The organism is Kitasatospora sp. MAP12-44 (assembly GCF_029892095.1).
Classification (GTDB): Bacteria; Actinomycetota; Actinomycetes; order Streptomycetales; family Streptomycetaceae; genus Kitasatospora.
This window is the reverse complement of record NZ_JARZAE010000004.1, coordinates 4290057-4347514: the sequence shown is the minus strand read 5'-3', so window position 1 is coordinate 4347514 and position 57458 is coordinate 4290057. Positions and strand designations below refer to the sequence as shown.

46 protein-coding genes, 2 tRNA genes and 1 pseudogene (2 of these 49 cut by a window edge) are annotated in these 57458 nt (G+C 71.8%); 24 read left to right on the top strand and 25 right to left on the bottom strand.

Annotated elements, in window-relative coordinates:
• On the bottom strand, window positions 1-253 hold the 5' end (the start) of the coding sequence (locus tag P3T34_RS20225) for a hypothetical protein (RefSeq protein WP_280667435.1). 686 nt of this gene lie to the left of the window's left edge; 253 of the gene's 939 nt are visible here — the first part of the coding sequence; its start codon is at window positions 251-253; its stop codon lies off the left edge, out of view.
• Window positions 254-444: 191 nt separating this feature from the next.
• Here P3T34_RS20225 and P3T34_RS20220 point away from each other — a divergent pair, with 191 nt between their 5' ends.
• From P3T34_RS20220 to P3T34_RS20210, 3 genes are all read left to right on the top strand, one after another.
• The gene (locus P3T34_RS20220; protein ID WP_280667434.1) at window positions 445-1698 is read left to right on the top strand and encodes a benzoate/H(+) symporter BenE family transporter; all 1254 of its coding nucleotides are present in this window, start codon (window positions 445-447) and stop codon (window positions 1696-1698) included.
• A gap of 131 nt (window positions 1699-1829) precedes the next feature.
• Window positions 1830-3077: a M64 family metallopeptidase gene (locus tag P3T34_RS20215; protein ID WP_280667433.1), complete on the top strand. Its 1248-nt coding sequence runs from the start codon at window positions 1830-1832 to the stop codon at window positions 3075-3077.
• Between the two features lie 91 nt (window positions 3078-3168).
• Window positions 3169-4509 carry an MFS transporter gene (locus tag P3T34_RS20210; protein WP_280667432.1) on the top strand — a complete coding sequence of 447 codons (1341 nt, stop codon included), beginning with the start codon at window positions 3169-3171 and terminating at the stop codon, window positions 4507-4509.
• A gap of 59 nt (window positions 4510-4568) precedes the next feature.
• Here the strand turns inward: P3T34_RS20210 and P3T34_RS20205 are convergent, their stop codons facing one another.
• Complete coding sequence (locus tag P3T34_RS20205; protein WP_280667431.1) at window positions 4569-5399, bottom strand: BRO family protein; 831 nt, start codon at window positions 5397-5399, stop codon at window positions 4569-4571.
• Window positions 5400-5581: 182 nt separating this feature from the next.
• The gene (locus tag P3T34_RS20200; protein ID WP_280667430.1) at window positions 5582-6415 is read right to left on the bottom strand and encodes a maleylpyruvate isomerase family mycothiol-dependent enzyme; all 834 of its coding nucleotides are present in this window, start codon (window positions 6413-6415) and stop codon (window positions 5582-5584) included.
• Between the two features lie 168 nt (window positions 6416-6583).
• Between P3T34_RS20200 and P3T34_RS20195 the strand changes: the two genes are divergently transcribed.
• The 3 genes from P3T34_RS20195 to P3T34_RS20185 all read left to right on the top strand — a co-directional run bounded on the left by P3T34_RS20195 (window position 6584) and on the right by P3T34_RS20185 (window position 8985).
• Window positions 6584-7381, top strand: coding sequence for a carbon-nitrogen family hydrolase (locus tag P3T34_RS20195; protein ID WP_280667429.1), 798 nt, complete (start codon window positions 6584-6586; stop codon window positions 7379-7381).
• 122 nt (window positions 7382-7503) lie between these two features.
• The gene (locus tag P3T34_RS20190) at window positions 7504-8262 is read left to right on the top strand and encodes a GntR family transcriptional regulator (RefSeq protein WP_280667428.1); all 759 of its coding nucleotides are present in this window, start codon (window positions 7504-7506) and stop codon (window positions 8260-8262) included.
• Window positions 8263-8337: 75 nt separating this feature from the next.
• The gene (locus P3T34_RS20185; RefSeq protein WP_280667427.1) at window positions 8338-8985 is read left to right on the top strand and encodes a hypothetical protein; all 648 of its coding nucleotides are present in this window, start codon (window positions 8338-8340) and stop codon (window positions 8983-8985) included.
• Window positions 8986-9028: 43 nt separating this feature from the next.
• Here P3T34_RS20185 and P3T34_RS20180 read toward each other — a convergent pair whose 3' ends face one another.
• Window positions 9029-9808 (bottom strand): SLATT domain-containing protein, encoded by a 780-nt coding sequence (locus tag P3T34_RS20180; RefSeq protein ID WP_280672245.1) that lies wholly within the window; start codon window positions 9806-9808, stop codon window positions 9029-9031.
• Between the two features lie 333 nt (window positions 9809-10141).
• On the opposite strand from P3T34_RS20180, the gene purD reads away from it, so the two are divergent.
• From purD to P3T34_RS20160, 4 genes are all read left to right on the top strand, one after another.
• Window positions 10142-11395 (top strand): phosphoribosylamine--glycine ligase, encoded by a 1254-nt coding sequence (purD, locus tag P3T34_RS20175; protein ID WP_280667426.1) that lies wholly within the window; start codon window positions 10142-10144, stop codon window positions 11393-11395.
• A gap of 518 nt (window positions 11396-11913) precedes the next feature.
• Window positions 11914-13479: a hypothetical protein gene (locus P3T34_RS20170; protein WP_280667425.1), complete on the top strand. Its 1566-nt coding sequence runs from the start codon at window positions 11914-11916 to the stop codon at window positions 13477-13479.
• 154 nt (window positions 13480-13633) lie between these two features.
• Window positions 13634-15169 (top strand): N,N-dimethylformamidase beta subunit family domain-containing protein, encoded by a 1536-nt coding sequence (locus P3T34_RS20165; RefSeq protein ID WP_280667424.1) that lies wholly within the window; start codon window positions 13634-13636, stop codon window positions 15167-15169.
• Window positions 15170-15243: 74 nt separating this feature from the next.
• Window positions 15244-16143 carry a phosphoribosylaminoimidazolesuccinocarboxamide synthase gene (locus tag P3T34_RS20160; protein WP_280667423.1) on the top strand — a complete coding sequence of 300 codons (900 nt, stop codon included), beginning with the start codon at window positions 15244-15246 and terminating at the stop codon, window positions 16141-16143.
• A 156-nt stretch (window positions 16144-16299) separates the two neighbouring features.
• Here the strand turns inward: P3T34_RS20160 and P3T34_RS20155 are convergent.
• The 3 genes from P3T34_RS20155 to P3T34_RS20145 form a co-directional block, all read right to left on the bottom strand.
• Window positions 16300-16375: transfer RNA gene (locus tag P3T34_RS20155), tRNA-Gly, on the bottom strand.
• A 59-nt stretch (window positions 16376-16434) separates the two neighbouring features.
• Window positions 16435-16507 (bottom strand) — tRNA-Gly (locus tag P3T34_RS20150).
• Between the two features lie 200 nt (window positions 16508-16707).
• Complete coding sequence (locus tag P3T34_RS20145) at window positions 16708-17025, bottom strand: Lsr2 family protein (RefSeq protein WP_280667422.1); 318 nt, start codon at window positions 17023-17025, stop codon at window positions 16708-16710.
• A 452-nt stretch (window positions 17026-17477) separates the two neighbouring features.
• On the opposite strand from P3T34_RS20145, the gene purS reads away from it, so the two are divergent.
• The 4 genes from purS to P3T34_RS20125 all read left to right on the top strand — a co-directional run bounded on the left by purS (window position 17478) and on the right by P3T34_RS20125 (window position 21583).
• On the top strand, window positions 17478-17735 hold the full coding sequence (purS, locus tag P3T34_RS20140) for a phosphoribosylformylglycinamidine synthase subunit PurS (protein ID WP_083974979.1): 258 nt from the start codon (window positions 17478-17480) through the stop codon (window positions 17733-17735).
• Window positions 17732-18409, top strand: a complete 678-nt coding sequence (gene purQ, locus P3T34_RS20135; protein ID WP_280667421.1) for a phosphoribosylformylglycinamidine synthase subunit PurQ — start codon at window positions 17732-17734, stop codon at window positions 18407-18409. Before purS ends, purQ begins: the two co-directional genes overlap by 4 nt.
• Window positions 18409-20664, top strand: coding sequence for a phosphoribosylformylglycinamidine synthase subunit PurL (purL, locus tag P3T34_RS20130; protein ID WP_280667420.1), 2256 nt, complete (start codon window positions 18409-18411; stop codon window positions 20662-20664). The genes purQ and purL overlap by 1 nt, the downstream gene beginning before the upstream one ends.
• A gap of 70 nt (window positions 20665-20734) precedes the next feature.
• Complete coding sequence (locus P3T34_RS20125) at window positions 20735-21583, top strand: sterol carrier family protein (RefSeq protein WP_280667419.1); 849 nt, start codon at window positions 20735-20737, stop codon at window positions 21581-21583.
• A 77-nt stretch (window positions 21584-21660) separates the two neighbouring features.
• On the opposite strand, the gene P3T34_RS20120 is transcribed toward P3T34_RS20125, so the two are convergent.
• From P3T34_RS20120 to fbaA, 3 genes are all read right to left on the bottom strand, one after another.
• Window positions 21661-22080, bottom strand: a complete 420-nt coding sequence (locus tag P3T34_RS20120; RefSeq protein ID WP_280667418.1) for a DUF3151 domain-containing protein — start codon at window positions 22078-22080, stop codon at window positions 21661-21663.
• 59 nt (window positions 22081-22139) lie between these two features.
• Window positions 22140-24248, bottom strand: coding sequence for a glycosyltransferase family 39 protein (locus tag P3T34_RS20115; protein ID WP_280667417.1), 2109 nt, complete (start codon window positions 24246-24248; stop codon window positions 22140-22142).
• A 164-nt stretch (window positions 24249-24412) separates the two neighbouring features.
• Entirely contained in the window at window positions 24413-25441 is a 1029-nt protein-coding gene (fbaA, locus tag P3T34_RS20110) for a class II fructose-bisphosphate aldolase (protein WP_280672243.1), read from the bottom strand.
• Between the two features lie 334 nt (window positions 25442-25775).
• Here fbaA and P3T34_RS20105 point away from each other — a divergent pair, with 334 nt between their 5' ends.
• Window positions 25776-26504 carry a VTT domain-containing protein gene (locus tag P3T34_RS20105; protein ID WP_280667416.1) on the top strand — a complete coding sequence of 243 codons (729 nt, stop codon included), beginning with the start codon at window positions 25776-25778 and terminating at the stop codon, window positions 26502-26504.
• Window positions 26505-26567: 63 nt separating this feature from the next.
• On the opposite strand, the gene P3T34_RS20100 is transcribed toward P3T34_RS20105, so the two are convergent.
• The 5 genes from P3T34_RS20100 to P3T34_RS20080 form a co-directional block, all read right to left on the bottom strand.
• Window positions 26568-28397, bottom strand: a complete 1830-nt coding sequence (locus P3T34_RS20100; RefSeq protein WP_280667415.1) for an alkyl sulfatase dimerization domain-containing protein — start codon at window positions 28395-28397, stop codon at window positions 26568-26570.
• A 175-nt stretch (window positions 28398-28572) separates the two neighbouring features.
• Window positions 28573-29112 carry an orotate phosphoribosyltransferase gene (pyrE, locus tag P3T34_RS20095; RefSeq protein ID WP_280667414.1) on the bottom strand — a complete coding sequence of 180 codons (540 nt, stop codon included), beginning with the start codon at window positions 29110-29112 and terminating at the stop codon, window positions 28573-28575.
• A 56-nt stretch (window positions 29113-29168) separates the two neighbouring features.
• Window positions 29169-30188 (bottom strand): hypothetical protein, encoded by a 1020-nt coding sequence (locus tag P3T34_RS20090; protein WP_280667413.1) that lies wholly within the window; start codon window positions 30186-30188, stop codon window positions 29169-29171.
• Between the two features lie 78 nt (window positions 30189-30266).
• Entirely contained in the window at window positions 30267-32180 is a 1914-nt protein-coding gene (locus tag P3T34_RS20085; protein ID WP_280667412.1) for a polyamine aminopropyltransferase, read from the bottom strand.
• Between the two features lie 135 nt (window positions 32181-32315).
• The gene (locus P3T34_RS20080) at window positions 32316-32912 is read right to left on the bottom strand and encodes a DUF2617 family protein (protein WP_280667411.1); all 597 of its coding nucleotides are present in this window, start codon (window positions 32910-32912) and stop codon (window positions 32316-32318) included.
• Between the two features lie 674 nt (window positions 32913-33586).
• Between P3T34_RS20080 and P3T34_RS20075 the strand changes: the two genes are divergently transcribed.
• Genes P3T34_RS20075 through P3T34_RS20065 form a run of 3 tightly spaced genes read left to right on the top strand, consistent with a single transcriptional unit; the run spans window position 33587 to window position 36275 of the window.
• Window positions 33587-34000 carry a hypothetical protein gene (locus tag P3T34_RS20075; RefSeq protein WP_280667410.1) on the top strand — a complete coding sequence of 138 codons (414 nt, stop codon included), beginning with the start codon at window positions 33587-33589 and terminating at the stop codon, window positions 33998-34000.
• 2 nt (window positions 34001-34002) lie between these two features.
• Window positions 34003-35733 carry an alpha/beta hydrolase gene (locus P3T34_RS20070; RefSeq protein ID WP_280667409.1) on the top strand — a complete coding sequence of 577 codons (1731 nt, stop codon included), beginning with the start codon at window positions 34003-34005 and terminating at the stop codon, window positions 35731-35733.
• Window positions 35730-36275, top strand: a complete 546-nt coding sequence (locus P3T34_RS20065; protein WP_280667408.1) for a hypothetical protein — start codon at window positions 35730-35732, stop codon at window positions 36273-36275. Before P3T34_RS20070 ends, P3T34_RS20065 begins: the two co-directional genes overlap by 4 nt.
• Before the next feature lie 52 nt (window positions 36276-36327).
• Here the strand turns inward: P3T34_RS20065 and P3T34_RS20060 are convergent, their stop codons facing one another.
• From P3T34_RS20060 to clpB, 4 genes are all read right to left on the bottom strand, one after another.
• A complete protein-coding gene (locus P3T34_RS20060; RefSeq protein WP_280667407.1) occupies window positions 36328-37488 on the bottom strand; it encodes a pyridoxal phosphate-dependent aminotransferase in 1161 nt (386 codons plus the stop codon).
• A gap of 95 nt (window positions 37489-37583) precedes the next feature.
• On the bottom strand, window positions 37584-40559 hold the full coding sequence (locus tag P3T34_RS20055; protein ID WP_280667406.1) for a glycine--tRNA ligase: 2976 nt from the start codon (window positions 40557-40559) through the stop codon (window positions 37584-37586).
• 144 nt (window positions 40560-40703) lie between these two features.
• The gene (locus P3T34_RS20050; RefSeq protein WP_280667405.1) at window positions 40704-41273 is read right to left on the bottom strand and encodes a YbjN domain-containing protein; all 570 of its coding nucleotides are present in this window, start codon (window positions 41271-41273) and stop codon (window positions 40704-40706) included.
• Window positions 41274-41456: 183 nt separating this feature from the next.
• Window positions 41457-44048 carry an ATP-dependent chaperone ClpB gene (gene clpB / locus P3T34_RS20045; protein WP_280667404.1) on the bottom strand — a complete coding sequence of 864 codons (2592 nt, stop codon included), beginning with the start codon at window positions 44046-44048 and terminating at the stop codon, window positions 41457-41459.
• A 217-nt stretch (window positions 44049-44265) separates the two neighbouring features.
• Here clpB and P3T34_RS20040 point away from each other — a divergent pair, with 217 nt between their 5' ends.
• From P3T34_RS20040 to P3T34_RS20025, 4 genes are all read left to right on the top strand, one after another.
• Complete coding sequence (locus tag P3T34_RS20040) at window positions 44266-45231, top strand: winged helix-turn-helix transcriptional regulator (RefSeq protein ID WP_280667403.1); 966 nt, start codon at window positions 44266-44268, stop codon at window positions 45229-45231.
• Window positions 45232-45463: 232 nt separating this feature from the next.
• A complete protein-coding gene (locus P3T34_RS20035; protein WP_280667402.1) occupies window positions 45464-45799 on the top strand; it encodes a hypothetical protein in 336 nt (111 codons plus the stop codon).
• Window positions 45800-46300: 501 nt separating this feature from the next.
• Window positions 46301-47383 (top strand): LuxR family transcriptional regulator, encoded by a 1083-nt coding sequence (locus P3T34_RS20030; protein WP_280667401.1) that lies wholly within the window; start codon window positions 46301-46303, stop codon window positions 47381-47383.
• Window positions 47380-48393 carry a helix-turn-helix domain-containing protein gene (locus tag P3T34_RS20025; protein ID WP_280667400.1) on the top strand — a complete coding sequence of 338 codons (1014 nt, stop codon included), beginning with the start codon at window positions 47380-47382 and terminating at the stop codon, window positions 48391-48393. Before P3T34_RS20030 ends, P3T34_RS20025 begins: the two co-directional genes overlap by 4 nt.
• A gap of 53 nt (window positions 48394-48446) precedes the next feature.
• Here the strand turns inward: P3T34_RS20025 and P3T34_RS20020 are convergent, their stop codons facing one another.
• Window positions 48447-49070, bottom strand: coding sequence for a hypothetical protein (locus tag P3T34_RS20020; RefSeq protein ID WP_280667399.1), 624 nt, complete (start codon window positions 49068-49070; stop codon window positions 48447-48449).
• 510 nt (window positions 49071-49580) lie between these two features.
• Between P3T34_RS20020 and P3T34_RS20015 the strand changes: the two genes are divergently transcribed.
• Window positions 49581-49889: a hypothetical protein gene (locus P3T34_RS20015; protein ID WP_280667398.1), complete on the top strand. Its 309-nt coding sequence runs from the start codon at window positions 49581-49583 to the stop codon at window positions 49887-49889.
• A gap of 22 nt (window positions 49890-49911) precedes the next feature.
• Here the strand turns inward: P3T34_RS20015 and P3T34_RS20010 are convergent, their stop codons facing one another.
• The 5 genes from P3T34_RS20010 to dnaK form a co-directional block, all read right to left on the bottom strand.
• A complete protein-coding gene (locus P3T34_RS20010) occupies window positions 49912-50955 on the bottom strand; it encodes a helix-turn-helix domain-containing protein (protein WP_280667397.1) in 1044 nt (347 codons plus the stop codon).
• A gap of 112 nt (window positions 50956-51067) precedes the next feature.
• On the bottom strand, window positions 51068-51568 hold the full coding sequence (locus P3T34_RS20005; RefSeq protein WP_280667396.1) for a helix-turn-helix domain-containing protein: 501 nt from the start codon (window positions 51566-51568) through the stop codon (window positions 51068-51070).
• Between the two features lie 4 nt (window positions 51569-51572).
• Entirely contained in the window at window positions 51573-52724 is a 1152-nt protein-coding gene (dnaJ, locus tag P3T34_RS20000; protein WP_280667395.1) for a molecular chaperone DnaJ, read from the bottom strand.
• Between the two features lie 90 nt (window positions 52725-52814).
• Window positions 52815-53426: a nucleotide exchange factor GrpE gene (grpE, locus tag P3T34_RS19995; RefSeq protein ID WP_280667394.1), complete on the bottom strand. Its 612-nt coding sequence runs from the start codon at window positions 53424-53426 to the stop codon at window positions 52815-52817.
• A complete protein-coding gene (gene dnaK, locus P3T34_RS19990; RefSeq protein ID WP_280672241.1) occupies window positions 53423-55270 on the bottom strand; it encodes a molecular chaperone DnaK in 1848 nt (615 codons plus the stop codon). The genes grpE and dnaK overlap by 4 nt, the downstream gene beginning before the upstream one ends.
• A gap of 323 nt (window positions 55271-55593) precedes the next feature.
• On the opposite strand from dnaK, the pseudogene P3T34_RS19985 reads away from it, so the two are divergent.
• Window positions 55594-57458: pseudogene (locus tag P3T34_RS19985) on the top strand ((Fe-S)-binding protein) (it continues 359 nt past the right edge of the window).

Sequence of the window (57458 nt, the reverse complement as noted above, 5' to 3'; positions counted from 1 at the left end):
CCTCGCCCACCTCGATCGGGGCACCCCCGGCGGTGATGCTGTCGGGGACAACAGGGATGAACCCGCCCTCGCCGAGGCCCACCACTCGGGCACCGGCCGCAGGCGGGTTCCCGCAGGCGAAGGCGGTGGACGCGCCCGGCAGCAGCGGAACGGCGGCGCTGATGACCAGGGTGGCCGCCGCGGTGGCCAGGACGCGGCGGGAGACGACGGAGGGGACGGACTTCGCAAAGGTGGAGATAACGGACGCGCGCATGACGTGTTCCTTCAGGGACGGTGCTGCCGAGTGGGTGGAGTGAAGGTGGCCGGTGTTCGAATTTCCCCCCGGCCCCTGCCGGTCTCGCTCTCCGTGCCTTCAACTGATGAGACGCGCATCCCCTCCGATGGTTGCAGTCGGATTCGAAGACTTTTCGGACCGTCTCCGGAGCCGTCCTGAATACTGCTCAGATGCCAGAGCCCACCACGGTCGAGACCACCTCCCGCTCCGACGGGGCACCGGCCCCGCACCCGTACGCGCTGCGCCGCGACGCCTCGCTCCCCGCGGTGCTGGCCGGGGTGATCGCCATCGTCGTCTGCTTCTCCGGGCCGCTGGTGGTGTTGTTGGCGGCTGCTGCCGCCGGGCGACTCGACCAGGCGCACACGGTGTCCTGGATCTGGGCCGTCTCGATAGGCAGCGGGCTGACCTCCCTGCTGCTCAGCTGGTACACCAGGACACCGGTGATCACCGCCTGGTCGACGCCCGGTGCTGCCCTGCTCGTCACCAGCCTTGGTTCGTACTCCTACCCCTCGGCGATCGGCGCATTCCTGCTGAGCGGTGTGGCGGTGACGTTGCTCGGGGTCACCGGGCTGTTCGGACGGCTGATCAGGGCGATCCCGTCCGGCGTGGTGAACGCGATGCTGGCGGGCATCCTGTTCAGCTTCGGCACCGCCATCTTCACCGCTCTGCACACCGCGCCGGCCGTCGTACTGGGCGCGCTGGCGGCCTTCCTGGTGGCCAGGCGGCTGCTGGCGCGCTACGCCGTGCCGGCGGCGCTGCTGGCCGGCAGCCTGGCCGCCTGGCTCACGGTGGGGCTGCCGCTGCACCTGGGGCACGGCGGCCTCGCCCACCCGGTGCCGACCGCGCCCGGGTTCGACCCGGCGGCGCTGGTCGGCCTGGCGCTGCCGCTGACCATCGTCGCGCTGGCCTCGCAGAACGCCCCCGGGCTCGGCGTCCTGCGGGCCGGCGGCTACCAGCCGGACGACCGGCTGCTGGTCGGCGCCACCGGCGCGGCCTCCGTCCTGCTGGCCCCTTTCGGGTCGCCGGGCATCACCATCGCCGCGATCACGGCCGCGATCTGCACCAGCCCCGAGAGCCACCCGGACCCGCGTCGGCGCTATGTCGCCGGGATGACCACCGGTCTTGGCTACCTGCTGGTCGGCAGCTTCGGCGGGGTGCTGGTGAGCCTCTTCACCGGGCTGCCCCCGGCGCTGGTCGCGGTGGTCGCAGGCGTGGCGCTGCTGGGGTCGTTCCAGGGCAGCCTGGCCGGCGCCGTCGCCGACGAGCAGGGCCGGGACGCCGCGGTGGTGACCTTCCTGGCCACCGCCTCGGGGATGGTCGTCTTCGGCATCGGCGCGGCCTTCTGGGGCCTGCTGCTGGGCGTCGCGACCCATCTGGTGCTGCGGGCGGGTCCGATCGGCCGCCGCAGGCCCGGACGCGGGTGAGTCCGTGAACGGTTGAGCCAGTCCGGTGAGATGTTCGACAGAAAGTCGGTTAATAGGATCGGCGTGGGTACGTCTTCGCGACCTCCACCCGAGCGCCTGCCGGGTGACCGGAGCACCGAGGACCCGCCCGTATGACGCCTGGCAACCCTGGCCGTCTCATCCGGAGTCTGGCCGCACTCGTCCTGCTCGGGGCCGCCGTTCTGCCGGCCGCCCTCGAAGTCGCCGGTCCGGCGCCGTTCGCCGTGATCGGCCCGGCCTCCGGTCAGTTCACCGATCGCGCGGTGCCACCGCACTCCGGGGCCGGCCCGGTCGCCGCCCGGCTGCGCGGCGCGGGCGCGGCCCCCACGGTCGACATACGCCGGACCGGGGACCCGGCCAACCGGATCACCCTGGTGCTGCTCGGCGACGGCTACACGGCGAACCAGCAGGAGCTGTTCCGCCAGCAGGCCGACCAGTCCTGGCGCTCGCTGATGGAGATCGAGCCGTTCCGGACCTACCAGGGCTTCTTCAACATAAGGCGGGTCGAGGTGGTCTCCCCGGTCTCGGGGATCGCGGAGGGCGACAGCAAGGGCCGCAAGCCGGGCACGCCGCTGGGGATGCACTTCTGGTGCGAGGGCACCGCGCGGCTGCTCTGCGCGGACGAGGCGGCGACCGCCCGGTACGCGGGGGCGGGCGAGGGGCCGCAGTACCTGATCGCGCTGGCCAACTCCACCGAGTACGGCGGCGCCGGCGGCACGGGGGTGACCACGCTGTCGGGGGGCAGCTCGGACGCCGGGCGGATCATCCAGCACGAGATAGGGCACACCGTGGGGGACCTCGGCGACGAGTACGACAGCGCCCCCAGTGATGCCGACTACCCCAACCTCTCCACCCAGGGCGCCGACGTGATGCTGCGCGACCACCTCAAGTGGTGGCGCTGGCTGGGCGCCCAGTCGCCGGACGGTGGCAGCCCGATCGGGGCCTACCGCAGCGCCAACGGGATCTACCGCCCGACCGCGGACTCCGTGATGCGCACCCTGGGCGGCACGTACAACCTGCCCTCGCGCGAGGCGATCATCGAGCAGATCTACCGCAGGCTCTCGCCCTTGGACGGTGCCTCACCCGCTCCCGGGGACGTCGCGGGCCGGCCGCGGCTCGCCGTCCGCCCGCTGGCGCTGGCCGGCCCGCGGCAGCTCCAGGTGGACTGGCAGGTCGACGGCCGACCGGTGGAGCCGCAGGCCGCGGACCGCAGCTGGTACGACCCGGCCGACCTGACGCTGGCGCCCGGCCAGAAGGTCACCGTGACCGCGACGGTGCGGGACGCCACGGACTGGGTGCGCGACGAGGCGTTCCGGGACCAGCACATGACCCGGACGGTGCGCTGGGTGCTGAAGGGCTGAGCGGGTCGCGGGTCGCGGGTGGCCCGGGTCGGTGCTTCGTGTGCACCCCGTGCAAGCGATCAAATGATGGGATGACTAATCTGGGCGCACTATGACCGTGGACCCAGCCAGCGCCACCCGCTCCCCGTCCGTCCCTGGTCCCCGAATCCCCCCGCCCGCGCTGCTCGCCGAGGTCGCCGCGCCGCCCGGCGGGCGCGCCGCCTGGTCCGCCTGGGGGATCGGCGTCAGCGTCTACGTGCTGGCGGTGATCCACCGCACCAGCCTCGGTGTGGCCGGGCTGGACGCCGCGAACCGGTTCCACATCGGGGCCTCGGCGCTCTCCACCTTCTCGATCCTCCAGGTGCTGGTCTACGCGGCCATGCAGATCCCGGTCGGGCTGCTGGTCGACCGCTACGGGCCGCGCCGGGTGCTGCTGCTGGGGATCACGCTGCTCAGCCTCGGCCAGCTGGCGTTCGCGTTCAGCTCCTCCTTCGGGCCCGCGCTGGCCTCGCGCGCGGTGCTGGGCTCGGGGGACGCGATGACCTTCATCAGCGTGCTGCGGATCTCCGCCCGCTGGTTCCCGGCTGCGAAGAACCCGCTGATCGCCCAACTCAGCGGGCTGGCCGGGATGGGCGGCAACCTGGTCACCACGGTGGTGCTGGCGCAGGCCCTGCACACCGAGGGCTGGACGGCCGCCTTCACCGGCATCGCCCTGCTGGGCGTGGTCGCCTTCGCGCTGGTGGCCCTGCTGCTGCGCGAGGCCCCGGGCCCGCGCGCCGCCACGCCGGCCGCGGCCCCGGACCGGCTGCCCGTGGGGATCCAGGTCAGGACCTCGTGGCGCGAGCCCGGCACCCGGCTCGGCCTGTGGGTGCACTTCACCACGGCGTTCCCCGCCAGCGCCTTCGCGATGCTCTGGGGACTGCCGTACCTGGTGCAGGGCCAGGGCATGAGCCGCGCCCAGGCGGGCGGGATGCTGACCCTGCTGGTCTTCAGCACGATGTTCTTCGCGCTGCTGCTGGGCCGGCTGCTGGCCCGCTCGGCGCGGGCCCGGATGCCGATCGTGCTCTGCGTGATCGCGGCCACCGGCGGCTCCTGGGCCGTCGCGCTCGCCTGGCCGGGCGGGCGGCCCCCGTTCTGGCTGCTGGTGGTCGTCCTGGTGGCGATGGGCAGCAACGGCCCGGCGTCACTCGTCGGCCTCGACTACGCCCGCTCGTACAACCCGGCCGAGCGGCTGGGTACGGCGTCGGGCATCGCGAACATGGGCGGCTTCATCGCCACGATGATCACGCTCTTCGGCATCGGCGTCCTGCTGGACGCCGTCTCGCCGGCCGGGGGCGGGGAGACCTACTCGGCGGGGGCGTACCGGCTGGCGTTCTGCTGGATGTACCTGCCGCTGGTGCTGGGCACGGTGATGATCCTGCGGCTGCGGGGGAAGGTGGGGAAGTCGGTGTAGGGCAGCTGACCTGCGGAAACTCGGTGGCCCTAACTTGAAGTTAGGGCCACCGAGTCCATTCAGGCAGCCATCCGCCGCATCAGCTCGGCGACCTGCTGCGGGCTCCCGTGGATCCGGGCGCCGCCGAGTTCGACCAGCATCAGGCCGGTCGAGGGCTCGTCGTCCCCGGGGCTCGGCGCTGCGGCGGCCGGGTCGGCGGTCACCCGCCGGACCAGCTCGACCAGCTTCAGCTTCCCGCAGCGCGGTATGGCCGTGCCGCCCCGGATGCCGACCTTCTCCACGCTGGTGCACTGGAAGTACGGCCCGAACGGCGGACCGCCGTCCTCCTCGCGCTTCGGAACGCGGAAGTCCATCTCACCGTGGGCACAGTGCACCGTCCCGTCGGAGTGCACGCGGAAGCCGGGCACACCGTCGCGGTCGATCTCCGCGACGATCTGGACCTGCTGCCCGATCGCCTCCGCGAGGGTCTCCGCCATCCGCTGCCGCTGGGTGGGGATGTCGGTGTCGCCGCGCCGGATCGAGGGGAGCAGCTCGCGGGTGACCCACTCCTGGAAGGGGGCGGCGGAGGGCTTGGTCGACCTCATGAGCACCATGTACAGACCGGACTCGTTCACCGTGCCCAGGAGCGGGTTCCCCCGCACATAGGCTTTCTCACCAGGCACAACGCGATAACCCTCAGAATTTCTGATGGTTACCAAGCGCAGGTCGACCGTCCGGCTGTCGGCGGCGTTCACGATCTTGGCGGCCTCGCTCGGGTTACCCCGGCCGAGGATCCTGCACACGTCCGCCGTGACGAACCAGGGCTCGCCGTCGATCATCACCACCCGGACCGGCTGCCCCGTCACCGGGAAGCTCGTTCTCATCAGCACCATGCCGATGTCGTCGTCCATCTCCGGCACCCCCACTTTCTCTAGGAATGGGATGTGTCCGGATCAACGACGTCGAACGCCTGCGGTACTGGCACCGCACGACCGCGCGGGTGTGCGAGGAGTACTCGCCCGGCGCGCGGTCGTACGTGTACGCCAAAAGGGTTGTAACGCTTCGTCAGCGTGTCCGGCCGCAGCGCGCGCGGTCAGAACGTCTGCGCGAAGGCGGCCAGGATCCGCCCGGCCAGCTCGGTGTCGCCGTCGACGCGTACCGCGCCGGTGACGGCCTCCGGGCGGGTGCGGCCGGTGGCCAGGCGCAGGAAGGTCTCCCAGTCCAGGGTGAGCTGGACGTCGGGGCCCAGGGTGATCTGGCCGTCGACCGAGCCGCGGCCGTTCTCGTCGACCCGGACCGTGCGCAGGAACTCGACCGGGCCGGTGACGTCGAGCGCGACGGTGCTGCCGGCCGGGGCGCCGGCCAGCTTGGCGACCACCTTGGGCAGCCCGTCCACCAGGAGGTCGCGGCTGATCAGGGCGGCCGGCGAGGCGAGGTTGCCGGGGGTGCGCAGGGCGCGGCGCAGGTCCTGCTCGTGCACCCAGACGTCGAACACCCGCATCCGCAGCAGCTGGTGGTAGGGCAGGTCGAAGGAGAACGGTCCGCCCGGAAAGCGCACCGTGTCGACGGCCTCGGTCCGGGCGGTGCGCAGTGCGCGCGAGCGCCGGATGATCACGTAGTCCAGCTCCCCGGTCATCTCGGGGGTGGTGTGGCAGCGGCGCTTGTCGACCGGCAGTTCGAGGTAGCGGGAGAGCTCGTCCTTGATGTGCCGCAGGTCGCTGGGCAGCGAGTGGATCGGCCGCGGGTCGCCCAGCAGCTCGGACTCGACCGCGATCACGTGCGAGACGATGTCGCGGACCGACCAGCCCGGGCACTCGGTGGCTCGGTTCCAGGAGTCGCTGGGCAGCGGTGCGACGAGTTCCGATATGGACTCGATGGACTGGGTCCACGCATCGGTGTAGGCCTGCACGGCCTGATTGTCGGTCACGGGAGTTCTCCGGTCGTCCGTCAGCTGCCTACCCGCGCGCCCAGGACAGGTGAAGACGGGAATCCCGGCTTCCGGGCGCGCGCGCTAACCGCACGTTACGCTGCCCGGGAGAGCCGAGCAGCGCTTTCGGGTGACGATCGTAGGTCTCTTGTCGTGGACGGTGGTAGTGTGCGCGCCTCATTGATCCAACTCTCCGTGTCGGACGGCGAGCCGGTGTCCGAACGCCGGGCCCGGGCGGTCGCGCTGGTGCGTGCCCAGGAGTCCGCCGACCTGGTGGTCCTGCCGGAGCTCTGGCCGCTCGGCGCGTTCGCCAATACGGCCTGGTCCGCCGGGGCCGAACCGCTGGACGGTCCGACCGCTGACGCCATGTCAACGGCCGCGCGGGCCGCCCGCGTCTGGCTGCACGCCGGCTCGATCGTGGAGCGCGACCCGGACGGGCCGATCTACAACACCTCGCTGCTCTTCTCACCGGACGGCGAGCTGGTGCGGACGTACCGCAAGATCCACCGCTTCGGCTTCGACAGCGGCGAGGCCGTCACCATGGGCGCCGGGCAGGAGATCGTGACCGCCGCCACGGATTTCGGCGTGCTGGGCCTGGCGACCTGCTACGACCTGCGGTTCCCCGAGCTGTTCCGGGCGCTGCTGGACGCGGGGGCGGAGCTCCTGGTGATCCCGGCCGGCTGGCCCGAGCGGCGCCGCGAGCACTGGACGCTGCTGGCCCGGGCCCGCGCGGTGGAGGAGCAGGCGTACGTGCTGGCCTGCAACACCGCGGGGACGCACGCCGGCGTCGAGCAGGCCGGGCACAGCCTGGTGGTGGACCCGTGGGGCCGGGTGCTGGCCGAGGCGGGCGCGGGCGAGCAGGTGCTCACCGTGGACTTCGATCCGGCCGAGGTCGCCAAGGCCCGCGCCGAGTTCCCGGTGCACCGCGACCGGCTGCTCGGCATCCCCGCCCCGGTGCAGCGCTAGGTCCCGCGTCACGCAGCGTCACGCAGGGTGCCGGTGGGCCGGTGCGCTTGTTCGCGGTCTGCGCAGGTTTGAGAGGATGAGCGTCCGGTTTTCGGTCATCTTGCGCCTGAGGGGGTTGTGCCATGGTCAGTGCCGGTCACGGACGCTTCCCGATCCAGCGCAACAGCCTGCGTGAGCAGATCGCGGGGGCGCTGCGGGAGGAGATGATGGCCGGCCGACTGGCGGCGGGCAGCAACTTCACCGTCAAGGAGATCGCCGAGCTGTACGGCGTCTCCGCCACCCCCGCGCGCGAGGCGCTGGTCGACCTGGCGGCGCAGGGCATGCTGCGCTCCGAGCACCACCGCGGGTTCACCGTGCCGGTGCTCAGCTGGGCGGATTTCCTGGAGATCTTCGAGGCCAGGACGATGCTCACCGACAGCGCGTTCCGGCAGCTGGACGCCCAGCCCGCCGAGGCGCGGGCCGGGGGCTACGACTGGTCCCGGCTCTCCTCGCTGCGCCGACGGGCCGACGCGGCCGTGCGGGCGGCCCGGGCCGGGCAGCTCGACGTGCTGGTGGGCTGCGACCGGCGGTTCTGGCAGGAGATCAGCGCCTTCCTGGGCAACCAGCGGATCGCCGACTACCTGGACTGGCTCCGGGTGCAGTCCTGGATGTTCGCCGCGCCCTACCTGCGGGCCAGCGAGGAGCTGGCCGGGGTGTGCTGGGGCCGCTACAGCGAGCTGGTCGAGCTGATCGAGGCCAGGGATCTGCCCGGGACGAGGCAGCTGGTGAACGACTACAACCTGTCGACCGTGCGGCTGCTGGCCGCGCTGACCGGGGAGCCGCTGGAGAGCGTGTCCGTACTGGGACTGCTGACCGCACCGTACGGTTCGCTGGGCCGGTAGGGTGGATCGGGTTGTCGGCCGACTGGGCGACGACCCGCCGACACCCGCCCGCCAACGGAGAGGAAGCGCTGGTCCGTGGCCTGCGACCTCTGGCTCGTTCCGCTTGTGGACGTTCTGAGCCACAGCCCCGAGAACCCGTTCCGTCAGGACCTCACCGTCTACAACGCGGCGCTGGTCGCCAGCGGCCTGCCCGAGGTGCCGGTCTACGCGTACGCCCCGGGGGTCACCGGCGCGGTCGAGCCGATAGCGGCCTTCGACTACGACTCGCTGCACTTCCTGCGCCGGGCCTACCTGCTGCACCGCACCGGCTTCGCCCTCACCCCGGTGGACGCGCTGGGCGGCGACTACGAGCAGCTGCTCGAGATGTTCGAGAGCACGGCCGAGCACTCGCACCTGGTCTGGCACTTCGACCACGCGGGGGCGTACGTCCCGATCGAGTTCGAGATCCCGCTGGTGGACGAGGCGCTGCTCTCCTCGGGCGGCCCGCTGGGCTCCTCGTACGGGCTGCTGCGCGAGCTGCAGTGGGTGGCCCCGGTGCTGGGCATCGACCCGCTGGATCCGCCGCTGCCCACCCGGCCGCTGGGGCCGACCGGCCTGGAGCAGCCGTTCGGCCCGCCGCTGGACGACGTGCACCCCTACGCCCGGGAGCGGCACGCCTGGGCCGGGCTGTACGCGGCCGCCACCCGCAGCCTGACCCAGGGCTCGATGGTCGTCTTCGCCTGATCCCGGCCCCCGCCCGGCGCCCCCGCTGCCGGCCCGCGCCCGCTCAGCGCAGCGGGCCCTCCGGCGGCCGCTGGCGTGGCATGGTGGGCCGGGTGCCGGGTGGCGGCAGCACGCGCACCTGAGCGCCCGAGCCGCCCTCGTTGCGCCCGCCCCATGTCCCGGGAGCCTGGGTGGGCAGCTGGGTCATCCGGGCCCGGAACTCCAGCATCCACTCCGAGGTCTCGCTGCGGACCATGTCCGACACGTCCTCGCAGAACCGGCGCAGCACGCCCAGGCAGCGCTCGGCGGCCTCACCGGCGGTGCCCTCGGTGGGGCCGAGCACCTCGCGCACGCACTCCGAGGCCCAGTCGAACTGGAACGCCTCCAGTCGGCGCTGCAGTGCCTGGGCGGTGCTGACGTCGCGCATCCAGCCCGAGCTGAGGCCGAACGCCCGGTCGGTGGCCAGGCATCCGGCCGCCAGCGCCAGGCAGACGTACCCCCAGCCCTCGGCGTGCTGCACGGCGCCGGTCAGCGAGACCAGCGGCAGGGCGACCCCGGCCACCCCGAAGCCGACCGCGCCGAAGCGCAGCAGGCGAGCGAGTCGGCGCTTCCAGATCCGGTCGCGCCGGTACCAGTCGATCGCCTCGACGGCACGCTCCTCCGACCAGCGGTAGAGCTCCTCCAACCGCTCGGCGGGCTCCCCCCAGTCCCCGAGTGGGAACTGGCGGGCACTCAGGTCGGCGCGGCGGCGGGTGGCGGCACGCTCCCGGCCGACGGCGGCCGTCGTGGCGGACGGGTCCTCCTCGCCGACGTCCTTGCCCCAGGGACTCTCCTCGGGCTGCATTTCGGGCTGGCTCACCTGTGGGGCTCCCTTGACGGGCCTGCTGCGGGCACTGCTGCTGGCTATCCAACAGCACTTCTTACCGCCAAATGGCTGAGCGTGTGGTCGCTTCCCCAATGATCGTCACCCGAAATGGCGTGCGGAACCCATGGTGAGGGGGTTGCGGAAGTCGGCGGGATTTCACCCTCCCGAGCGAGTCGCCAGCGTGCCGTGCCGCTGACCCGATCCTCGGATCAGCGGAAACTACGAAGACCGGAGCGGTTTTCAGGCTCTGGACTGGAGCTTCGGACAGCCCCGTGGACCGGCCGGATCGCGCCACCGACTACCCTTCCAAGCGTGAAGGTCCTCGTCATCGGCGGCGGCGCCCGCGAACACGCCCTGTGCCGCTCTCTGTCCCAAGATCCCGCCGTCACCGAACTGCACTGCGCCCCCGGTAACGCCGGGATCGCGCAGGTGGCGACGGTCCACCCGGTCGACCAGCTGGACGGCGCGCAGGTCACCGCGCTGGCCCGGCGGCTGGCCGCCGACCTGGTCGTGGTCGGCCCGGAGGCCCCGCTGGTCGCGGGGGTCGCCGATCCGCTGCGCGCGGCCGGCATCCCGGTCTTCGGCCCGTCGGCCGAGGCCGCCCGGTTGGAGGGCTCCAAGGCCTTCGCCAAGGACGTGATGGCCGCGGCCGGCGTGCCGACCGCGCTCTCCTATGTCTGCACCACCCCCGAGGAGGCCGCCGAGGCGCTGGACGCCTTCGGCGCGCCCTACGTGGTCAAGGACGATGGCCTGGCGGCCGGCAAGGGCGTGGTGGTCACCTCCGACCGCGCCGCCGCGCTCGCGCACGCCGCGTCCTGCGACCGGGTGGTGATCGAGGAGTACCTGGACGGCCCCGAGGTCTCGCTCTTCGCGATCACCGACGGCACCACCGTCGTCCCGCTGCAGCCGGCCCAGGACTTCAAGCGCGCGCTGGACGGCGACGAGGGCCCCAACACCGGTGGCATGGGCGCGTACTCGCCGCTGCCGTGGGCGCCCGCGGGCCTGGTGGACGAGGTGCTGCGGAGCGTCCTGCAGCCGACCGTGGACGAGCTGCGCCGACGCGGCAGCACCTTCTCGGGCCTGCTCTACGCGGGTCTGGCGCTCACCTCGCGCGGCACCCGGGTGATCGAGTTCAACGCGCGCTTCGGCGACCCGGAGACCCAGGTGGTGCTGGCCCGGCTGCGCACCCCGCTGGCGGGCGTGCTGCTGGCCGCCGCCGACGGCACGCTGGACACCTTGGAGCCGCTGCGCTGGGACGCCGGCGCCGCCGTCACCGTGGTGGTGGCGGCCGAGGGCTACCCGGTCGCGCCGCGCTCCGGGGACCCGATCGAGGGCCTGGAGAAGGCGGAGGCCGCGGACGGCACGGTCTTCGTGCTGCACGCCGGCACCCGGGCCGACGAGGACGGCCGGGTGCTCAGCGCCGGCGGCCGGGTGCTGTCGGTCACCGGCACCGGCGCCGACCTGGCGCAGGCCCGCGAGCGGGCCTACGCGGGTGTCGCCGAGATCCGCCTGGACGGTTCGCAGCACCGCACCGACATCGCGCTGAAGGCGGCGGCCGGGCAGTAGGCATTCGTCGAGCGAGCGCCCAGGGGCGCTGCGACCGGTCATCCCACCGGACGCAGCGCCCCTGCGCGTTCCCGGCGGTGGTCGGCGGCGGGCCGCCGTCCTGATCGGCGGCCGGATTCCAGTCCTTCGGGTGAATGCGGGGGCATCGGGCTGACGCGGTGGCGTCCCCGGCCGTAGGGTGCGCTGAATCGCGGTGCCGCGGGTGGTGACCCAGGTGGTGTGGACGCGATCGCCGCCGGGTGCTCGGGCCCGCGTGGGGGGAAGCTGCAAGAAACAGCGGGCGGACGGCACGCACGTGTGCCGGGGCCCGGGGTCCGAAATGCGCGCGCAGTCACCGGGACGAGTGGAAACCGGGGCGATCTGGAACACCCACTCGTCCACGTGCGTCAGAACTGGCGTAAGGACTGCGCGGGTTGTCGGGCGGCGATCGGTTGTCGACGCCTTTCGGCCCTGAACCGATCACTTGGATCCGATAGGTCCGACTCCGAAGTCCGACTCCGAAGGGGGTGCAGCGCCGGATGGCCACTCTTGATCCCGCACGCGCCCGTGCCCACGCAGTGCTGCGGATCCGCGGTCTGGCCCGTGCCGCGGCGGTGCTGCCGGCCGCGCTGGCCGTGGTGCTGCTTGCCGGGCGGGTGACCGGCCGGATCGGTGCGCCCGGTTCGCCGGACGCCGCCGCCTGGGACCTCGTCCGCTGGGTGGTCTGCGCGCTGGCGCTGCTCGTCGCGCTGATCGCGCTGGCCGCCGTGCGCCGGCACGCCCGGGCCGTCCCACCGCAGACGCCGGCGGTGCCGGTCCGCCAGCGCGAGGCCCCGGAGCTCTACCGGTTGATCCACGAACTCGCCGACCGCCTCGCGGTGCCCGTACCGTCCGCGATCGCGCTGACGCCGGACTGCGACAGCTGGCTGGAGGAGACCCACTCGGCGCCGAGCACCCTGCTGGGCGCCGTCCGCCCGGTGCGCACGCAGGCGCTGGTGCTGCCGGCGCCGGTGCTGGTGATCGGCTCGCCGTTCCTCTGGTGGATGCGGGCCGGCGAGCTGCGGGCGCTGCTGGCGCCGGTGGTGGCGGGTACCGCGGCGGCCGCCGACCCGGAGATCGCGGCGGCCCGGCGGTTCGTCCGGGGGCTGGACGCCGCGCTCGGCTCGGGTCGGCGCACGCCGTTCGCCCGGCTGCTCGACAGGATCACCGCGCGGCTGCTCAGGGCCTGCCGGGAGCACATCGCCGAGTTGGAGCGGGCGGTCGCGGCGGCCGCCTCCGAGCAGGCCAAGGCGGTCGACTACGGCCTGCGGATCGCCGCGCAGGGCCAGGTCGGCCTGGCCTACGCGGGCTGGGACCGGCTGCTCACCCGGGTGGCCAGGCCCGCCTGGCGGCTGGGGCGCTGCCCGGCCCAGCTGAACGCCGGGGTGGTCGCCGCACTGACCGAGCTGGCCCGCCGCGACCGGCTGGCCGAGGGCTACGAGAGCCGACTCGGCGACCGCCCCGCCTGCGACCTGCTGGAGGAGCCGGGCGGGGTGGACGCGGCGGTGTCGCTGCTGGCCGCCGAGCTCTTCCACGGCCCGGTGCCCGGCGGCCGGGCCGATCTGGACTGGGCGGACTACCCCGAGCAGGTGGTCGACCGCGGCTGGCGGCTGCAGGCGGCCGCCCTGCAGGACGCGCTGGACGAGCTCGCGGCCCGCACCGGTCCGGGCCGGGCGGCGAGCCGGGGTTCCCGCGGCCCGGCGGGCGCATCGGCGCCGACGCTGGCCCAGCTGCTGGACCGGCTGGACCGCGGCGGCGTCGACGAGCTCGCCCGGATACTGGCGGCGGCGCCCCCGGCGGCCGTGCCGGGGGAGTCCGAGCGCGGCGGCCGGGAGCTGCTGGCCGACTGCGTGACGGCGCTGGTCTGCTGCGCGGCCGTCGACAGCGCAGGCGCCCGCCCCGGTCTCGACTGGCTGGACGGACCGGTGCTGCTGCTCGGCGGGGTCCGCCGCGGCGACCTGGCCGGACCGGTCGTCGAGGCGGCCGAGTTCGGCCGGGCGGCCCCGCTGCGGGCCTGGCTGGAGGCCGCCGGTATCCGCGCCGAGAAGCCCGTACGACTGGGCTGACCAGCCGTCAGGCGGCGAGAACCGCAGGCTGCGAGAACCGTTACCACTTGTTGCTACCGTAAGGTGACGCAGTGCCAGGACTCTGTGGTGTGCTAGACCGCACGCAATAGCCAGTGGCACATGCCGTTGGCCGGGGTGCACCGTGGGAGGGCGCGTGGACCAGGAGTCGGGCCGCAGATGGGAGTCCGGGACGCTTGCGCACGGCGTCTCGGACCCGTTCGGACAGGGGCCGTTGCCCTGGCTGCGCAGCCCGGACCACTATCTGGCCGGCACCGGGAGCGCCATCCCCTGGTACGTCAGCGCCGACGCCCCCGGGCAGCGTCCGCTGCCCTCGGCGGTGCCCCAACTGCCCGGCACCCCGCGCAACTCCGACGACGTGCAGCAGCAGATCAAGGGCTTCGCCTCGGCCGGGGTGATCCATCCCGGCGGCTCGGTCGACTTCCGGGTCACCGTGCACCCGCCACGCGAGTTCATCGTCGACGTCTACCGGATCGGCCACTACGCGGGCGCCGGGGCCCAGCACATGACGGCGAGTCCGCGGATCGCCGGCCTGCAGCAGCCCGCGCCGCTGGTGGTCGGCCGCACCGTCAGCTGCCATCACTGGTGGCACTCCTGGCGCTTGCAGATCCCCGCGCACTGGCGCCCCGGCGCGTATGTCGCGGTGCTCACCACGGCGGACCAGCGCCACCGCAGCCACATCCCGTTCACCGTCCGCGACCCGCTCACCGCCGACTCCGCCGCCGAGCTGCTGCTGATCCTGCCCGACGTCACCTGGCAGGCCTACAACCTCTTCCCGGAGGACGGCCGCACCGGCGCCAGTCTCTACCACGCCTGGGACGAGCACGGCGGGCTGCTGGGCGAGGAGGAGGCCGCCGTCACGGTCTCCTTCGACCGCCCGCACGCCGGCGCCGGGCTGCCGCTGCACGTCGGCCACGCCTACGACTTCATCCGCTGGGCCGAGCGGTACGGCTACGACCTCGCCTACGCGACCGCCTCCGACCTGCACGCGGGCCTGGTCGTGCCGGGCCGCCACCGCGCGCTGATCTTCCCCGGTCACGACGAGTACTGGTCCGAGCCGATGCGCCGGACCGTCGAGCGGGCCCGCGACGGCGGGACGTCGCTGGTCTTCCTCTCCGCGAACACCATGTACTGGCGGGTCGACCTGACGGCCGGCCCCTCGGGCGTGCCGGGCCGGCTGCTCAACTGCCGCAAGCGCCAGCGCGTCCCGGCCGGCACCCCGGCGACCGGGCTGCCCGGCGCGGCCGGCGCGCTCTGGCGGGACGCGGGCGAGCCGGAGCAGCACCTGCTGGGCATCCAGTACGCCGGCCGGGTCGCCGAGCCGGCCCCGCTGACGGTGGCCAACGCGTCGCACTGGCTCTGGGCCGGCACCGGACTGCGGGACGGCGGCCGGGTGGAGAACCTGGTCGCCGGGGAGGCGGACCGCTACTTCCCCAAGGTGGCGCTGCCCGTGCACACCGAGCGGATCCTGCTGGCGCACTCCCCCTACCGGGACGAGCAGGGCCGGGTGCGCCACCAGGAGACCTCGCTCTACCGCGCGCCCAGCGGCGCGTACGTCTTCGCCTCCGGCACCTTCGCCTGGTCCCCCGCGCTGGACCGGCCCGGCCACACCGACGAGCGGATCCAGCGCGCCACCGCCAACCTGCTCGATCAGCTCGGCAAGGGCGGCTGACCTGCACGGCAGGGGGCGCATGAAAGACTCGGGCTCCAGCACAGCGACCCCCACTCGTGAGGACTGAGACGACCTTGAGCGGATTTGTCACCAAGCCCGAACCGGTCCAGGTGCCCGGCCTGACCCACCTGCACACCGGAAAGGTCCGCGACCTCTACCAGGACGCGGCGGGCCGGCTGGTCATGGTGGCCAGCGACCGCACCTCGGCCTTCGACTGGGTGCTGCCCACCGACATCCCCGACAAGGGCCGGATCCTCACCCAGCTCTCGCTCTGGTGGTTCGACCGGATCTCCGGCCTGGTGCCCAACCACGTGATCTCCACCGAGGTCCCGGCCGGCGCGCCCGCCGACTGGGCCGGCCGCACCCTGGTCTGCCGGTCGCTGGAGATGTTCCCGGTGGAGTGCGTGGCCCGCGGCTACCTCGCCGGCTCCGGCCTGCTGGAGTACCAGGAGAGCCGGACGGTCTGCGGCATCGCGCTGCCCGAGGGCCTGGTCAACGGCTCCGAGCTGCCCGCCCCGATCTACACCCCGGCGCTCAAGGCCGAGGTCGGCGACCACGACGAGAACGTCGCGTACGAGGAGACCGCCCGCCGGATCGGCGCCGAGCACGCCGCCCTGCTGCGCCGGACCACGCTGGACGTCTACACCCTGGCCCGGGACATCGCCCGCGAGCAGGGCATCATCCTGGCCGACACCAAGTTCGAGTTCGGTCTGCTGGACGGCGAGCTGGTGATCGGCGACGAGGTGCTGACGCCGGACTCCTCGCGGTTCTGGCCGGCCGACCAGTGGCAGCCGGGTGTCGCGCAGCCGTCCTTCGACAAGCAGTTCATCCGGGACTGGCTGGCCTCGCCGGAGTCCGGCTGGGACCCCCGGGGCGAGCTGCCGCCGCCGGCGCTGCCGCAGGCCATCATCGAGCGCAGCCGGGCCAAGTACGTCGAGGCCTACGAGCGGCTCACCGGCATCGACTGGGTCTAGCCCGCAGTCCGGTCTCCTTTGCCCGTTGCCCGTGCAGGCCTTTGCGCGCGCAGGACCGGCAAAGGAGACCGGCAGGGGACGTGCGGGATACGGGGGGATACGGGAGAAGCGCGGGGAATGCGAAAAGGGCCTCCCGAAGGAGACCCTTTTCGACTGTGGAGCGGACGACGAGATTCGAACTCGCGACCCTCACCTTGGCAAGGTGATGCTCTACCAACTGAGCCACGTCCGCATGATCTTCACTTGTTCTGCCAGGTACTGCTGTGCTCTGCAACCTTAACGGATGCTGCGAGCGGACGACGAGATTCGAACTCGCGACCCTCACCTTGGCAAGGTGATGCTCTACCAACTGAGCCACGTCCGCATGGTGCCTTGGAAGGTACCAGTCGCTGCTCCCGGTTCCCCCGGTTGCGGCGACGAGAATTACTCTACCCCATCGCCGGGACTGGTTGCGCCGCCCTTCCGTGGCCGTCCGCACGACGGCGGTGGAAGGGCGGCGCCGCAGGTCACCGGCCGAAGCGGGTGACCTGCGGGCGACCTGTGGGCGACCTGTGGGTGATCGCGTCAGTTCGCCTCGGCGAAGGCCTCGTAGACGTGCTTGGGGATGCGGCCGCGGGCCGGCAGTTCCATGCCGCGCGACTGGGCCCAGGCGCGCACGGCGGCCGGGTCGGGCGCGAGCGCGGTGCGGCGGAAGGACTTTCCGGTGCGGCTCTGGCGGCGGCCGGCCGCGACGAAGGGGGCAAGCGCCTCCCGCAGCCTTTCCGCGTTGTCCAGGGACAGGTCGATCTCGTACGACTTCCCGTCGACGCCGAAGTGGACGGTTTCCGCGGCAGCGCCGCCGTCCAGGTCGTCGGAGAGCGTGACAACTACACGCTGAGCCATGGGTGTCAATCCTCTCGGCAATTCGGCCGCCGGGCGCGGTGTGCCCCGGGGGCCCTTGTGCGCCGGTCGCGCAAGGGTATACGGGCAGACCGGAGGCCTGCCGGTTTCGCAGCTCCTGCCACCACCGGTGGCCCTATTCTGCACCCGCGGCGAGTGGAAATCGATGGGAACTGCATTCTTTTCTGGATATTCACCTTCCTTCGCTGTCGCACCGATAGGGGGTATCCGTGGTCGATCTGTCCGGTGTGCCGGTATTCGGGCACTCCGGAAGTGCGGATCGGCGGCCAGATGAGAGATTCATTAAAGGGGGAGAAAACGGGCGCCCGGGAGCCCGGAACCCTTGGGGCGTAAGGGGCGCGCATCTACGCGCGTTGCGCTCCCCGGGCAGTGAATCGGCCCCGCAACCCCGGTAGTCTGAAGGTCCCCCGCCTTCACGCACCACACCATCGGGAGTGCCAGTGGCACGCGTCGTAGTCGACGTCATGCTCAAGCCGGAGATCCTCGACCCCCAGGGGCAGGCGGTGCAGCGCGCACTACCTCGTCTGGGATTCGACGGGATCGCCGATGTCCGCCAGGGCAAGCGTTTCGAGCTGGAACTGGAGGGCCCGGTCGACGACGCCGCGCTCGCCAGGATCCGCGAAGCCGCCGAGACCTTCCTCGCCAACACCGTGATCGAGGACTTCACCGTTCGGGTGGAGGAGTCTCAGTGACCACCCGCGTCGGCGTCGTCACTTTTCCGGGATCGCTCGACGACCGCGACGCCCAGCGCGCGGTCAGGTTGGCCGGCGCCGAGCCGGTCGCCCTCTGGCACCGTGACAAGGATCTCCATCAGGTCGACGCCGTCGTCCTGCCGGGCGGATTCAGTTACGGCGACTATCTGCGCTGCGGAGCGATCTCCCGCTTCTCGCCGGTGATGGACGCCATCATCGAGCAGGCCAAGCTGGGAATGCCGGTCCTCGGTATCTGCAACGGCTTCCAGGTGCTCTGCGAATCGCACCTGCTGCCGGGCGCGCTCACCCGCAACGACTCGCTGCACTTCATCTGCCGCGACCAGAAGCTGCGGATCGAGAACGTGTCGACCGCCTGGACCACGGATTACACCCAGGGCCAGGAAATCGTCGTCCCGCTGAAGAACGGCGAAGGCCGATTCGTCGCCGACGAGCACGTGTTGGACGCGTTGGAGGCGGAGGGCCGCATTGTCGCCCGCTACCTTGACGTCAACCCCAATGGCTCCTACCGGGACATCGCCGGCATCAGCAACGCGGCCGGCAATGTCGTCGGTCTGATGCCGCACCCGGAGCACGCGATCGAGCCGTTGACCGGCCCGACCACCGAGGGCCTGGGCTTCTTCACGTCCGTACTGAAGCAGTTGGTGAGCGCCTGATGTCGCTGGACACCGTCAAGAACGCCGAGCAGACCCCGGATGCCGAGCAGCCGTGGTCCGAACTCGGCCTGAAGGCAGACGAGTACGCCCGGATCAAGGAGATCCTCGGCCGCCGCCCCACCGGCGCCGAGCTGGCGATGTACTCCGTCATGTGGTCGGAGCACTGCTCCTACAAGAGCTCCAAGGTGCACCTCAAGCAGTTCGGCGAGAAGGCTCCGGCCAATGACGCCATGCTGGTGGGCATCGGCGAGAACGCCGGTGTGGTGGACGTCGGCCAGGGCTACGCGGTCACCTTCAAGGTGGAGTCGCACAACCACCCGTCGTACATCGAGCCCTACCAGGGCGCGGCCACCGGGATCGGCGGCATCGTCCGCGACATCCTGGCGATGGGCGCCCGTCCGGTCGCGGTGATGGACCCGCTGCGCTTCGGTGCGGCCGACCACCCCGACACCCGCCGGGTGCTGCCCGGGATCGTCGCGGGCATCGGCGGCTACGGCAACTGCCTGGGCCTGCCGAACATCGGCGGCGAGGTCGTCTTCGACTCCTGCTACCAGGGGAACCCGCTGGTCAACGCCCTCTGCGTGGGCGTGATGAAGCACGAGGACATCCACCTCGCGCAGGCCAGCGGCGCCGGCAACAAGGTCATCCTGTACGGCGCCCGGACGGGTGGCGACGGCATCGGCGGCGTCTCCGTGCTGGCCTCGGAGACCTTCGACGCGACCGGCCCGGCCAAGCGCCCGGCCGTCCAGGTCGGCGACCCGTTCCAGGAGAAGCTGCTCATCGAGTGCACTCTGGAGATCTTCTCCGAGAAGCTCGTGCTCGGCATCCAGGACCTCGGCGGCGCCGGACTCTCCTGCGCCACCTCGGAGTTGGCCTCGGCCGGCTCCGGCGGCATGCGGGTCGAGCTGGACACCGTGCCGCTGCGCGACTCCTCGCTCTCGCCTGAGGAGATCCTCATGAGCGAGTCGCAGGAGCGCATGTGCGCGATCGTCGAGCCCGGCAAGGTCGAGCGCTTCCTGGAGATCTGCGAGAAGTGGGACGTCATCGCCACCGTGATCGGTGAGGTGACCGACGGCGAGCGCCTGGAGATCTTCTGGCACGGCGAGCAGGTCGTGGACGTTCCGCCGCGCACCGTCGCGCACGACGGCCCGGTCTACCAGCGCCCGTACGCCCGGCCGTCCTGGCAGGACGCCCTGCAGGCCGACGCGCCGACCGCCGAGCGGCTCAAGCGCCCGGTCACCGGCGAGGAGCTGAAGGCGACCCTGCTGGCGGTGGCCGGTTCGCCGAACCAGGCCTCCAAGTCCTGGATCACCGACCAGTACGACCGGTACGTGATCGGCAACACCGTGCTGGCCACCCCCGAGGACTCCGGCATGGTCCGGATCGACGAGGAGACCAACCTCGGCGTCTCGGTGGCGACCGACGGCAACGGCCGGTTCGCCAAGCTGGACCCGTACGCCGGTGCGCAGTTGGCGCTGTCCGAGGCGTACCGCAACGTCGCGGCGGGCGGCGCCAAGCCGCTCGCGGTCTCCGACTGCCTCAACTTCGGCTCCCCCGAGGACCCGGACGTGATGTGGCAGTTCGCCGAGGCCACCCGCGGCCTGGCCGACGCCTGCCAGATCCTGGGCACCCCGGTGACCGGCGGCAACGTCTCGCTCTACAACCAGACCGGCGACGTCGCCATCCACCCGACCCCGGTGGTCGCGGTGCTCGGCGTCATCGACGACGTGACCCGGCGTACCCCGATCGGCTTCGCCGAGGAGGGCCAGCACCTCTACCTGCTCGGCGACACCGCCGACGAACTGGGCGGCTCCGCCTGGTCGCAGGTCGCCCACGGCCACCTGGGCGGCCTGCCGCCCAAGGTCGACCTGGAGCGCGAGCGGCTGCTCGCCGACATCCTGATCGCCGCCTCGCGCGACGGCATGATCGACGCGGCGCACGACCTCTCGGACGGCGGCCTGGCCCAGGCGCTGGTGGAGAGCTGCCTCAAGGGCGGCAACGGCGCGCGGATCATCGTGCCCGCCGACCTCGACCCGTTTGTGTTCCTGTTCTCCGAGTCGGCGGGTCGCGCGGTCGTCGCGATCCCGCGCAGCGAGGAGCTCCGGTTCAACGACATGTGCGGTGCTCGGGGCCTGCCGGCCACCCGGATCGGCGTGGTGGACGGTGATGTCCTGGAGGTCCAGGGCCAGTTCACCGTCTCGCTGGCCGAGCTGAAGGACGCGCACACCGGCGTGATCGAGGCGCTGCTCGCGTAGGAAGCACGGCTGCGAAGGGCGGTCCGCTCCGGATTCCGGGGTGGGCCGCCCTTCGGCGTAGCGTGGGCCCATGGCGACTTCCCGTGGGACCAGTGCCCGCCGTGCCCGCAGCTACGACCCGGTCAAGGTGCGCGCCGCGCTGGCCGCGCAGACCGAGGCGCTGCGCGCCGCCGTACGGCGGCTCTGTGCGGACCCCGAGGCACCGCGGCTGCTCGCTGAGCCGACCCGGTTGGGCGGTTGGCGGGTGCGCGAGCTGCTGGCCCATCTGGCCCTGCAACTCGCCTGGGTGCCACGGCACATCGACCAGCCACTGGAGGGGCGCGCGGCGCTGTCCCTGACCGCCTGGGCGGCCGGGGTGGGCGCGCTGGCCGAGCAGCTGGACGCCTGGGCCCGGGAGCACGCGGCCGGCGCCTTCGCGGGGAGCCCGGCCGAGGTGGCGGCGGAGTTCGACGCGGCCGCCGACGCGCTGCTCGCCCTCCTGGCGGGCCCCGAAGTCACTGACGAGCAGCGCCGGTTGGAGATCCGACTGGGCTCGATGACGCTGGCCGACCTGCTGGTCACCCGGCTGGTGGAGACGGTGGTGCACGCGGACGACCTGGCGGCGGCGCTGGGGTATCCCGACTTCCCGCACGACCGCTTCGCGCTGGCCTCGGTCTGCCGACTGCTCGCGGATGCCTTCGCCGACCAAGTGCCGGGCGGATCCGTGGAGTTGCGTATCCCGCCGTATGCCGTGGTGCAGGCGGTGGCCGGCCCGCGGCACACCCGCGGCACCCCGCCGAACGTGGTCGAGACCGACCCGCTGAACTGGATCCGGCTGGCCACCGGCCGCCTGGACTGGGCCTCGGCGGTGGACGACGCGCTGGTGACCGCCAGCGGCGAGCGCAGTGACCTCGCGGCGCACCTGCCGGTGCTGGGCTGACCGTTCGTCACCCCGCACGCACAGCGGCCGCCCCACCGGGTTCGGTGGGGCGGCCGCTCGGGCGGTCTCAGGACCGGTTACTGCTTGAGTTCGGCGTACGCCTCGGGGCTGCTGTCCTTGAGGAACTCCCAGCAGCGGGTGGCCTCTTCGGTCTCCTTGATGGCGTCGGCGGCCCGGGCCAGGCCGGCCAGGCAGCGCAGGAAGCCGCGGTTGGCGCGGTGCTCCCACGGGATCGGGCCGTGGCCCTTCCAGCCGGCCCGGCGCAGCGAGTCCAGGCCGCGGTGGTAGCCGGTGCGCGCGTAGGCGTAGGACTCGACGACCCGGCCCTCGGTGAAGGCGTCGTCGGCGAGCATCGCCCAGGCGAGCGAGAACCACGGGTAGTCCGCCGCGAGCTGGTTTGGCGACGCGGACTCCTCGGCCAGCCGCCGGTACGGCTCGGACTCTTCCTGGAGCAGCGTCGGGGCCGGGCCCGAAAGCAAGTTCTTCCGTTCAGTCATGCTCCCCAGTCTGCCAGTCCGCTCAAGGGGGCCGGCAGCCCCTGTCCGGCAGCCCGCGTTCACGGTGCGCAGCGGTACAGCGTCTGGTCCCGCTCCGGTTCCGCGGGCCCGGTGTACTCGGCGGGCGGTACGGGGGTGCAGTCGGCGCGGACCCAGGAGGTGATCGCCTCGGTCGGCCCGGTCTCGGCCGGCGGCTGACCGCCGCCCTTGGCGCCGGTCAGCCGCTCGCCGAGGCCCGGGGCGATCAGCACGTAGTGCAACTGCCCGCCGGCCACCAGCGAGCGGAGCCGGTCCAGGGTCGGGGCCGGCGCCTGTCCGGTGAAGCCGCCGATCGGGAGCACCTCCGCGCCGGTCGCCAGGATGTACGGCGAGGAGGCCGTCCAGGTGGTGGTGGCGAAGAGGTAGCGCGCGCCCTCGTCGTGCGCCCGGACATAGCCGAGCAGGGCCCGCTGGGCTGCGCTCAGGGTCGAGTGGCCCTGGAGGGCGGCCGCCCAGGCGGCGTCACCCGGCTGGGCCGCGCCGCTCGGCTGCGGGCGTCCGAAGCCGTGCTGCGCCTGCGGACCCACCGTGCCCATCCCCGAGTTGCCGTACGCGGGGTCGAGCACCGAGGCGGCCCAGGCCGCCGGGCCGACCAGCACCGCGGCGACCGCGGCGACCAGCCCGGCGGCGGCGATCCGCAGCCCGCGTACGCCGCCCCCGCCGAACCGCTCGGTCTTCGCGGCGCCGAGCAGCAGCAGCGCGAGCCCGCCCGTGCCGAGCGCGGTCGGTGCCAGCCAGGGCAGGAAGGCGGGGAACCGCTGGGCCAGGTAGGCACTCCAGGCCACCGTGCCGACCACGGCGGCCGGCAGCGCCCAGGCCCGCCGCCCGCCGTCCAGGTAGGCCTGCCGGAGCAGCACGATCCCCGCGCCGCTCAGCGCGGCCAGCGGGACGGCGATCACGCCCATGTAGTAGCTGTGGCCGCCGACGCTGCCCGCGCTGAAGACCACGAAGAAGACAGCCAGCCAGCCGCCCCACAGCAGATAGCCCGCGCGCAGCGGGTCGGTGCGCGGGGCACGCCGTCGCCAGAGCAGCGCGCAGCAGAGCGAGATCGCCGCCAGCGGGTAGAGCCAGCCGGTCTGCGGGGCGAACTGGGAGCTGAACATCTTCGTCCAGCCGCCGTCGCCGCCCATCGGCCCGCCGCTGCCGCTGCCGCCTGCGTGGTTCTGGCCCTGCGGCTGCCCCTGCGCCGGGCCGGCGCCCTGGTGGCCGCCCGGGCCGCCGCCGGTGCGGCTGGCGACCACGCTGCCGGTCTGGCCCGCGTTGAGGCCGACCGCCGAGAACCGGTTCAGGAAGTTGTAGCCGACGACCATGCTGTAGGCCGAGTTGTCGGTGGTCCCGTCGATGTACGGCCGGTCGCCCGCGGGCGTCAGGGTCATCAGACCGACCCAGGACGCCGAGACGGCCAGCGTCACCAGGCCGGCCAGCGCCAGGTGCCCGAGCCGCCGCCGCAGCCGGACCGGCGCCGCGATCAGGTAGACCGCGCCGAACACCGGCAGCACCGCCCAGGCCTCCAGCATCTTGGTCTGGAAGGCCAGCCCGACCCAGACCCCGGCGAGCAGCAGCGACCGCAGCCGCCCGCGCCGGGCGGCCCGCTGCGCCGCGTCGGCCGCGAGCAGCAGCAGCAGGGTGAACGCCGGATCCTCGACGGCGGTGCGGAACAGCCCCGCCACCACCGGCGTCAGGGCGAAGGCGCCGGCCGCCAGCAGCGCGGCCTCGGCCCCCGCCCAGCGCCGAACGGCACGGAAGAGCACCAGCACCGAGAGCACGCCCTCCACCGCCTGCGGCAGCGTCAGCGCCCACGGGTGGAACCCCAGCAGCCGGGCACTGAGCGCCTGCGGCCACAGGAAGCCGGGCAGTTTGTCGAGCGTGATGGTGCTGGCCGGATCGTAGGAGCCGAAGACGAAGGCCTTCCAGCTCTCGGTCATGCTGCGCACGCCGTCGGCATAGAAGACGTGGTAGGTGCTCTGTCCGATCCCCCAGAAGTACAGGACCCCCGCGAGCGCCGCGATGCCGAGCAGGACGGGCCTGGCGTACGCCGGCTGTCCTGCGGGGGACCGCCACGGTGCTCTGCGGGCGGACTGGGGGACGGATGGCAGCTCGGGGGCGCTGAGTAGCGTACTGGTAGCCATACGTAGCAGCCTTGGCCGCGTCGATGAGAGAACGGCGCTGAGGCGCGAGGGTCTGGCGAAGTTCATACCGGGACTAGGGGAAGATTTTGCCCGTACCCGAACGATATGCGAGCGCGAGAGCCCCGGCCGGGCGGTTGCCGGACCGGGGCTCTCGCGCGGCGGGACTACTTCAGCCGGGTGCCGGCCGAGCGCAGGCTCTTGGTCGCCTCGACGACGCGGGCGGCCATGCCCGCCTCGGCGAGCTTGCCCCAGGTGCGCGGGTCGTAGGTGTTCTTCTTGCCGACCTCGCCGTCGACCTTCAGGACACCGTCGTAGTTGCGGAACATGTGGTCCGCGACGGGTCGGGTGAAGGCGTACTGGGTGTCGGTGTCGAGGTTCATCTTCACGACGCCGTTCTCCAGCGCGGTGGCGATCTCCTCGGCGGACGAGCCCGAGCCGCCGTGGAAGACGAAGTCGAACGGGTCCTTCTTGCCGTACTGCGCGCCGATCGCGTCCTGCAGCTCGCGCAGCAGCTCCGGCTTCAGGACGACGTTGCCCGGCTTGTAGACGCCGTGCACATTGCCGAACGAGGCGGCCAGCAGGTAGCGGCCCTTCTCGCCCAGGCCCAGCGCCTCGGCGGTGCGGACCACGTCGTTGACGGTGGTGTACAGCGAGTCGTTGATCTCGTGCGAGACGCCGTCCTCCTCGCCACCGGTCGGGGTGATCTCCACCTCAAGGATGATCTTGGCGGCGGCGGCCTGGGCCAGCAGCTCCTGGCCGATGGCCAGGTTGTCGGCCAGCGTCTCGGCCGAGCCGTCCCACATGTGCGACTGGAAGAGCGGGTTCTGGCCCTTGGCGACGCGCTCGGCGGAGATCGCGAGCAGCGGGCGGACGTAGCCGTCCAGCTTGTCCTTGGGGCAGTGGTCGGTGTGCAGGGCGACCGTGATGTCGTACTTGACGGCCACGATGTGCGCGAACTCGGCGAGCGCGACGGCGCCGGTCACCATGTCCTTGTTGTGCTGGCCGCCCAGGAACTCGGCACCGCCGGTGGAGATCTGGATGATGCCGTCGCTCTCGGCCTCGGCGAAGCCGCGCAGCGCCGCGTGCAGCGTCTGCGTCGAGGTGACGTTGATGGCCGGGTAGGCGAACTTGCCCGCCTTGGCCCGGTCCAGCATCTCGGTGTAGACCTCGGGAGTTGCGATGGGCATGCGAATCCGCTCCTGTCGGTGTGCGGCGTACGGTCGGCCTGTCTGGCGCGCGTACGTCGGTGTACGTCCTCGGTACTGTTCGCGGCGGTGCGGTTGTACCAGGGTGCGACGACGCCCCGGCCGGCGCGGTTTCCCGCCCCTCGAGGGTGTGGGGGCGGGTGAGGTGCGACCGCGGCCCGGACGCCTGTGCCATCTTTCCAGACTCGTGCTCCGGCTTCACCTCCCCGCCCGCCAGTCGGGACAGAAGGGTGCGCAGGAGAGGACGAAAGGGAGGATGCGCACATAAGACCCGCGTCGGGTCCGAAGGCTGCGGGACACCTGTCCGCGCTATTCTGCGCCGGTGACTAACTCCACCGAACTCGCGGTCAACCTCCTGGATGCCAAGTCGTTGGTCGCCTCGGTCGGGACGATCGGACTGCTGGCGATCATCTTCGCCGAGACCGGCTTGCTGATCGGCTTCTTCCTCCCCGGCGACTCGCTGCTGATCCTGGCCGGCGTGGCTGCCTCCAGTGCGGCGGCCAAGGCCTTCGGCCCCGGCGTGCAGATGCCGATCGCCGTCCTGCTGATCGCGGCGCCGCTCTGTGCGGTGGCCGGCGCGCAGCTGGGCCACCTGATCGGGGCCAAGGCCGGCAAGAAGCTCTTCGACCGGCCCGACTCCAAGATCTTCAAGCGCGAGTACGTGCTGAAGGCCGAGGAGTACTTCGAGAAGTTCGGGCCGGAGAAGGCCGTGGTGATGGCCCGCTTCATCCCGATCGTGCGGACCTTCCTCAACCCGGTGGCCGGGACGCTGGAGATGCCGGCCCGCAAGTTCTTCGTCTGGAACCTGGTCGGCGGCCTGGCCTGGACCGAGACGATGCTCTGCATCGGCTACTTCTTCGGCGACTCGATGGCCCCGGTGATCGACAAGTACCTGATCCCGGCGATGGCGCTGATCATCCTGATCTCGGTCTCGCCGATCCTGATCGAGGTGCTGCGCGAGCGCAAGAAGCGCAAGGCCGGCGTCGCCTTCGCGGGCGAGGCGGACGGCGAGGCCGCGGTGCAGGCCGGTCCCCGCCACCGCCGCGGCTGACCCCGTACGCACTCGGCCCCTGCCACCGCTGGTGGCGGGGGCCTACCCATGTCTGGCGGGGCTCTATGGCGTGACGATCGGGAAGTCCGGGGACGGGCTGTCCAGCAGGGCGAACAGCCGCTCCAGCGCCGCCGGGTCGCCGCTGTGCTCGATGCCCTCCAGGCCGGAGCCGGCCAGCAGGCCGAGCAGCTCGGCCTTGCCGGCCTTGAGCGTGAGGTCCGCCGGGCCCGGTCCGAGCGACTTGCCCAGCGCCGCGCTGCGCTGGGTGAGCGCGCCGTTGGAGAGCGTCAGCCGCCAGCCGCGCCGCTCCTCGGCGACCAGCCAGTCGATGGTGAGCCTGCTGCCCCAGGCGCGCGGGCCGTTGACCCGGATCGCCAGCGAGTCGATCAGCTGGCCCACGGTGAGTGCCATCGACATCTCGGGGTCGGCCAGCTCCAGGTCGACGGTGGCCGGGTCGCCGCGCAGCTCCATCGCGGCGGTCAGGTAGCAGTTGCGCCAGGTGCCGTTCTCGGCGCCTTGCCCGAGCGAGTCGTAGACCTCGGCCAGCGCGAGCCGGGCCTTCTGGTGGTCGGGCTGGGCGAAGACCGCGTGGTTCAGCAGGGTCGCCGCGAACCGGGGGTCGCCGGCCGCCGCGTACTCCATCCCCTTGGCCACCGCGGCGTCCACGCCGCCCAGCGCGTCGGTGTGGCGCTTGGCCAGCTCGACCGGCGGGTGCTCCCACAGGTGCGCCGGGTTGCCGTCGTACCACCCCATGTAGCGCTGGTAGATCGCCTTGACGTTGTGGCTGAGCGAGCCGTAGTAGCCGCGGACCGCCCAGGTGCGTGCCAGCTCGGGCGGCAGGGCCAGCTCCTCGGCGATCTCCGCGCCGGTCAGGCCGGTGTTCAGCAGGCGCAGGGTCTGGTCGTGCAGGTAGGCGTAGACATCGCGCTGGCCGGTCAGGTAGTCGGCGATCCGCTGCTGCCCCCAGGTGGGCCAGTGGTGCGAGGCGAAGGCGACCTCGCTGTCGGCGCCGAAGAGGGTCAGCGCCTCGTCCAGGTAGTGCGCCCAGATCCGGGCGTCGCGGACCACCGCGCCGCGCAGCGTCAGCACGTTGTGCAGGGTGTGGGTGGCGTTCTCGGCCAGGCACAGGGCCCGGCGGTCGGGGAAGTGGAAGTTCATCTCGGCGGGCGCCTCGGTGCCCGGGGTGAGCTGGAAGACGATCCGTACGCCGTCCACGGTCTCCAGCTGGCCGGTGCGGGTGATGTCCACCGTCGGCGCGATCAGGGTGATGGTGCCGGTCGAGGTGTCCATCCCCAGGCCGCAGCCGATCTGCCCGGTCGGCTCCTTGGGCAGCGCGGTGCCGTACATGTAGACCGCCCGGCGGGTCATCGCGGTGCCCGCGTAGACGTTCTCGCTGACCGCGTGCTCCAGGAAGCCGCGCGGGGCGATCACCGGGACGGGTTCATGGCCGTGCGGCAGCACGCCGCGGGCGCCGCCGAAGTGGTCGCCGTGCGAGTGGGTGTAGATCAGCCCGGTGACCGGACGGTCGCCGCGGTTGCGCCGGTAGAGCGCGAGGGCGGCGGCGGCCGTCTCGGCGGAGATCAGCGGGTCGATGACGATCACCCCGCGGTCGCCCTCGACCAGCGTCATATTGGACAGGTCCAGGCCGCGCACCTGGTAGATGCCCTCGGTGACCTGGTAGAGGCCCTGCCGGGCGGCGAGTCGGCCCTGCCGCCAGAGGCTGGGGTCGGCGGTTGCGGGGCACTCCTCGGCCAGGAACGCGTAGGCGTCGTTGTCCCAGACCACACGGCCGTCGGCGGCGGTGATCACGGCCGGGTCGAGACGGTCGATGAACCCGCGATCGGCGTCCGCGAAGTCCTCGGTGTCGTCGAAGGAAGGAACTGTGGCTGTCATGAGGGCGAGATTGTCACACTATGGGGGTTTTATCCCGGCGGAATGGCCCCGCTGACGGGGCGTCCGCGAGGCCGGGAACGGCGAACGGCCGGGGTGGTGCGCTGTTTCACGTGAAACAGCGCACCACCCCGGCCGTTGTGCCGAACGTGCGACCGAGCGGCTTGGACCGTCGGTCTCAGGCGAGGTCGAGGTCCTGCGCGGTGAAGACGGTGTAGTACGGCAGGCCGGCGGCCTCGATGGCCGGAGCGGCACCGCGCTCGACGATCACCGCGACGCCGACCACCTCGGCGCCCGCCTCGCGCAGCGCCTCGACGGCGGTCAGCACCGAGCCGCCGGTGGTGGAGGTGTCCTCGACGGCCAGCACCCGGCGGCCCTTGACGTCCGGGCCCTCGATCCGGCGCTGCAGGCCGTGCGCCTTGCCGGTCTTGCGGACCACGAACGCGTCCAGCTCGCGGCCGCGGGCGGCGGCGGCGTGCAGCATCGCGGCGGCCACCGGGTCGGCGCCCAGGGTGAGACCGCCGACGGCGTCGTAGTCCAGGTCCGCGGTGGTGTCCAGCAGGACCCGGCCGACCAGCGGCGCCGCCTGGGCGTCCAGGGTGATGCGGCGCAGGTCGACGTAGTAGTCAGCCTCCAGCCCGGAGGAGAGGGTGACCTTGCCGTGCACCACGGCCTTGTTCTTGATCTGCGCCAGCAGGGCGTCACGGTCGTTGCTCATGAGTGGTCAGTCTAGGCCGTGCCCGGGCCCGGCGGGTCCGGTGGCCTGCTGCGGCCTCAGCGCTTGCGCAGCGCGCGGGCCAGCACGACCGCTCCGCCGAGCAGGGCCACACTGCCGCCGATCACCCAGGGCACCGCCGCGCGGTTGTGCACCCGGGCGGCCACCGGCGCGCCGCCACCGTGCTCGCCGGACCAGCGGCTGGCGGCCCGGGCGCGGGCGCTGCGGGCGGGCAGGGCCGGGGCGTAGCGGCCGCGCGGCGGGGCGTGGTCCACCTCCTCGGCCGAGCGGCCGACGATGCTGCGGCGGACCGGGCCGGCCAGCACGTCGTCCGGCGAGAGCGGGTCGTTGCCGAACGGCTGGTAGCCGTACGGGGCGTCCATGCTCTCCGCGCCGCGGCCGGCAGCAGCGGCGGCGGCCAGGTCGTCCGGGTTCTCGGGCTCGGCGGCGAGGCCGAAGCCCTCGGAGTCGGAGAAGGCGATCAGGTCGGAGAGGTCGTCGGCGAAGAGGTCGTCGGGCAGCTCGTCGCCCTCGGTCTCCTCGTCCGCCGCGGCCTTCGGCTTGAGCTCGATCGGCGCGCTCGGCTCGGCCTCGGGGGTGTCGCCGCCCTCGGTGGCCAGCGAGGCGCCGAAGCGGTCCAGCAGGCGCCGGCCGGCCAGGGCCAGCGCGGCCTCGTCGAACTCGGTGAGCCGGCCGCCCGGCGTGAGGTCGCCGCGGAAGCGCAGCACGGTGCGCTCCTCGCCGTCCTGCTCGACGCTGATCCGCAGGGCCGCCAGCACCTCACCGTCGCCGCGGGCCTCCTGACCCTCGGCGAAGGCGGTCAGCACGCCCGCCGCGCCGCTGCGGATCAGCGAGACCACGCCGCGGTAGGTGATCGTGGAACCGCCGATCCGCACCCGCAGCCGGCCGTTGATCTCCTCGGGGGTGCCCGGGCCGCTGGCGCGCCGCACGGCGCGACCGTCGGTGGGCTCGGCCGCGTCGGTGCTCAGACCGGGCACGCACCGTGCGAGCAGCGCGGGATCCTGCAGGGCGCTGTGGACGAGCGCGACCGGCAGCGGGACGACAACCTCATGCTCCATACCTGTGAGCCTACCGACCCACCCGCACGGTGGGAGGGCACGGCGCCAGGTTGACGCGTCGACGAGTTCCGCGCGCGTTCAGCGCGGGCTCAGCAGCGTGCTGGGCGGGGGAAGGGTCTCCGGCCGGGTGGCGGCCAGCAGGTCCGCCGAGGCGGTCAGCTGCCAGGTCGTCAGCGAGCGGGGCGCCGGTGCGTCGGCGGCCAGGCCGAGCGAGGGCTGCGGACCGCGGGCCGCGAGCAGCACCGAGGCCAGGCTGCCGCTGCCCGCCGGGTCGCAGGCCGGCCCGCTGCCCGCCACCGGGTACGGCACGGTGGACAGCCCCGCCGCCCGCAGGCCGGCCTCGGCCGTCCACAGCCCGGTGCCGCCCGTCCCGGTCGGCACCGCCAGCCGTCCGCCCGGGCCGAGCCGCGCGGCGGCCAGCCCGTAGAACTCGGTGGAGTGGTACTCGCTGTGCGCGGCCCGTTCGGGCGCGGGCAGGTCGGCAAGGACGGCGTCGAAGGACTGCGCCGGGTCGGCCTCGCGCAGCCACGCCAGCGGGTCGGCGGTCACCACCCGCACCCGGGTGTCCGCGAAGGAGTGCTCACCGAGCGCGGCGAGCCCCGGGTCGGTCCTGGCCAGCTCGGGCAGCGCCGGGTCGAGGGTCACCACCAGCACCGACGCCACGCCGCTGTGCCGCAGCACCTCGCGCAGCGCGAGCCCGTCGCCGCCGCCGAGCAGCAGCACCCGGGTGTCCGCGCCGCCCGCCAGCGCGGGGTGCACCAGCGCCTCGTGGTAGCGGTACTCGTCGGCGGAGCAGACCGCGAGCCGGCCGGCCAGGTAGAGCCGCAGCGGGTCGGTCGGGGGCGAGCCCTGCTCGGGGACCCGGGGCGGCGAGCCGGTCAGCACGATCTCGCCGTAGCGGCTCTGCACGGCCGGGCGCGCCTGGCCGCCGTAGAGCGCGTGCCGGGCGGCCCGCTCGATCGCGCCGGTGGCGGCGGCCGCCACCGCCAGGGTGGCCAGCACCGCCCCGCAGCCGGCCCAGAGCAGCAGCCGGGTGCGCGGGCTCGGCTCGGCCCGGAAGAGCCAGAGCACCACTGCGGCGCCGGCCAGCGCGTTGACCGCGCCGGTCAGCAGCGCGCCGGTGGCCTGCCCGAACGCGGGCAGCAGCAGGAACGGGAAGGCCAGCCCGCCGACCAGCGCGCCGACGTAGTCGGCGGCGAACAGGTCGGCCGCGGCCCGGCCGGCGTCCTCCTGGCGGATCCGCTGGATCAGCGTCATCAGCAGCGGGATCTCGGCGCCGATCAGCATCCCGATCACACAGGTCAGGGCGACCATGGTCAGCTCGCAGCGGCCCAGCCAGGCCCAGCAGCTGTAGAGCGCGAGCGCGGAGAGCCCGCCGACCAGCGCCAGCGCGCACTCGACCAGGGCGAAGGAGGTGGCCGGGCGGTGCGCGAAGCGCTTGGCCCCCAGGGAGCCGAGGCCCATCGCGAAGACCATCACGGAGAGCACGATCGAGGTCTGCCGGACGGAGTCGCCGAGCAGGTAGCCGCCGAGGGCGACCAGCTCCAGCTCGTACACCAGGCCGCAGGCCGCGCAGACGAACGCGGCGAGCAGGACCAGCAGCCGGGCCAGGCTCGGGCGGCCGGGCAGCGCGGCCGGGCGGTCCGGCTCGCCCGGTTGGGTTCGGGCGATGGGCCGGTGCCGGCTGCCGGGGTGTTCGAGTCCGTCGGGCCGGGGCCGTTCGCCCATTCGGCTGCGTCCGTTCGGGCGAACCCGGGCCGGGGCGCGCAGTCGCAGGCGGGCGCGGGTGCGCGGCCACCGGACCGGGCCGGGCAGGGCCTCGGCGCCGGGGTCGGTGGTGAGGCGGGTCCGGCTCTGCCCGCGGGTAGGCGCCCTGCGGCGGACGGCCCGTTCCGACCCCGGCGGGAGCGGGCGCCCCCGGCCGGGGTCCGGCGCGGAACCGTCGCGGTCAAGGCCCGGCTGCGGGGGTGGGCCCGCCGGCTGGTTGATCACGCAGAAACGCTAGGCGAGAATCGCCGCGAGTAGTCCCACTCGTTCGAAGGATAGCTTTCCGGGTCGAGTTGACGGATCGTCACGCTGTTCGAGTCGGCGGGCCGGTGGACAGGGCTCACGGGGCGGCGAACGGGTTCACGGGGCGGTCGGGCGGGCCATCGCGCAACGCGCCTCGGGGTCGGGCGCCGGTTCGGCCGCGCTGCGCACCACCAGGGCGGAGCGGGTGCAGACCAGTCGGCCCTCCTGCGGATAGGCGTGCCAGGTGCGCCAGAGCACCCGCTCCGCGCTCCCGTGCGCCACCAGCGCGGTGAAGGCGCTCGGATCCCCGGGGAAGACCCCGGCCAGACCGCGCGGGTGCCCGTCCACCAGGGCCAGGATCTCCTGCGCCCGGGCGGCGAACACATGCGGCGGCAGGGTCTCGATCCGGGCGGCGAACTCGTACTCCCAGCCCGCGACTTGCTCGGCGACCCGGGCCGGCAGCGGGTTGCGGCGGCCCGGCATGCAGGCCACCGTCTCCAGGCAGTCGCCCGGTCCGGCCGCGATCACCACCTGGTGCGAGGCGCCCAGCAGGCGCAGTTGCAGGGTGCCCGCCGGTCTGCCGTCGGTCGGACGGCCGTCGCCCGACAGGGGCAGGTCGCGCACCGCGAGCGCGGGCAGCGGTCCGCCGCCGAGACACCAGGCCAGGTCACCGGCGCGGGTGTCGGTATAGGAGGTCTGCAGTGTGGTGAGCATGCTGGGCTCCGCATTTCAGCTCCGTACGCGCCCGCCGTGCAGCGTCCGACTCGGCCGAAGGCGAGACTGTTCGAGGCTGTGCGGTCCAGGACGCGGCCGACCGTGGAAGGAAGGATTCCGGCTGGAGTTTCAGCAGCAGAGAAGCACGAATTCTCCAGGTCCGTCAGGGATTTACCCATTCTTGTTGCACATTCACCGTTCTGGGCGTAGTGCCTGGTCAGGTCTGATCGGGCCGCTGAACGAGATTGGTCGACGTGGACCTCTTTGACCAGCGTGCGCGCCCTGCGGGCCGGTCGCGCGGCGAGCCGGGGCCCGAGCTGTCCGGTTGCGAGCGCCGGGGTTTGTGCGCCGGGCGGATCAGGGGCGCACAACGGCGCCGCTGCGGCCGAACTCGCTCCCCGCGGGGTCGAGTTGCATGGCTGGGGGCGGCACCCCGAAGGGGATGCCGCCCCCGCTGCGCCCTGATCGGGCGGTCAGAGCCGCTGAAGGCGCTCCACCGCGTCCTGCTTGCAGACGGTGAGGCCGGCGCGGCGGTCACCCAGGGGTGTAGTGGACAGTTGACGCTGGGTGTTCGAAAATGCGCAACGTATATCGTTCCGGGCCAGGCCCGGGGGGGCTGGGCCGATGGCTGTGGGGGATAGATGGGGATTTCGAATGGGGACGCCGGCTTTGCGGTGAGTCCGGACGAGCTGGAGGGAGCCGGGAGCAGCGCGCAGACCATAGCCGAGCAGATCCCCGGTGAGGCCAAGACCGTTCTAGCGCCGAGCGATCAGGCATCGAGCGGCTTGGCCGGGTGGAGCACCGGCGCTGCGCTGCATGACTGCACGTACGGTTGGCAGAAGTTGGTCGACGGACTCTCCGGTGACATGGACGGCTACGGCGGCAAGTTGATCAAGATGGCGCAGGGGTACCGGCAGAGTGACCAGGGTGCTGCGTCGGCCCTGACGGCGGCGCAGGTCCCGAGCAGCGCGGCCGCGTACCAGGTGCCTGCGAGAGTCAGTGATCCGTTCGGGACGGTTCTGGTCGGTTCGACGTCCGCTGGGCCGGCGGAGACCGCGCCCAAGCACCCCCGTGGGCAGGTGGCGTAGGCATGGACATAGCCACGCTCAGCAACGCCGACCTCGTCGACCTGACGAGCGCGCAGCTCGCCTACGGGCGCCTGGTCACGGCTTTCGGCCAGCATGTCGACGACTGGCGAAGCAAGGTGACCGACCGACTGGACCACTCGCAGTGGTCGGGCAGCACGGCCGTCCTGGTGCGGGCCGATCTCGCGGCGTTCACCAGCAAGTTGCAGGCTGCTCATGACGAGCTGAATCTCATCAGTGGAACGTTGAGTGACGCGGCCCAGTCGTTCGCGCTGGCCCAGGCGCAGCTGGTGCAGGCGCTTGACGATGCCAAGGCCGCCGGCATCACCGTCAATCCCGACGGGAGCATGACCTGGGACACTGCTCCGGCCTCGGCGACCTCCGAGCCCGCTGTGGACCCGAAGAAGGCCCAGGCGACCTACATCGGCGACCGCATCAGTGGCGCGCTCACCGAGGCGGACCAGGCCGACAAGTTGATTGCCGCGCGACTGAAGCACTTCACCGACAATGCCACCAACGGCACGGGTCTTGACAGTGTCACTGCCGGGCAGGACCAGCAGACCGAGGCCGGCCGCGAGAACCTGCCACCGCAGGGGGCGACCGCAGCGCAGGTCAAGACATGGTGGGCCGGTCTCACCCCGGCCGAGCAGCAGGATCTGATCCACAACCACCCGCAGCAGGTGGGCAACCTCGACGGGATCCCGGCTCTCGACCGCGACCAGGCCAACCGGCTGGCGCTCGATCAGCAGCGTGCCGAGATACAGGCGCAGCTCAACCAACCCGAGCCTGACCCGCAGGGGAAGCTGATCCCCGGTGACGCGTCGTACGTCGAGAGCCTTGCGCACCAGCAGTGGCGAGAGAAGCACGACGAGCTCACCGACCAGCTCAAGGGCATCGATGCCATCGAAACGCGGCTCGACGCCGGCGGCACCGCCGACAATCCGCCGGCGTACCTGCTCGGTTTCGACACCAATGGCAAGGGTCACGCGATCGTTGCGATCAACAACCCGGACACGGCCGACAACGTGGTGACCTACGTTCCGGGAACCGGGGCGCGGCTCGGCAGTATCAACGGCGACATTGTGCGCTCGGACCGGATGGTCAAGTCGGCCGAGGGGGACAGCCCGAGCATCCCCGCCAAGACCACGTCGTCAGTAACCTGGGTGGGTTACGACGCTCCGCAGAGCATCATCCCCCAGGCCGCCGATGACAAGTACGCCGTCGGAGCCGAGGACAAGCTGCACAACTTCGAGGTCGGGTTGCGGGCCACGCACGAGGGCACACCGGCCAGGCAGACCATCATCGGGCACAGCTACGGCACGACCACGGTGGGGTACACGATGCGCGACAAGGGCCTGCCGGTCGATGCCGTGATGTTCGTCGGCAGCCCCGGGACCGGGGTGGAGAACGCCAAGGACCTCGGGATCGATCCCGGTCACGTCTGGGCGGGCCGCGGCGACGCTGACGTGATCGACTACGCACGCTCGGAGAACCCGTTGCGATGGGCACAGGACAGCGCGAGCGATGTCGGTTCGAAGATGCTCAACGGGTTCGGTGGTCCGGTTGGTTACACCAGCCCTTCGGACAATCACCTGGCCTTCGGACGGGATCCGTCCGACGCGTACTTCGGCGGTCACCAGATTCCGACCGACCCAGGCGTCGGGCACTCCGACTACTGGAACGACAAGGGGAAGTCCTTGGACGCGATGGGTCGCATCATCTCGGGCGAGTGGTGAGCATGCGCCAGATGCGGATCGCGGGTGCCGTTGCCGTGGCGATGGTGGCGCTGTCGTCGTGCACGCTCAGTGGGCAGCAGTTGAAGCCGACCATCACCAAGGACCAGGCGGACCGGCAACTCGCTTCGTACGATGGGCAGATCCTGAATGCCTTGCTGGGCAAGCCCCAGCCGTCTACCGCGCCGCCATTGATCGGCGAGTGCGAGACGAGCGACATCACGGGACCGAAGGGGCGGCTTCAGCTCAGCCATGACACCGTGGTCGCGGAGAATCACCCTGAAGCCAATCCGGCGGTCTTCGAGGCGTTCGCAATCGAGATGACGAGCCTGGGTTTCCAGCTTTACACCGACGAGGCGGACTTCCGCGTCTACGAGAACAAGGCGAACGGCTTCACGGCCAACCTCAAGGCGAGTTCGGACGGCAGTAAGCTCACGCTCTCCGTCGCGTCACCGTGCGTCTGGCCCAACGGGACCGCCGGGCCGGAGCAGCCGTTCACCGAAGTCCCGACGGCGACGTCGAGCAAGCCGGCCTGGGCCGGATAGGGATAGGCCGGCCGGTGGGACCGCCCGCACGGACGGTCTCACCGGCGGGCGGTCAGAGCCGCTGAAGGCGCTCCACCGCGTCCTGCAGGACCGCGTCCTGCTTGCAGAAGGTGAAGCGGACGAGGGAGCGGCCGGCGTCGGTGTTGTCGTAGAAGACGACGTTGGGGATCGCGACCACGCCGCAGCGCTCGGGCAGGGCGCGGCAGAACTCCAGTCCGTCCTTCTCGCCCAGCGGGGTGATGTCGGTGGTGATGAAGTAGGTGCCGGCCGGCTCGAAGACCTGGAAACCGGCGCCGGTGAGGCCCCCGGCGAGCAGGTCGCGCTTGCGGCGCAGGTCGGCGCGCAGCGTCTCGTAGTAGTCGTCGGGCAGCCGCAGGGCCTCGGCGACGGCATACTGGAAGGGGCCCGAACTGACGTACGTCAGGTACTGCTTGGCGGTGCGGACGGCGGCGACCAGGGCCGGCGCGGCGGTCACCCAGCCGACCTTCCAGCCGGTGAAGGAGAAGGTCTTGCCGGCCGAGGAGATCGATACCGTCCGCTCGCGCATACCGGGCAGGGCGGCGATCGGGTGGTGGCTGCCGGTCAGCACCAGGTGCTCGTAGACCTCGTCGGCGATCACCAGCAGGTCGTGCTCGCAGGCGAGTTCGGCGATCCCGGCGAGTTCCTCGGGGGTGAGCACCAGGCCGGTGGGGTTGTGCGGGGTGTTGATCAGCAGCAGCCGGGTGCGCGGGGTGATCAGCGAGCGCAGCTCGTCGAGGTCGGGCCTGAAGGAAGGCTGACGCAGCGTCAGCGGCACCCGGACCGCTCCCGCCATCGCGATGCAGGCGGCGTAGGAGTCGTAGAAGGGTTCGAAGGCGATCACCTCGTCGCCGGGTTCGAGCAGGGCGAGGAGCGAGGCGGCGATCGCCTCGGTGGCACCCGCGGTGACCAGCACCTCGCTGTCCGGGTCGTACGACAGCCCGTAGAACCGCTGCTGGTGCTCGGCGACGGCGGCACGCAGCTCGGGGATGCCGGGGCCGGGCGGGTACTGGTTGCCCTTGCCGCTGAGCACGGCGTCGGCGGCGGCTTGGGCGATCTCGCGCGGCCCGTCCGTGTCGGGGAAGCCCTGCCCGAGGTTGATCGAGCCGGTGGCGGTCGCCAGAGCGGACATCTCGGCGAAGATGGTCGTCCCCATCCCGTCCAACCGGCGGTTCAGCAGCGGCCTTGCACTCATGACGGCTCCTCAGTCTCGATAGTCGATCCATCCTCTGCCGCGACCGGGAGCGGGGACAAGCCCTCACCCGCTCCCCGTCGGTCGGAGGCGAACCGTCAGCGCAGCTCCTGCCAGCCGAGCACCGGCGCCGCCAGTGCGCCCACCGAGGCGAGCAGGCCGAGTCGGTTCGCCCGGGTGCCCGGGTCCTCGGCCATCACCAGCACCTCCTCGAAGAACTCGTTCACGGCCCGCACCAGCGGGCCGGTGGCGGCCGTGAAGCGGGCCGGCCCGGCGTCGGCGTCCAGCCGCGCGGCGCTCTGCCGGACGGCTTCGTACAGGGCACGCTCGGCCGGGCTGTCGAAGAGCGCCGGATCGGTGGCCGGTTCGGTGCCGGCGGGGACGATCCGGCGCACCCGCTGGACGGCGGCGACCAGCGCGGCGAAGCGCTCGTCGCCGCTGAGCGCCTCCAACTCCGCCAGCGCCCGCTCGGCCCGCACCGGCGCACCGCCCAGCGCCAGCACCGCCCGGACGTCGTCGACGGCGTGGCCGGCCTCCAGCAGCTGCTGCTCGAAGCGCCGCAGCACGAACTGCGACGCGTCCCGCAGCACGGCCGGCTCCAGGACCACCCGCTGCTGCTCGGCCGCCACCGCCAGGCCGTGCTCGACGGTGACCGCCGCCAGCTCCGGGAAGGCCCGCAGGATGTTGACGACACCCAGCGCCGAGCGGCGCAGCCCGAACGGGTCCGAGCCGCCGGTGGGGGCCGCGCCGATCGCGAACAGCCCGGCCAGCAGGTCGAAGCGGTCGGCCAGCGCCAGCAGCGCGCCGGGCCGGCCGGTGGGCAGCCGGTCCTCGGCGAAGCGCGGCAGCTCCGTCTCGAACAGCGCCCGCGCCACCGCCGGGTCCTCGCCGGCCCGGCCGGCGTACTCGCCCGCCATCACCCCGGCCAGGCTGGAGAGTTCGACGACCAGCTGCGAGCCGAGGTCGAACTTGACCAGGGCGGCGGCCCGGTCCAGGGTGCGGCGCTCCTCGGCGGCCAGGCCGGCGCTGTCCGCGAGCCGGCCCGCGATCACGGCGATCCGCTCCGCCCGGTCGGCCATCGAGCCGAGCCGCTCCTCGAAGGTGAGCAGCGCCAGCTTCTCCTTCATCGCGGCGGGCGCGGTCTGCAGGTCCGCCCGCCAGAAGAAGGCCGCGTCCTCGTAGCGCGCCCGCAGCACGGCCTCGTTGCCGGCCCGCACCACGTCGTGGTCGCAGTCGCCGTTGGCCACGGCCACGAAGTACGGCAGCAGCCGGCCCTCGGCGTCCTGGACCGGCAGGTAGCGCTGGTGTTTGCGCATGACGGTCACCAGGATCTCCTCAGGGAGTTCCAGGTACGTCGGATCGAAGCGGCCCAGGATCGGGGTGGGCTGCTCGACCAGGTTGGTGATCTCGTCGATCAGGGCGTCCTGGGCGGCCAGGTCGATCACAGCGCCGACCTCGGCGGCAAGGGAGGTGGCGCCGTCCACGACGAGCCGGCGGCGCTGCCCGACGTCGGCCAGGATGCCGTGCCCGGCGAGGAACTCCAGGTAGCCCTCGGCGGACGGCACCTCGACGGTGGGCCGGACCGCGGTGCGGTGCACCCGGGTGCTGCGGCCCGCCGCCAGGGTGGCGACGGCGACTGGCAGCAGCTGCTCGCCGAGCAGCGCCAGCAGCCAGCGGATCGGACGGCTGAAGGCCAGGCCCGGCGCGTTCCAGCGCATGTTCTTCTCGGCGCGCAGCGAGCCGACCAGCTCGGCCAGCAGCCCGGTCAGCACCTCGCCGGCGGGGCGCCCGGCCAGCCGGCGGGTGGTCGCCACATACGCGGTGCCGGCCTCCTCGACCCGGTCGAGCTCGGCGACCTCGACGCCCTGGCTGCGGGCGAAGCCCAGCACGGCCTTGGTGGGCCGGCCCTCGGCGTCGAAGGCGGCCGACACGCGCGGGCCGCGCACGGTCTGCTCGTGGTCCTCCTCGCGGGGCTGCACCTGCTCGACGACGGCGACCACCCGGCGCGGCGAGGCGTGCACGCGCACCGCGCCGTGCCCGAGCCGGGTGGCGCGCAGCCGTTCGCCCAGCGCGACCCGGACGGCCTCGGCGGTGCGGGTGACCTCGGCCGGCGGCAGCTCCTCGACGCCGATCTCGAACAGCAGGGTCGCGGCGGCGCCCGTCCCGGCCGCGGTGGGCCCGGCGAGCGCGGGTACCGGCGCCGGCGCCAGGCCCAGGGGGTGGCCGAGTTCCGCCCGGCGCTCGGCCCACAGCCGGGCGACCTCGTGCGCCAGGGCGCGCATCCGGGCGAAGGCCCGGGCCCGCTCGGTGGTGGAGACGGCCCCGCGCGCGTCCAGCACATTGAAGGTGTGCGAGCACTTGAGCACGTACGTGTAGGCCGGGACCGGCAGCCTGGCGTCGAGCAGCTGGCGGGCCTCGCCCGCGTAGGCCTCGAAGAGGGTGCGGTTGGTGTCCAGGTCGGCGTCGTCGAGGTAGTAGCGGCTCATCTCGTACTCGGCCTGGCCGAAGGCCTCGCCGTAGGAGATGCCGGGCGCGTAGGCGATGTCCTTGAAGTGGCTCACGCCCTGCAGCGCCATCAGGATCCGCTCGACGCCGTAGGTGATCTCCACCGAGACCGGGTCGAGGGCGATCCCGCCGGCCTGCTGGAAGTAGGTGAACTGGGTGATCTCCAGGCCGTCCAGCCAGACCTCCCAGCCGAGCCCCCAGGCACCGAGCGCGGGCGAGGCCCAGTTGTCCTCCACGAAGCGGATGTCGTGCGCGGCGGTGTCGATCCCCAGCGCTCGCAGGCTGCCCAGGTAGAGCTCCTGGGCGTGGCCCGGTTCCGGCTTGAGGATCACCTGGTACTGGGTGTGCGTCTGCAGGCGGTTGGGGTTCTCGCCGTAGCGCGAGTCGTCGGGCCGCACGCTCGGCTCGACATAGGCCACCCGCCAGGGCTCGGGCCCCTGGACCCGCAGGAAGGTCGCGGGGTTGAGCGTCCCGGCGCCGACCTCGGTGTTCATCGGCTGGCCGATCAGGCAACCCTGGCCGGTCCAGTAGGTGTTGAGCGCGAGCAGGGCGTCCTGCATGGTGATCATGCTTACCTCCGGACCGAAACGGGTGGGACCAGGTTTTCGGTGAGTCTATGGAGGGGGCGCAAACGAAATAGCGGGGACGCGAACGGCCCGGCCTGCACTTCTTGGGAGTGCGGGCCGGGCCGGACGAGTGGGCCGCTGCGGAGGTCAGCTCTCGCTGGGCGGGGTGTCGGAGGGGGGAGTGTCGGAGGGGCCCTCGCCGTCCTCGCCCTCGATCTCCTTCTGCAGGCCGAGGCGCTCGACGATCCACTGCTCGAAGCCCACGGCGGCCTGGGTCCAGTTGGCGGTGGTGGTGACGAAGTAGTCCAGGTTCACCCCGGCGCCGATGATCATCTGCGACTCACCGATCAGCCGCACCACGCCGTCCTCGTGGGTGTGCGTGTAGACCTTGGGCCACAGGGTCTCGCGGTTCCACTCGTCGATGAGGTCGAGGATCTCGCCCTTCTTCTCCAACGGGTACGAGCGGTCGTAGAAGGACCGCACCGCGAAGAGCTCCTTCTGCTCGCCGCGGAACATGAAGTAGACCCGGAAACCCTCCCACGGGGCGGTGAGGTCACCCTCCTCGTCCACCACGTGCTTGAGCTGCATCTGGTCCAGCAGCTGGGTCACCAGCGCCTGGTCCGGCACCACGATGGGCGGCGGACCGGCAGGCTGGCCGCCGGCCGGGGGCTGCTGCGGCATGCCGAAGGAGGGGATGGACGACGGGTCAACGCTCACGGGAGGTCCCTTCACAGTGCACGAGGGTGGCTGGAACTTCAGGGGCCGCCCTTCCATGTCTCCATCCTGCCTCATCCGGCGCCGGTGGCACAGGGAGTCCGGGACGTCGTGATCATGTCCGTCCGGCCCGGCCCCGCAGCGGCGGGACCAGGCCGGACATCCGTCCTACGAGGAGCTGAGGTCCTACGAGGAGCTCACGCTCAGCCGGTCGTTCTCCTCGTCGCGGTCCACCACGACGGTGTCGCCGTCGTGCACGCGACCGGACAGGATCGCCTTGGCCAGCTGGTCGCCGATCGCCGACTGCACAAGCCGGCGCAGCGGCCGGGCGCCGTACGCGGGGTCGTAGCCGGTGAGCGACAGCCAGTCGCGGGCGGCGGGCGTGACGTCCAGGGTGAGCCGGCGGTCGTGCAGCCGCTCGGCCAGCTTGGCGACCTGGAGGTCGACGATCCGGCTCAGCTCGGCGCTGCCCAGCGGGTCGAAGACCACGATGTCGTCCAGCCGGTTGAGGAACTCCGGCTTGAAGGCGGAGCGGACCGCCTCAAGGACCAGCTCCTTCTTGGCGGTCTCGGGGATCGCCGGGTCCACCAGGTACTGGCTGCCCAGGTTGGAGGTCAGGATCAGGATGGCGTTGCGGAAGTCCACCGTGCGGCCCTGGCCGTCGGTGAGCCGCCCGTCGTCCAGCACCTGGAGCAGCACGTCGAAGACCTCGGGGTGGGCCTTCTCCACCTCGTCGAGCAGCACCACGCTGTACGGGCGCCGGCGCACCGCCTCGGTGAGCTGCCCGCCCTCCTCGTAGCCGACGTAGCCGGGCGGGGCACCGACCAGGCGCGAGACGGAGTGCTTCTCGCCGTACTCGCTCATGTCGATCCGGACCATGGCGTGCTCGTCGTCGAAGAGGAAGTCGGCCAGCGCCTTGGCGAGTTCGGTCTTGCCGACGCCGGTCGGGCCGAGGAAGAGGAACGAGCCGGTCGGCCGGTCCGGGTCGGAGATGCCCGCGCGGGTGCGCCGCACGGCGTCCGAGACGGCCTCGACGGCGGCCGCCTGGCCGATCAGCCGGCGGCCCAACTCCTCCTCCATCCGCAGCAGTTTGGCGCTCTCGCCCTCCAGCAGCCGGCCGGCCGGGATGCCGGTCCAGGCGGCGACCACATCGGCCACGTCGTCCGGGCCGACCTCCTCCTTGACCATCGACTGGGTGACGTCCTGGTCCGCGGCGCGCTCCTGAGCCTCCGTCAACTCCTGCTCGGCAGCCGGGATCTCGGCGTACATCAGCTTGGAGGCGCGCTCGAACTCGCCGTCCCGCTGGGCGCGCTCCAGGGCGCTCTGCAGGCCGTCCAGGCGCTCCTTGAGCTCGCCGACCCGGTTGAGGCTCTTCTTCTCCTGCTCCCACCGGGCGGTGAGGCCGGAGAGCTGCTCCTGCTTGTCGGCCAGGTCGCGCCGCAGCCGGGTCAGCCGCTCCACCGAGGCCGGGTCGGACTCCTTGTCCAGCGCCAGCTCCTCCATCCGCAACCGGTCCACCGAGCGCTGGAGTTCGTCGATCTCGACCGGCGAGGAGTCGATCTCCATGCGCAGCCGGGAGGCCGCCTCGTCGACCAGGTCGATCGCCTTGTCGGGCAGGAAGCGGGCGGTGATGTAGCGGTTGGACAGGGTCGCGGCGGCGACCAGGGCGGCGTCCGAGATCTGCACCTTGTGGTGCGCCTCGTAGCGGCCCTTGAGGCCGCGCAGGATGGCGATCGAGTCCTCCACGCTCGGCTCGCCGACCATGACCTGCTGGAATCGGCGCTCCAGGGCCGGGTCCTTCTCGATCCGCTCGCGGTACTCGTCCAGCGTGGTGGCGCCGACCATCCGCAGCTCGCCGCGGGCCAGCATCGGCTTGAGCATGTTGCCCGCGTCCATCGACGAGTCGCCGCCGGCGCCCGCGCCGACCATGGTGTGCAGCTCGTCGATGAAGGTGACGACCTGGCCGTCGCTCTGCTTGATGTCGTTCAGTACGGCCTTCAGCCGCTCCTCGAACTCGCCGCGGTACTTGGCGCCGGCCACCATCGCGCTGAGGTCCAGCGAGACGAGCCGCTTGTCGCGCAGCGAGGTGGGGACGTCGCCGGCCACGATCCGCTGGGCCAGGCCCTCGACCACGGCGGTCTTGCCGACGCCGGGCTCGCCGATCAGCACCGGGTTGTTCTTGGTGCGCCGGGAGAGCACCTGGACGACCCGGCGGATCTCCTGGTCGCGGCCGATCACCGGGTCGAGCTTGCCGTCGCGGGCGGCCTGGGTGAGGTCGGTGCCGTACTTCTCCAACGCCTTGTAGGTGCCCTCCGGGTCCTGCGAGGTCACCCGGCCGCTGCCGCGGACCTCCTTGAAGGCGGCCAGCAGGGCCTTGGGCGTGGCGCCCTGCTGGGTCAGCAGCTCGGCCACCGCGCCGCCCTCGGCGGCCAGCCCGACCAGCAGGTGCTCGGTGGAGACGTACGCGTCGTCCAGGTCCTCGGCTCGCTGGCCGGCCTCGGTGAGCACGGCCAGCGTGTCGCGGCCCAGCTGCGGCGCGGCGACGGTGGAGCCCTGGGCGCTGGGCAGCGTCTTCAGCTGCCGGCGGGCGCCCGCGGTGATCTGCGCGACGTCGGCGCCGACCGCCTCGAGCAGCGGGCGGGCGATCCCCTCGGGCTGCTCCAGGAGGGCGAGCAGGATGTGCACCGGCCGGACGTCCGGGTTGCCCGCGCCGCCCGCCTGCCGGATTGCGGCGGACAGGGCGTCCTGCGTCTTGGTGGTGAACTTGCTCGCGTCCACTGCTGGCTCTCCTCCTGGGGGCTGGGTGATGCATACCGAGTAAGACAACTTGAGTGTAGTACGCTCAACTTTCCTTCGCAAAGGAACGCGCGCTTCCAGGGTCAGGTTAAGACCGGCGAGGCCCCCCGGGGCTCGCGTGGCAGCTGGCCGACTGGCACGATGGCGGAGGTCAGTCAATCGATCGGGGGCGCGTGCGGTGGACGGGGATCCAGGTGCGATGCCGGACGACCTCGGGCTGGACGCCGCCGCCCGGGCGTTCTACCTCTCCGTGGTGGCCGCGGGCGGCTGGCTGATGGCCGAGGACCTCGCCCCGCAGGACGCGCCGGCGCTGGCCCGGCTGCTGGAACTGGGGCTGGTCCGCGGCCTGCCCGGTGGCACCTTCTACTCCGCGGTCAGCCCGCGCGCGTTCGCCGGCCGGGCCCGCGGTGAGCTGCGGGCGCGCTCGGCCCGGCTGCTGCGGCAGGCCGAGGAGGTGCCGGCCCTGCTGGACGAGCTGGCGCAGGCCTATGACGCCGCGCCGCGCCGGGTCGAGCGGGCCGGGGTGGTGGAGACCGTGCAGGACCGCGACAGCATCCGGCACCGGATCGCCCAGCTGGTCGCCGACACCCGCACCGAGGTGCTGACCGCGCAGCCCGGCGGCAACCGCCCGGCCGACCACCTCGCGTGGGCGCTGGCGCAGGACGTCCCGTTCCTGAAGTCCGGCGGGGTGATGCGCACGCTCTACCAGCCGGTGGCCCGTACCGACCCGGCGACCATCGAGTACGCCGTGACGATCTCGCCCTACGGCGCGCGGATCCGGGTGCTGGACGAGGACTTCCAGCGGATGCTGATCTTCGACCGGGCGGTGGCGGTCATCCCGGCCTCGGCCGACATGGGCAGCGCGGCGTTCGTCGAGGATCAGACCGCCGTGGAGGTGCTGGTCGAGCTGTTCGAGCGGGACTGGCGCCGGGCGGAGCGGGTCCAGTGGGGTTCGGCGCACGCCGCGCCCGACGCCGGCGCGGTGGTGGCCCGGATCGGCCTGCTGCTGTCCGGCGGGCTGAGCCAGCGGGCGATCGCCGGGCGGCTGGGGCTGAGCGAGCGGACCGTGGCGGGCCATATCGCCCGGCTGCGGGAGGAGCACGAGGCCGAAACCCTTTTCCAACTGGGCTGGTTGATGCGTGGGCGGACCGACGGTCGGCGCTGAGAAAAGCCCGATGTCCGGGTGGTGGTGAATAGCCCGGGGGATCGCCGAAATAAGACGGGCGATCGGTTTTTTTGATGACCTCTCAGCTACTTCTGACGTGCCCCCGCCATGCACGTTCGCGCAGCTGCGGGAAAGCGCAGCGGATTTCCTCTTGCCCGACCGCCCGGCGCTTGCAAATCTGATGTTGAGTCAGCCGGTTTTTTTGTACGCCTCAACGGGGGAGGGGTCAGCCGTGGCCAAGCGTTCACAACACGTGCTGGTGGAGAGTCAGGCGGTCTGGGGGAAGCCGGGGGCGGCGGGATTCCTGCGCGAGGCGGTGCTGCTCGCCGAGGCCGGGGACCGGGTGATCCTCTACCTGGTCGAGGACGGGATCTTCGCGGCGGTCTCCGACGCGGTGCCGGAGCTGGCCCGGCTGGTCGAACTGGGCTCCGAGGTGTGGGCCGACGAGAGCTCGCTCACGCACCGCGCGCTGGCCGCCACCAGACTGTCGCCCTTCGTGAGCGTTAGGGGCGCCGAGGCGCTGGACCTGGTGGTCCGCGGCACCGATGGCAAGGTCGCCTGGCACTGACCTCCGAGCCCCGGCGAGCGGACGGACATCGTCCGCTCAGGATCCCAAAGCCGCAGCTCAGCCGTCTGTAGACCGACCAAAATCAGCGCCGCACTGCAACTTCGTGCAGTTGCGGGAAGCTGCAGGAGGACCCCACTTGTCGGGCTGTCGCCACGCTGTGAAGGTAGAGGTACGCCAAGCCGCCGGGGCGACCGCAGCCCACTGGTGGTGACTCGTTCTCCGTCCTCGCACAGGGGCAGAAGTATCTGTGCGGCGAAGGGGGAACACCGGGTGGTCCGCCATATGTGGTGATGGCGACCGGCCGGTTCCAGCGAGGCGTTGCTGCTCCGCCTCGCTGGAAGCACCAAGGATTTGGCGTACAACAAGTGGATCCGCCCGGAGCCGGGTGACTCCGAGTCCCCGCTCCGGGCCGGATCCGCTCCCTGGTTGGCCGGGCTGCCCCGAACGGGGCGGGGCAGCCGTCGGTCGGCCGTTCGCGGCTGCCACCGGGTCGGGGCCCGGATGAGACCATGTGACCTGCTGGGGCCGGTCCGCGCGGCGCAGGGGGGTGGCACAGTGGTCGGGACGGCGAGCGGCACACCGTACGCGCCGCTGGACGAGGCCGCGCGCGAGCTGTATCTCGCGGTGCTGCGCGGCGTCGGCCGGGTCGAGGCCTCCGAGCTCACCGAGCAGGAACTCGCGCCGCTGCGCCGGCTGGTGGAGATCGGACTGCTGGTGGCGCAACCCGGCGGGCCCGGCTACATCGCCGTCAGCCCCCGTGCGGTGACCCGGCGGATCGGCGCCGAGATGCGGGCCGAGGCCGTCCGGCTGCTGACCGGCTCGGAGCAGATGATCGGCGGGTTCGGCGATCTGATCCAGGCGTACGAACAGCTCGCCGCCCCGCCCGTGGGCCGGTCCGCCGCCGAGCATGTGCACGGTCTCGCCGACATCCAGAAGCGCGTCTTCCAGTTGGCGTCGGAGTGCCGGAACGAGCTGGTCACCGTGCACCCGGGCCCCCGCGAGCCCGAGCTCCTGGAGGCCTCGCTCCGGCACGACGTGCCGTTGCTGCTGCGCGGCTGCAGGATGCGGACGATCTACCAGCCCTCGGCCCTCTCGGCGCCCGCGACGGTCTGCTACGCGGCCGAGGTCACCAAGCACGGCGGTGCGGTGCGGGTCCTGGACGAGCCGTTCCAGCGGACCTTCATCATCGACCGGCGGGTTGCGGTGATCCCGGGGGAGGACCCCGAGGAGGCGGTCTTCCTGGACGACCCGGCGGTGGTGGCGCACCTGGTGCGGGTCTTCGAACGGGATTGGGAGCGCGCCCAGGCCCCCCGCTGGGGATCCGTGCGCAGCATCGACCCGGCCGCCGAGGCCACCGGCGGCCGGGTCGGCGCGCTGATGTCCCAGGGCCTCACCCAGCAGGGCGTGGCCCGCCGGCTCGGCCTGAGCGAGCGCACGGTGGCCGGCCATCTGGCCCGGCTGCGGAACCGCTACGGCGCCCGGACCCTCTTTCAACTGGGGTGGCTGATGGGCACGGCGCAGATCCGGCCGGTCGGCACGGGCGACTGCCCGCCGAGGGAACGGGACGGGGGGATCCAGCGGTGAGCGAGCAGGACGATGCGGCGGTGGGCGGCGGCGGGGGCGCTGCCGGGTTCCCCGGGGAGCAGGCCCGCGAGCTCTACCTCGCGGTGCTCGGCGAGGGCGGCCGGCTCAGGATGGCCGACGTTCGCCCGGCCGACGCCGACCAGGTGGCGGAGCTGCTCGAACTCGGCCTGCTGGTCGCCCTGCCCGCCGAGGCCTCGTTCGGCGCCGTCAGCCCGCGTGCCGTCGGGGGCAGGCTCAGCGAGGAGCTCCGCGCGGCCGGGACCAGGCTGCTGGTGCAGGCCCAGGAGCTGCCCGAACTCCTGGAGGACCTCACCCGCGCCTACGACCTGACCCCGCGCAAGGTGGACCGCTCCGGCGACGTGCGGCACATCCACGACCCCGAGGAGCTGCGCCGGACGATCCTGCGGCTGGGCGCGGCCTGCACCGGCGAGGTGCTCGCGGCCCAGCCGGGCAGTGGCCCGATGGCGTTCCTGGGCGACACCCTGGACGAGACGCGGGGCTTCCTGGAGCGCGGCGGCTCGGTCCGGGTGATCTACGAGCCCGGGGCGAAGGGCGACGGACCCACCTTCGACTTCGTGGCCGCGGCCACCGAGGCGGGCGCGAAGTTCCGGACGCTGGGCGAGTCGTTCAAGCGGATGTTCATCTTCGACCGGGCGACCGTGGTGATCCCGGCGACCCGCGACACCAGCAGTGCGGCCTACCTCGACGACCCGGCGGTGGTCGCCTTCCTGCTGGGCATGTTCGAGCGGGACTGGCGGCGGGCCGAGCCGGTCCAGTGGACCGCCGTCGAGTTGGACAAGGCGGGCCTGCCGGTGCACGCCCAGGTCGGCCGGCTGCTCGCCCAGGGCCTGACCCAGCGCGCGGTGGCCGGCCGGCTCGGCCTCAGCGAGCGGACGGTGGCCGGCCACATCTCGCGGCTGCGCGAGCTCTACGACGCCGAGACGCTCTTCCAGTTGGGCTGGCTGATGCGTGCGGTGGACGGCTCCGCGAGCGGGGAACCCAGCCGGTGATCGGGGTCGACCACAAGGACCGGGGCGGCGCGGCGGTGCCGGCCGCGGCGGCCTCAGCCGGCCGCGGCGCCGCTGCTCGGCCAGGTGCCGAACGGGTCGCGCGGGCTGCGCAGCGGGGCGGAGAACTGCTCGCCGGGGGCCGTCCAGAAGCCCTCACGCAGCGAGAGCGCCATGCCGGCCCAGTCGAGTGCGGTCTCGACGATGTGACGCAGGCTCTCCTGCGACCAGGAGTCGTCGAAGACCAGCGGCAGCACGGGGGCGACCTGCTCGATGGTGGCGATCAGCGGGTTGTGCGTGATGGCCTCGTCGACCAGCAGCACGATCGGCTTGCGCAGCGCGGAGCCCCAGCCGAGTTCGAGCGAGACGCCTGCCGAGAGCGGCGCACCGACGTACGCGAAGACCAGGTCGGCGGTCTGCATCGCACGGAAGTCCGACGGCACGCGCGGCTCCGGTGCCCGGCCGTCCACCGTCCACGCGTCGCTGTGGTGCGCGCTGAAGACGGCGGCACCGCTGCGCAGCAGCGAGCTGCGCAGGGCGGTCAGCCGGGTGCGGCTGGCCAGCGTCACCACGCTGTCGGCCGGACCGGTCAGCCGCATCAGCGGCGCGGCAAGGAAAACACGGGCCCGGCGACCCTCAGGGGCCTGGACCGCGTGCTGGCGCATGTAGGGCTCACTCATGACGGCTACTCCGGGGAAGAGTGGGTTTGCCCGGCTGAGTGTGGTGTCTCAGCAGGTGCGGTGGTGTGCGGAGCAGAGACTGCGCGGCGAATCCGACTCCCCAAAGGCCAAGGATTGTTGAGCCTTTTACTGACTTGGCGAAGTCGGAGAGGCCGTCAGAAGGTGCTGCCTATTGATCGTCTCTGCTGACACCAGCGGCCGTCCACAGGGCCGGTGTGTCATCTCGCTGTCTGGCGCTCGGATGACAGCGGCGTGCCAGCCCCGGGATCGCGGTTGGTTCCGCGCTCTGACGTGTCATCTTTCTGCATGGCAGAACGATGCCATGCCCTTCGTGATGCCGGAGCTTGCTTAGTTTCCGGGGGGTGGCTTTGATAATGCATTGTCCGTGTCTAAAACGCTCGGTTGGCGCGAGGGACTGTGGACCATGTCGTTTATATCAGGCTCATGACAAGGAGGCGCCACATGCGTCGTGCACCCCGATTCGTGACTCGCGCGCTTGTGGCTGTTGCTGTGGCTGGTGTCGGTCTGCTGGTGTCCGCCGCCGCCCTGCCTCACTCTGTTGCGTCGACGTCCGAGGCCGCGGTCCAGAACTGGAGGCCCAGCGCTCCGGTCCAGTTGCAGGCAGCTCCTGCCGACTTCATCTGGAACGCCGGCTCGCCGGCCGCTGCCCAGGCAGCCCCTGCCGACTTCATCTGGAACAAGAACGTGGCGGTGCTCAAGCCCGCCGACTTCATCTGGAACAAGAACGTGGCGGTGCTCAAGCCCGCCGACTTCATCTGGAACGCCGGGTCGATGGCCGCACCCGCCGACTACATCTGAGCGCGCGCGGGACGAGAGCCGACTACTCCGCAGTGATCGGACTCTCGTCCTCGTCCTCGATGCCGTAGGGACTGCCCGGAGCGTTCAGCGCCATCCGCCAACCGAGCTGGAAGAGCGTCTCGGAGCCGTACTCCTCGCGAAAGTCCGCGATGTGCCTGGCCAGCGTGCGCTCGCTGATGCCCAGGTTCCGCGCGATGACCCGGTGGCCGATCCCCTGCACCATCATCCGCAGGATGTTGGTGCGCATCCGCGAGATGACCTCCGGTGGCACCTCGGTGGCGCCCAGGAACGGGCTCGACCGCTCCCAGAGCCGCTCGAAGGAGTCCAGCAGGTAGGCGACGATCGCCTCGTCGTTGATGAACGCGGCCTTCTCGGTGTCCCCCTGGATCGGGATCACGGCCACCCGCCGGTCGATGATGAACAGCCGGGTGAAGGGCTCCTCCAGGGTCCGCACCTCGGCGCCGGCCTCCGTCATGCGCTCGACGTACTGCCTGGTGGGAGCGGAGTAGCGGGCGCTCGGGTGGTAGACGATCCGCCGGGAGACGCCCCGCCGGACCAGTGAGAGGTCGAGCTCCAGCGCCTCCAGCGCTCCCTGGATGATCGTCTGGCGCCGGCTCCCGCCCGGCTGGGCGGTCAGCAGTTCGCGCTCGGCGCCGTCTATCAGGGTGCCCACTCGCTGCTGGATCTCCGCCACCCCGTGGATGTGCTCCACCGGCCCGCCCGGGTGGAACTGCTGGTCCAGGGACTGGTAGGCGTGGTTCAACTCCTGCATGGCGGTGGGTATCGAGACGGCCTGCGAGAGCAGCGACAGCGCCTGCTTCTGCCAGGAGGTGCTCAGCCGGCCGGCCAGCCGGTTCGGATCCATGGCGGTCACGGTCGACGGTTTGTCCTGGTTGAGAACCAGCAGACCGAGCTCGGTCAGTTCGGTTCTGGCACCGGTGAGGCCGGGGTCGTCGATCTCCAGGCAGCCGCCTGCGGCAACTACCCGCAGATACAGGGACTTTGCCTCGGCGGAGACGAACTCGATGTGCTCCTTCTCCACCTCCGCCCCGCCTGTCGAGCTCATTCCTGGCTCCCCTCCCGGAAAATCGTCCGCCAGTCCACCGGTCAGCACTCTACGCAAGAGCGGGAGCTGTTGGCACCCCATCGAACGATGGGGTGCCAACAGCTCCCGTGTTCTAGCGCCGAGGCCGCCAGACGACCAGTGCGCTGGACTGCTGGGCCGGTTGGTAGGGCACCAGATCGCGTCGGTAGGAGGCGTGCACCGCGGCCTCGCGGGCCTGCAGAGTGCTGGCGGCGCCCTCCAGCGAGGTGGCCAGTTCGGCGATCCGCGACTGCAGCGCGGCGACCTGGTTCTCCAACTCGATGATCCGCTTGATGCCCGCCAGGTTGATGCCCTCGTCCTGGGAGAGCCGCTGCACCTCGCGCAACTGCTGGATGTCGCGGGCCGAGTAGCGCCGGCCGCGCCCGGCCGTGCGGTCCGGGCAGACCAGGCCGAGCCGGTCGTACTGCCGCAGCGTCTGCGGGTGCAGGCCGGAGAGCTCCGCCGCCACCGAGATCACGTACACCGGCGTGTCCTCGGTGAGCGTGTACGACGGACCGGGCGGTGCGGCGCGGCGTGGCCGCGGCCCGCCCGGGAGGCCCTCGCCCAGACCGACGCCGATGCTGTCAGGACTCATTGCGTCACGCTCCCTCCGCCGCCCGGAAGAGGTCGGCTCGCGGATCCTGCGAGGCGGTGGCCTCGCGGTACTGCTCCAGCGCTGTCAGGGCTTCCCCGGTGGTCTCCTGCGGGACCGTCACCTCGACGGTGACCAGCAGGTCGCCCCGGGTGCCGTCCTTGCGGGTGGCGCCCTTGCCGCGGGCCCGCAGGGTCAGGCCGTTGGCGCTGCCGGCCGGGAGCCGGAGCTTGACGGCCGGACCGTTCAGGGTCGGCACCTCGATGGTGCCGCCAAGTGCGGCCTCAGGGAAGGACACCGGGACCGTGACGGTCAGATTGTCGCCCTTGCGCCCGAAGACCGGGTGGGTGTCCACGTGCACGGTGACATAGAGGTCGCCGGGCTGGCCGCCGCGCTCGCCCTGGGCGCCCTTGGCCTTGAGCCGGATCCGCTGGGCGTCCTGCACGCCGGCCGGGATCCGGACCTGCATGGTGCGCGCCGAGCTGGCCCGGCCGCTGCCGTGGCAGTCGGCGCAGGGGTCGTCGACGATCATGCCGCGGCCCTTGCAGTCGCGGCACGGGTCGGAGAGCGCGAAGGCGCCCTGGCCCCGGCTGACCGTGCCCGCGCCGACGCAGGTCGGGCAGACCCGCGGGGTGGTGCCGGCCTTGGCACCCGTCCCGGCACAGGTCCGGCAGGCGGCCTGGCTGGTCATCCGCAGCGGGACGGTGGCGCCGTCCACCGCCTCCTCGAAGCTGAGCGTGACCTCGGTCTCCACGTCCGCGCCGCGGCGCGGCTGGGGCTGGCGGCCACCGCGGTTGAAGAGGCCGCCGAAGACGTCCCCGATCCCGCCGCTGCCGCCGGCCTGCTGGCCGTTGAAGAGGTCGCCGAAGTCGAAGCTGTAGCCGGCGCCGTTCGTCCCGCCGGCGCCGCGCATGCCGCCCGAGCCGAAGAGGCTGCGCGCCTCGTCGTACTCCTTGCGGCGCTTGTCGTCCGACAGCACGTCATACGCCTCGGAGATGTCCTTGAAGCGGTCCTCGGCCTTGACGTCGCCCTTGTTGGCGTCCGGGTGGAACTCGCGGGCGAGCTTCCGGTAGGTCTTCTTGATCTCCGCGGTGGTGGCGTCCTTGGGCACGCCGAGGACCTTGTAGTAGTCCTTCTCCACGTAGTCCTTAGTGCTCATGGCTGCTGCCACCTCCCGGGATGTGTTGATACGGCGCTGCGGAGCCGCGCGTCACGATTCGCGACGTACGGCCCCGCAGCACACAGCGTGTCAGTTGTCGGCCGCACCGTCAGCCTCGGGGGCCTCCGAGTCCGATCCGCCCGTCGACGGGGCGCCCGGCTGCGGCTCCGCGACGGCCACCATCGCCGGGCGGATGATCCGCTCGCCGATCCGGTAGCCGGGCTGGAGCACCTGCACACAGGTGTCCTCGGTGACGTCCGAGGAGTAGCTGTGCATCAGCGCCTCGTGCAGGTTCGGGTCGAAGGGCTCGCCCTCCTTGCCGAACTGCTGCAGGCCCAGCTTGGCGACGACGGTCTCCAGGTTGTCGGAGACCGACTTGAAGCCGCCCGTCACCTCGCCGTGCTCGCGGGCCCGGCCGATGTCGTCCAGCACCGGGATCAGGTTCTCCAGCAGCGTGGAGATCGCGATCTCACGGACCGTCGCACGATCGCGCTCGACCCGCTTGCGGTAGTTCTGGTACTCGGCCTGCAGACGCTGGAGGTCAGCGGTCCGCTCCGTCAACTCGCGCTTGGCAGCGGCGAGTTCGCCCTCGCCCTCGGCCTCGTCGGAGACGCCCTTGAGCGCCTCCTCCGCGGCCTTGAGGACGGCCTCATCGGCGTTGGAGTCGTCGCCGGGCTCCACGCCCTGCGCCTTCTCCGTCATGCGGCACCGCCCTTGGGCTTCTCGTCGTCGATGATCTCGGCGTCGACGACGTCGTCCTCCTTCGAGAAGTTGACGTTCTCGCCGCCCTCGGCGCCGGCCGCACCGGAGGCGTCGGCGTTGGCGTAGAGCGCCTGGCCGAGCTTCTGGGCGGTGGTGGAGACCTTCTCGGTGGCCTCGCGGATCACCGCGATGTCCTCACCCTTCAGGGCCTCCTTGAGCTCGCCGATCGCCGTCTCGACCTCGGTCTTGACGTCGGCCGGGAGCTTGTCGGTGTTGTCCGCGATGAACTTCTCGGTCGAGTAGACGAGCTGCTCACCCTGGTTGCGGGTCTCCACCGACTCGCGACGCTTGTGGTCCTCCTCGGCGTACTGCTCGGCCTCGCGCATCATGCGCTCGATGTCGTCCTTCGGCAGCGCGGAGCCACCGGTGACGGTCATCCGCTGCTCCTTGCCGGTGCCGAGGTCCTTGGCGCCGACGTGCATGATGCCGTTCGCGTCGATGTCGAAGGTGACCTCGATCTGCGGCAGGCCGCGCGGGGCCGGCGGCAGGCCGGTCAGCTCGAACATCCCGAGCTTCTTGTTGTACGCCGCGATCTCGCGCTCGCCCTGGTAGACCTGGATCTGCACCGACGGCTGGTTGTCCTCGGCCGTGGTGAAGATCTCGGAGCGCTTGGTCGGGATCGTGGTGTTGCGCTCGATCAGCTTGGTCATGATGCCGCCCTTGGTCTCGATACCCAGGGACAGCGGGGTGACGTCGAGCAGCAGGACGTCCTTGACCTCACCCTTCAGGACACCGGCCTGCAGCGCGGCACCGATGGCGACGACCTCGTCCGGGTTGACGCCCTTGTTGGCGTCCTTGCCGCCGGTCAGCTCCTTGACGAGCTCGGCGACAGCCGGCATACGGGTCGAGCCGCCGACCAGGACGACGTGGTCGATCTCGGAGAGCGAGATGCCGGCGTCCTTGATCACGTTGTGGAACGGGTGCTTGCAGCGCTCCAGCAGGTCCGCGGTCAGCTGCTGGAACTGGGCCCGGGTGAGCTTCTCGTCCAGGTGCAGCGGGCCCTCGGCGGAGGCCGTGATGTAGGGCAGGTTGATGGAGGTCTCGGAGGACGAGGAGAGCTCGATCTTGGCCTTCTCGGCCGCCTCGCGCAGGCGCTGGAGCGCCATCTTGTCCTTGGAGAGGTCCACGCCGTGGCCGGAGTGGAAGACCTTCACCAGGTGGTCGACGACCTTCTGGTCCCAGTCGTCACCACCGAGGTGGTTGTCACCGTTGGTGGCCTTCACCTCGACGACGCCGTCGCCGATCTCCAGCAGCGAGACGTCGAAGGTGCCGCCACCGAGGTCGAAGACCAGGATGGTCTGGTCGTCCTTGTCCAGGCCGTAGGCCAGCGCGGCGGCGGTCGGCTCGTTGACGATGCGCAGGACGTTGAGGCCCGCGATCTCACCGGCCTCCTTGGTCGCCTGGCGCTCGGAGTCGGAGAAGTAGGCCGGGACGGTGATCACGGCGTCGGTGACCGTCTCGCCCAGGTACGACTCGGCATCCCGCTTCAGCTTCTGCAGGATGAAGGCGCTGATCTGCTGGGGGTTGAAGTCCTTGCCGTCCAGGTTGATCTTCCACCCGGTGCCCATGTGGCGCTTGACCGAGCGGATGGTGCGGTCCACGTTCGTGACCGCCTGGCGCTTGGCGACCTCGCCGACGAGCACCTCGCCGTTCTTAGCGAAGGCGACGACGGACGGCGTGGTCCGGGCACCCTCGGCGTTGGTGATGACGGTGGGCTCACCGCCTTCGAGAACGCTGACGACCGAGTTCGTCGTGCCGAGGTCGATACCGACCGCGCGTGCCATCGTGAATACCTCCATGAAGAAGTTGAGCTTTACGGGCTCAAGCATGCCTGACGCTTCCGGGGGCGTCAACAGGGATGAGTCCCTGGCGCTCAACTTTATTGCGCCCTTATGTGGCGCCCGGGAGTGGCCCATCCGGGTGAGGGCAGCCTGCGTGACTGTCGCCATACCTTGTGCATCTTCTGAACCGGCGTTAACGCGCGGTAGTGTCCGCCCCGGTCCCCTGATTAAGTTACCGGCGAGTACACTGCCGGGTGGGGGACGTTGTGCCCTCATCCCCCAGGGATTCCGCTTATGGCCCTCGCACCGCAGGAGACGGAGAGCCGATGCAGCTAGCAGCGATCGTCATCTCGCTGGTCACCACTGTGATCGGCATCGCGCTCGCCACCCGTGCGGGCATGTACATCTACCAAGTGGTGAAGACCGGCCAGCCGGACGCCACCCGCACCGACAAGCCGGCCCAGCGGGTCAAGACGGTGGTCACCGAGTTCCTCGGCCACACCCGGATGAACAAGTGGGGCGTCGTCGGCGTCGCGCACTGGTTCGTCGCGATCGGCTTCTACACCCCTGCTGCTCACCCTGGTCACCGCGTTCGGGCAGCTCTTCAACGCCGAGTTCGTGCTGCCCGTGCTGGGCGGCTGGCTGCCGTACGAGCTGTTCACCGAGTTCGTCGGCACCTTCACCACGCTCGGCATCATCGTGCTGATGGTGATCCGGGTGCTCAGCCTGCCCTCGCGCTCCGGCCGCAAGTCGCGGTTCGCCGGCTCGATCGCCTGGCAGGCCTTCTACGTCGAGTACACGATCCTCGGCATCGGCCTCTGCATCATGCTGCTGCGCGGCGTCGAGGGCGCGATGGCCGGCGTCGGCTCCTACGAGGCGCGCTACCTGATCTCGTACCCGCTGGTCGCCGCCTTCCACGGCCTGGCGCACAGCACGCTGGTCAACCTGATCTACATCTTCGCGATGCTGAAGATCACGATCTCCTTCGCCTGGGCGACCACGATCGGGCTCAACCCGTCGATGGGCGTGGCCTGGCACCGCTTCCTCGGGTTCTTCAACATCTTCTTCAAGCGTGAGTCGGACGGCTCCGTCGCGCTCGGCGCGCTGCGGCCGATGACCAGCGACGGTGCCCCGATCGACTTCGAGGACCCGTCCGAGGACGCAGTCTTCGGCGTCTCGCAGGTCGAGCACTTCTCCTGGAAGGGCATCCTCGACTTCTCCACCTGCACCGAGTGCGGGCGTTGCCAGTCGCAGTGCCCGGCCTGGAACACCGGCAAGCCGCTGTCGCCCAAGCTGCTGATCATGAGCCTGCGGGAGCACGCCTTCGCCAAGGCGCCGTACCTGATGGCCGGCGGCGGCAAGGATGCCGAGGGCAACGAGAAGGCCACCCCCGAGCAGCTCGCCGGCGTCCCGGCCGCCGCGCTCGCCGAGGCCGAGCGCCCGCTGATCGGGACGGCCGAGGAGAACGGTGTCATCGACCCCGACGTCCTGTGGTCCTGCACCACCTGCGGCGCCTGCGTCGAGCAGTGCCCCGTCGACATCGAGCACATCGACCACATCGTCGACATGCGCCGCTACCAGGTGATGATCGAGTCCTCGTTCCCGACCGAGGCCGGGACGATGCTCAAGAACCTGGAGAACAAGGGCAACCCGTGGGGCATGGCCACCAAGGCCCGCCTCGACTGGGTCAAGGAGCTCAAGAAGGAGACCGGCATCGTGGTGCCGGTGATCGGTGAGGACATCGAGCCCGCCGAGGTCGAGTACCTCTACTGGGTCGGCTGCGCCGGCGCGCTGGAGGACCGCGCGAAGAAGACCACCAAGGCCTTCGCGGAGCTGCTGCACACCGCCGGCGTCAAGTTCGCGATCCTCGGCAAGGAGGAAACCTGCTCCGGTGATTCCCCGCGCCGGCTCGGCAACGAGTTCCTCTTCCAGATGCTCGGCGCGCAGAACGTCGAGACGCTGAACGCGGCCCTGGAGGACGCGCCGACCAAGCGGATCGTCGCCACCTGCCCGCACTGCTTCAACACCCTCGCCAACGAGTACCCGCAGCTGGGCGGCCACTTCGAGGTCATCCACCACACCCAGCTGCTGCAGCACCTGATCGACGAGGGCAAGCTCGTGCCGGTCAACCCGGTCGAGGGTCTGATCACCTATCACGACCCGTGCTACCTGGGCCGCCACAACAAGGTCT

Bases quoted from the DNA above. Each gene is read 5' to 3' on its own strand.
- P3T34_RS20220 (WP_280667434.1), top strand. From the start codon at position 445: ATGCCAGAGCCCACCACGGTCGAGACCACCTCCCGCTCCGACGGGGCA.
- P3T34_RS20215 (WP_280667433.1), top strand. From the start codon at position 1,830: ATGACGCCTGGCAACCCTGGCCGTCTCATCCGGAGTCTGGCCGCACTC.
- P3T34_RS20210 (WP_280667432.1), top strand. From the start codon at position 3,169: ATGACCGTGGACCCAGCCAGCGCCACCCGCTCCCCGTCCGTCCCTGGT.
- P3T34_RS20205 (WP_280667431.1), bottom strand. From the start codon at position 5,399: ATGGACGACGACATCGGCATGGTGCTGATGAGAACGAGCTTCCCGGTG.
- P3T34_RS20190 (WP_280667428.1), top strand. From the start codon at position 7,504: ATGGTCAGTGCCGGTCACGGACGCTTCCCGATCCAGCGCAACAGCCTG.
- P3T34_RS20180 (WP_280672245.1), bottom strand. From the start codon at position 9,808: ATGCAGCCCGAGGAGAGTCCCTGGGGCAAGGACGTCGGCGAGGAGGAC.
- P3T34_RS20170 (WP_280667425.1), top strand. From the start codon at position 11,914: ATGGCCACTCTTGATCCCGCACGCGCCCGTGCCCACGCAGTGCTGCGG.
- P3T34_RS20145 (WP_280667422.1), bottom strand. From the start codon at position 17,025: ATGGCTCAGCGTGTAGTTGTCACGCTCTCCGACGACCTGGACGGCGGC.
- purL (WP_280667420.1), top strand. From the start codon at position 18,409: ATGTCGCTGGACACCGTCAAGAACGCCGAGCAGACCCCGGATGCCGAG.
- P3T34_RS20125 (WP_280667419.1), top strand. From the start codon at position 20,735: ATGGCGACTTCCCGTGGGACCAGTGCCCGCCGTGCCCGCAGCTACGAC.
- P3T34_RS20120 (WP_280667418.1), bottom strand. From the start codon at position 22,080: ATGACTGAACGGAAGAACTTGCTTTCGGGCCCGGCCCCGACGCTGCTC.
- P3T34_RS20115 (WP_280667417.1), bottom strand. From the start codon at position 24,248: ATGGCTACCAGTACGCTACTCAGCGCCCCCGAGCTGCCATCCGTCCCC.
- P3T34_RS20100 (WP_280667415.1), bottom strand. From the start codon at position 28,397: ATGACAGCCACAGTTCCTTCCTTCGACGACACCGAGGACTTCGCGGAC.
- pyrE (WP_280667414.1), bottom strand. From the start codon at position 29,112: ATGAGCAACGACCGTGACGCCCTGCTGGCGCAGATCAAGAACAAGGCC.
- P3T34_RS20090 (WP_280667413.1), bottom strand. From the start codon at position 30,188: ATGGAGCATGAGGTTGTCGTCCCGCTGCCGGTCGCGCTCGTCCACAGC.
- P3T34_RS20080 (WP_280667411.1), bottom strand. From the start codon at position 32,912: ATGCTCACCACACTGCAGACCTCCTATACCGACACCCGCGCCGGTGAC.
- P3T34_RS20070 (WP_280667409.1), top strand. From the start codon at position 34,003: ATGGACATAGCCACGCTCAGCAACGCCGACCTCGTCGACCTGACGAGC.
- P3T34_RS20060 (WP_280667407.1), bottom strand. From the start codon at position 37,488: ATGAGTGCAAGGCCGCTGCTGAACCGCCGGTTGGACGGGATGGGGACG.
- P3T34_RS20055 (WP_280667406.1), bottom strand. From the start codon at position 40,559: ATGATCACCATGCAGGACGCCCTGCTCGCGCTCAACACCTACTGGACC.
- P3T34_RS20040 (WP_280667403.1), top strand. From the start codon at position 44,266: ATGCCGGACGACCTCGGGCTGGACGCCGCCGCCCGGGCGTTCTACCTC.
- P3T34_RS20030 (WP_280667401.1), top strand. From the start codon at position 46,301: ATGAGACCATGTGACCTGCTGGGGCCGGTCCGCGCGGCGCAGGGGGGT.
- P3T34_RS20020 (WP_280667399.1), bottom strand. From the start codon at position 49,070: ATGAGTGAGCCCTACATGCGCCAGCACGCGGTCCAGGCCCCTGAGGGT.
- P3T34_RS20010 (WP_280667397.1), bottom strand. From the start codon at position 50,955: ATGAGCTCGACAGGCGGGGCGGAGGTGGAGAAGGAGCACATCGAGTTC.
- P3T34_RS20005 (WP_280667396.1), bottom strand. From the start codon at position 51,568: ATGAGTCCTGACAGCATCGGCGTCGGTCTGGGCGAGGGCCTCCCGGGC.
- dnaJ (WP_280667395.1), bottom strand. From the start codon at position 52,724: ATGAGCACTAAGGACTACGTGGAGAAGGACTACTACAAGGTCCTCGGC.
- grpE (WP_280667394.1), bottom strand. From the start codon at position 53,426: ATGACGGAGAAGGCGCAGGGCGTGGAGCCCGGCGACGACTCCAACGCC.
- dnaK (WP_280672241.1), bottom strand. From the start codon at position 55,270: ATGGCACGCGCGGTCGGTATCGACCTCGGCACGACGAACTCGGTCGTC.